Origin of the sequence: Pseudomonas sp. PWP3-1b2, from assembly GCF_049896045.1 — a bacterium.
In the GTDB taxonomy this organism is placed as follows: Bacteria; Pseudomonadota; Gammaproteobacteria; order Pseudomonadales; family Pseudomonadaceae; genus Aquipseudomonas; species Aquipseudomonas antarctica_B.
In genome coordinates, this window is the sequence record NZ_JAFCTN010000029.1 from 1 (window position 1) to 57,671 (window position 57,671).

Annotated in this window: 49 protein-coding genes, 6 tRNA genes and 2 pseudogenes (1 of these 57 running past the window's edge); 27 read left to right on the forward strand and 30 right to left on the reverse strand. The window is 61.2% G+C overall.

Annotated features, from left to right (window positions below; translation table 11 throughout):
- Positions 1–187 precede the first annotated feature (187 nt).
- Positions 188–937: an FKBP-type peptidyl-prolyl cis-trans isomerase gene (locus ACP7A2_RS18480; RefSeq protein WP_348062634.1), complete on the reverse strand. Its 750-nt coding sequence runs from the start codon at positions 935–937 to the stop codon at positions 188–190.
- Positions 938–1,184: 247 nt separating this feature from the next.
- On the opposite strand from ACP7A2_RS18480, the gene ACP7A2_RS18485 reads away from it, so the two are divergent.
- From ACP7A2_RS18485 to ACP7A2_RS18520, 8 genes are all read left to right on the forward strand, one after another.
- Entirely contained in the window at positions 1,185–2,993 is a 1,809-nt protein-coding gene (locus ACP7A2_RS18485) for a di-heme-cytochrome C peroxidase (RefSeq protein ID WP_426135366.1), read from the forward strand.
- Positions 2,990–4,153: a catalase family protein gene (locus ACP7A2_RS18490; protein ID WP_426135367.1), complete on the forward strand. Its 1,164-nt coding sequence runs from the start codon at positions 2,990–2,992 to the stop codon at positions 4,151–4,153. Before ACP7A2_RS18485 ends, ACP7A2_RS18490 begins: the two co-directional genes overlap by 4 nt.
- Positions 4,154–4,615: 462 nt before the next feature.
- Entirely contained in the window at positions 4,616–4,714 is a 99-nt protein-coding gene (gene kdpF, locus ACP7A2_RS18495; RefSeq protein ID WP_426135368.1) for a K(+)-transporting ATPase subunit F, read from the forward strand.
- A 107-nt stretch (positions 4,715–4,821) separates the two neighbouring features.
- Complete coding sequence (kdpA, locus tag ACP7A2_RS18500; protein ID WP_426135369.1) at positions 4,822–6,528, forward strand: potassium-transporting ATPase subunit KdpA; 1,707 nt, start codon at positions 4,822–4,824, stop codon at positions 6,526–6,528.
- A 10-nt stretch (positions 6,529–6,538) separates the two neighbouring features.
- Positions 6,539–7,186: a K(+)-transporting ATPase subunit C gene (kdpC, locus tag ACP7A2_RS18505; RefSeq protein WP_426135370.1), complete on the forward strand. Its 648-nt coding sequence runs from the start codon at positions 6,539–6,541 to the stop codon at positions 7,184–7,186.
- A gap of 11 nt (positions 7,187–7,197) precedes the next feature.
- Entirely contained in the window at positions 7,198–9,267 is a 2,070-nt protein-coding gene (kdpB, locus tag ACP7A2_RS18510; protein WP_426135371.1) for a potassium-transporting ATPase subunit KdpB, read from the forward strand.
- Between the two features lie 122 nt (positions 9,268–9,389).
- On the forward strand, positions 9,390–12,041 hold the full coding sequence (locus ACP7A2_RS18515; RefSeq protein ID WP_426135372.1) for a DUF4118 domain-containing protein: 2,652 nt from the start codon (positions 9,390–9,392) through the stop codon (positions 12,039–12,041).
- Positions 12,038–12,730, forward strand: coding sequence for a response regulator (locus ACP7A2_RS18520; RefSeq protein ID WP_426135373.1), 693 nt, complete (start codon positions 12,038–12,040; stop codon positions 12,728–12,730). Before ACP7A2_RS18515 ends, ACP7A2_RS18520 begins: the two co-directional genes overlap by 4 nt.
- 145 nt (positions 12,731–12,875) lie before the next feature.
- Here the strand turns inward: ACP7A2_RS18520 and ACP7A2_RS18525 are convergent.
- Positions 12,876–12,952, reverse strand: a tRNA-Asp gene (locus ACP7A2_RS18525).
- Positions 12,953–12,971: 19 nt separating this feature from the next.
- Positions 12,972–13,047, reverse strand: a tRNA-Val gene (locus ACP7A2_RS18530).
- Positions 13,048–13,206: 159 nt separating this feature from the next.
- On the opposite strand from ACP7A2_RS18530, the gene rdgC reads away from it, so the two are divergent.
- From rdgC to sugE, 3 genes are all read left to right on the forward strand, one after another.
- Entirely contained in the window at positions 13,207–14,127 is a 921-nt protein-coding gene (gene rdgC / locus ACP7A2_RS18535) for a recombination-associated protein RdgC (protein ID WP_424488905.1), read from the forward strand.
- Between the two features lie 184 nt (positions 14,128–14,311).
- On the forward strand, positions 14,312–15,271 hold the full coding sequence (locus ACP7A2_RS18540) for a bile acid:sodium symporter family protein (protein ID WP_426135374.1): 960 nt from the start codon (positions 14,312–14,314) through the stop codon (positions 15,269–15,271).
- Between the two features lie 112 nt (positions 15,272–15,383).
- Positions 15,384–15,698 (forward strand): quaternary ammonium compound efflux SMR transporter SugE, encoded by a 315-nt coding sequence (sugE, locus tag ACP7A2_RS18545; protein ID WP_065939898.1) that lies wholly within the window; start codon positions 15,384–15,386, stop codon positions 15,696–15,698.
- 117 nt (positions 15,699–15,815) lie between these two features.
- On the opposite strand, the gene ACP7A2_RS18550 is transcribed toward sugE, so the two are convergent.
- From ACP7A2_RS18550 to ACP7A2_RS18560, 3 genes are all read right to left on the reverse strand, one after another.
- Positions 15,816–17,690, reverse strand: coding sequence for an MFS transporter (locus ACP7A2_RS18550; protein WP_426135375.1), 1,875 nt, complete (start codon positions 17,688–17,690; stop codon positions 15,816–15,818).
- Between the two features lie 65 nt (positions 17,691–17,755).
- Positions 17,756–18,904 carry a TDT family transporter gene (locus tag ACP7A2_RS18555; RefSeq protein WP_426135376.1) on the reverse strand — a complete coding sequence of 383 codons (1,149 nt, stop codon included), beginning with the start codon at positions 18,902–18,904 and terminating at the stop codon, positions 17,756–17,758.
- Between the two features lie 109 nt (positions 18,905–19,013).
- Entirely contained in the window at positions 19,014–20,201 is a 1,188-nt protein-coding gene (locus ACP7A2_RS18560; RefSeq protein WP_426135377.1) for an MFS transporter, read from the reverse strand.
- 91 nt (positions 20,202–20,292) lie between these two features.
- On the opposite strand from ACP7A2_RS18560, the gene ACP7A2_RS18565 reads away from it, so the two are divergent.
- A complete protein-coding gene (locus tag ACP7A2_RS18565) occupies positions 20,293–20,838 on the forward strand; it encodes a TetR/AcrR family transcriptional regulator (protein WP_426135378.1) in 546 nt (181 codons plus the stop codon).
- Between the two features lie 117 nt (positions 20,839–20,955).
- Here ACP7A2_RS18565 and ACP7A2_RS18570 read toward each other — a convergent pair whose 3' ends face one another.
- The 4 genes and pseudogenes from ACP7A2_RS18570 to ACP7A2_RS18585 form a co-directional block, all read right to left on the reverse strand.
- Positions 20,956–21,735 carry an ABC transporter permease gene (locus ACP7A2_RS18570; RefSeq protein WP_048730071.1) on the reverse strand — a complete coding sequence of 260 codons (780 nt, stop codon included), beginning with the start codon at positions 21,733–21,735 and terminating at the stop codon, positions 20,956–20,958.
- Positions 21,732–22,664 (reverse strand): ABC transporter ATP-binding protein, encoded by a 933-nt coding sequence (locus ACP7A2_RS18575; RefSeq protein ID WP_426135379.1) that lies wholly within the window; start codon positions 22,662–22,664, stop codon positions 21,732–21,734. The genes ACP7A2_RS18570 and ACP7A2_RS18575 overlap by 4 nt, the downstream gene beginning before the upstream one ends.
- A 134-nt stretch (positions 22,665–22,798) precedes the next feature.
- Positions 22,799–23,416, reverse strand: a complete 618-nt coding sequence (locus ACP7A2_RS18580) for a glutathione S-transferase family protein (protein ID WP_375071051.1) — start codon at positions 23,414–23,416, stop codon at positions 22,799–22,801.
- Positions 23,417–23,515: 99 nt separating this feature from the next.
- A pseudogene (locus ACP7A2_RS18585) lies at positions 23,516–23,659 on the reverse strand (cysteine protease); the annotation flags it as partial.
- A gap of 158 nt (positions 23,660–23,817) precedes the next feature.
- Between ACP7A2_RS18585 and ACP7A2_RS18590 the strand changes: the two are divergent.
- Both ACP7A2_RS18590 and ACP7A2_RS18595 read left to right on the forward strand, forming a co-directional pair.
- Positions 23,818–26,265, forward strand: coding sequence for an acyl-CoA dehydrogenase (locus ACP7A2_RS18590; RefSeq protein ID WP_426135380.1), 2,448 nt, complete (start codon positions 23,818–23,820; stop codon positions 26,263–26,265).
- A gap of 75 nt (positions 26,266–26,340) precedes the next feature.
- Positions 26,341–26,748: a PA2817 family protein gene (locus tag ACP7A2_RS18595; protein ID WP_426135381.1), complete on the forward strand. Its 408-nt coding sequence runs from the start codon at positions 26,341–26,343 to the stop codon at positions 26,746–26,748.
- A 131-nt stretch (positions 26,749–26,879) separates the two neighbouring features.
- Here ACP7A2_RS18595 and ACP7A2_RS18600 read toward each other — a convergent pair whose 3' ends face one another.
- Entirely contained in the window at positions 26,880–27,812 is a 933-nt protein-coding gene (locus tag ACP7A2_RS18600; RefSeq protein ID WP_426135382.1) for a LysR family transcriptional regulator, read from the reverse strand.
- Positions 27,813–27,900: 88 nt separating this feature from the next.
- Here ACP7A2_RS18600 and ACP7A2_RS18605 point away from each other — a divergent pair, with 88 nt between their 5' ends.
- Positions 27,901–28,527, forward strand: coding sequence for an alanyl-tRNA editing protein (locus ACP7A2_RS18605; RefSeq protein WP_426135383.1), 627 nt, complete (start codon positions 27,901–27,903; stop codon positions 28,525–28,527).
- 508 nt (positions 28,528–29,035) lie between these two features.
- Here ACP7A2_RS18605 and ACP7A2_RS18610 read toward each other — a convergent pair.
- Both ACP7A2_RS18610 and ACP7A2_RS18615 read right to left on the reverse strand, forming a co-directional pair.
- A complete protein-coding gene (locus ACP7A2_RS18610) occupies positions 29,036–30,610 on the reverse strand; it encodes an alkaline phosphatase D family protein (protein WP_426135384.1) in 1,575 nt (524 codons plus the stop codon).
- A complete protein-coding gene (locus tag ACP7A2_RS18615; protein ID WP_426135385.1) occupies positions 30,607–31,161 on the reverse strand; it encodes a GNAT family N-acetyltransferase in 555 nt (184 codons plus the stop codon). Before ACP7A2_RS18615 ends, ACP7A2_RS18610 begins: the two co-directional genes overlap by 4 nt.
- A 189-nt stretch (positions 31,162–31,350) precedes the next feature.
- On the opposite strand from ACP7A2_RS18615, the gene ACP7A2_RS18620 reads away from it, so the two are divergent.
- From ACP7A2_RS18620 to ACP7A2_RS18645, 6 genes are all read left to right on the forward strand, one after another.
- On the forward strand, positions 31,351–31,758 hold the full coding sequence (locus tag ACP7A2_RS18620; protein WP_348062238.1) for an ExbD/TolR family protein: 408 nt from the start codon (positions 31,351–31,353) through the stop codon (positions 31,756–31,758).
- Between the two features lie 2 nt (positions 31,759–31,760).
- A complete protein-coding gene (locus ACP7A2_RS18625; protein ID WP_426135386.1) occupies positions 31,761–32,495 on the forward strand; it encodes an energy transducer TonB family protein in 735 nt (244 codons plus the stop codon).
- A gap of 23 nt (positions 32,496–32,518) precedes the next feature.
- Positions 32,519–34,798, forward strand: coding sequence for a TonB-dependent receptor (locus ACP7A2_RS18630; RefSeq protein WP_426135387.1), 2,280 nt, complete (start codon positions 32,519–32,521; stop codon positions 34,796–34,798).
- An 18-nt stretch (positions 34,799–34,816) separates the two neighbouring features.
- Positions 34,817–35,464 carry a MotA/TolQ/ExbB proton channel family protein gene (locus ACP7A2_RS18635; protein ID WP_426135388.1) on the forward strand — a complete coding sequence of 216 codons (648 nt, stop codon included), beginning with the start codon at positions 34,817–34,819 and terminating at the stop codon, positions 35,462–35,464.
- A gap of 265 nt (positions 35,465–35,729) precedes the next feature.
- Positions 35,730–36,947: a phospholipase D-like domain-containing protein gene (locus ACP7A2_RS18640; protein WP_426135389.1), complete on the forward strand. Its 1,218-nt coding sequence runs from the start codon at positions 35,730–35,732 to the stop codon at positions 36,945–36,947.
- A gap of 287 nt (positions 36,948–37,234) precedes the next feature.
- On the forward strand, positions 37,235–38,974 hold the full coding sequence (locus ACP7A2_RS18645) for a dipeptidase (protein ID WP_426135390.1): 1,740 nt from the start codon (positions 37,235–37,237) through the stop codon (positions 38,972–38,974).
- A gap of 107 nt (positions 38,975–39,081) precedes the next feature.
- On the opposite strand, the gene ACP7A2_RS18650 is transcribed toward ACP7A2_RS18645, so the two are convergent.
- From ACP7A2_RS18650 to ACP7A2_RS18665, 4 genes are all read right to left on the reverse strand, one after another.
- Positions 39,082–39,157 (reverse strand) — tRNA-Gly (locus ACP7A2_RS18650).
- Between the two features lie 3 nt (positions 39,158–39,160).
- A tRNA-Glu gene (locus ACP7A2_RS18655) sits at positions 39,161–39,236 on the reverse strand.
- A gap of 105 nt (positions 39,237–39,341) precedes the next feature.
- Positions 39,342–39,417, reverse strand: a tRNA-Gly gene (locus tag ACP7A2_RS18660).
- 4 nt (positions 39,418–39,421) lie between these two features.
- A tRNA-Glu gene (locus ACP7A2_RS18665) sits at positions 39,422–39,497 on the reverse strand.
- A 371-nt stretch (positions 39,498–39,868) separates the two neighbouring features.
- Between ACP7A2_RS18665 and ACP7A2_RS18670 the strand changes: the two genes are divergently transcribed.
- Positions 39,869–40,639, forward strand: a complete 771-nt coding sequence (locus tag ACP7A2_RS18670) for a hypothetical protein (RefSeq protein ID WP_426135391.1) — start codon at positions 39,869–39,871, stop codon at positions 40,637–40,639.
- A gap of 137 nt (positions 40,640–40,776) precedes the next feature.
- The gene (locus tag ACP7A2_RS18675; RefSeq protein ID WP_426135392.1) at positions 40,777–41,589 is read left to right on the forward strand and encodes an alpha/beta fold hydrolase; all 813 of its coding nucleotides are present in this window, start codon (positions 40,777–40,779) and stop codon (positions 41,587–41,589) included.
- 34 nt (positions 41,590–41,623) lie between these two features.
- Here ACP7A2_RS18675 and ACP7A2_RS18680 read toward each other — a convergent pair whose 3' ends face one another.
- The 4 genes and pseudogenes from ACP7A2_RS18680 to ACP7A2_RS18695 form a co-directional block, all read right to left on the reverse strand.
- A complete protein-coding gene (locus tag ACP7A2_RS18680; RefSeq protein WP_375069817.1) occupies positions 41,624–42,541 on the reverse strand; it encodes a methyl-accepting chemotaxis protein in 918 nt (305 codons plus the stop codon).
- A pseudogene (locus ACP7A2_RS18685) lies at positions 42,533–43,591 on the reverse strand (methyl-accepting chemotaxis protein); the annotation flags it as partial. The pseudogene ACP7A2_RS18685 and the gene ACP7A2_RS18680, both read right to left, overlap by 9 nt.
- A 114-nt stretch (positions 43,592–43,705) precedes the next feature.
- Entirely contained in the window at positions 43,706–45,118 is a 1,413-nt protein-coding gene (locus tag ACP7A2_RS18690) for a PLP-dependent aminotransferase family protein (protein WP_426135393.1), read from the reverse strand.
- Between the two features lie 203 nt (positions 45,119–45,321).
- Positions 45,322–46,083, reverse strand: coding sequence for an SDR family oxidoreductase (locus ACP7A2_RS18695; RefSeq protein ID WP_348057400.1), 762 nt, complete (start codon positions 46,081–46,083; stop codon positions 45,322–45,324).
- A gap of 228 nt (positions 46,084–46,311) precedes the next feature.
- Here ACP7A2_RS18695 and ACP7A2_RS18700 point away from each other — a divergent pair, with 228 nt between their 5' ends.
- The gene (locus ACP7A2_RS18700; protein ID WP_426135394.1) at positions 46,312–47,319 is read left to right on the forward strand and encodes an NADP-dependent oxidoreductase; all 1,008 of its coding nucleotides are present in this window, start codon (positions 46,312–46,314) and stop codon (positions 47,317–47,319) included.
- A gap of 73 nt (positions 47,320–47,392) precedes the next feature.
- Here ACP7A2_RS18700 and pyrF read toward each other — a convergent pair whose 3' ends face one another.
- Entirely contained in the window at positions 47,393–48,091 is a 699-nt protein-coding gene (gene pyrF / locus ACP7A2_RS18705; protein ID WP_348057396.1) for an orotidine-5'-phosphate decarboxylase, read from the reverse strand.
- Positions 48,092–48,350: 259 nt separating this feature from the next.
- On the opposite strand from pyrF, the gene ACP7A2_RS18710 reads away from it, so the two are divergent.
- Positions 48,351–49,115, forward strand: coding sequence for a response regulator (locus tag ACP7A2_RS18710; RefSeq protein WP_348057410.1), 765 nt, complete (start codon positions 48,351–48,353; stop codon positions 49,113–49,115).
- Positions 49,115–50,152 (forward strand): sensor histidine kinase, encoded by a 1,038-nt coding sequence (locus ACP7A2_RS18715; RefSeq protein WP_348057394.1) that lies wholly within the window; start codon positions 49,115–49,117, stop codon positions 50,150–50,152. Before ACP7A2_RS18710 ends, ACP7A2_RS18715 begins: the two co-directional genes overlap by 1 nt.
- Here the strand turns inward: ACP7A2_RS18715 and ACP7A2_RS18720 are convergent.
- The 8 genes from ACP7A2_RS18720 to ACP7A2_RS18755 form a co-directional block, all read right to left on the reverse strand.
- Positions 50,149–51,210 carry an AI-2E family transporter gene (locus ACP7A2_RS18720; RefSeq protein WP_375069760.1) on the reverse strand — a complete coding sequence of 354 codons (1,062 nt, stop codon included), beginning with the start codon at positions 51,208–51,210 and terminating at the stop codon, positions 50,149–50,151. The genes ACP7A2_RS18715 and ACP7A2_RS18720 overlap by 4 nt on opposite strands.
- A 75-nt stretch (positions 51,211–51,285) precedes the next feature.
- Positions 51,286–52,104: a DUF4892 domain-containing protein gene (locus tag ACP7A2_RS18725; RefSeq protein WP_426135395.1), complete on the reverse strand. Its 819-nt coding sequence runs from the start codon at positions 52,102–52,104 to the stop codon at positions 51,286–51,288.
- Between the two features lie 102 nt (positions 52,105–52,206).
- A complete protein-coding gene (locus ACP7A2_RS18730) occupies positions 52,207–53,061 on the reverse strand; it encodes an alpha/beta fold hydrolase (protein ID WP_426135396.1) in 855 nt (284 codons plus the stop codon).
- Entirely contained in the window at positions 53,058–53,861 is an 804-nt protein-coding gene (locus tag ACP7A2_RS18735; protein WP_426135397.1) for an alpha/beta fold hydrolase, read from the reverse strand. The genes ACP7A2_RS18730 and ACP7A2_RS18735 overlap by 4 nt, the downstream gene beginning before the upstream one ends.
- Before the next feature lie 97 nt (positions 53,862–53,958).
- Complete coding sequence (locus ACP7A2_RS18740; protein ID WP_348057384.1) at positions 53,959–54,402, reverse strand: hotdog fold thioesterase; 444 nt, start codon at positions 54,400–54,402, stop codon at positions 53,959–53,961.
- A 154-nt stretch (positions 54,403–54,556) separates the two neighbouring features.
- Positions 54,557–55,006 (reverse strand): phosphohistidine phosphatase SixA, encoded by a 450-nt coding sequence (gene sixA / locus ACP7A2_RS18745; RefSeq protein ID WP_426135398.1) that lies wholly within the window; start codon positions 55,004–55,006, stop codon positions 54,557–54,559.
- Entirely contained in the window at positions 55,003–55,350 is a 348-nt protein-coding gene (locus tag ACP7A2_RS18750) for a DUF4389 domain-containing protein (RefSeq protein WP_426135399.1), read from the reverse strand. Before ACP7A2_RS18750 ends, sixA begins: the two co-directional genes overlap by 4 nt.
- Positions 55,351–55,360: 10 nt before the next feature.
- On the reverse strand, positions 55,361–56,386 hold the full coding sequence (locus ACP7A2_RS18755; protein ID WP_375069772.1) for an NAD(P)H-dependent glycerol-3-phosphate dehydrogenase: 1,026 nt from the start codon (positions 56,384–56,386) through the stop codon (positions 55,361–55,363).
- Between the two features lie 195 nt (positions 56,387–56,581).
- Between ACP7A2_RS18755 and ACP7A2_RS18760 the strand changes: the two genes are divergently transcribed.
- Positions 56,582–57,671, forward strand: the 5' portion of a protein-coding gene (locus tag ACP7A2_RS18760) for a TonB-dependent receptor plug domain-containing protein (RefSeq protein WP_426135400.1). Its footprint extends 1,031 nt past the window's final position; 1,090 of the gene's 2,121 nt are visible here — the first part of the coding sequence; its start codon is at positions 56,582–56,584; the stop codon falls past the right edge of the window.

Sequence of the window (57,671 nt, forward strand, 5' to 3'; positions counted from 1 at the left end):
GCGAAGACCTTTTGCTTACTTTTGGCTGGGCCGGCTTCCGGTCTTTCCAAAAGTGAGCCGCTGTAAGAGCGGAACCAATCCCAGCCGTTACCGCAACAACGGATATACACTCAAAAAGCCAAACCCCAGCCAAGCACAAACAACAACGCCCCGTCGAAACGGGGCGTTGTATGTGTCCAGCCGCTAATTACTTCTTGGCGGCAGGTGCAGCAGGTGCAGCCGGAGCGTCAGGAGCTTCAGCCTTGGCCGGGTCCTTGATCCCCAGCAGTTCCAGATCAAACACCAACACCGAGTTGGCTGGAATCGCCGGGCTCGGGCTCTGTGCGCCGTAGGCCAGATCAGACGGAATGTACAACTCAACCTTCTCGCCAACGTGCATCAGTTGCAGGCCTTCGACCCAACCTGGAATCACGCCGCTGACCGGCAGATCAATCGGGCTGCCACGATCCACGGAGCTGTCAAAGGTAGTGCCGTTGGTGAGCTTGCCGGTGTAGTGAACAGTCACTACGTCGGTAGGCTTGGGCTGAGGACCGTCGGCCTTCTTCACGATCTTGTACTGCAGACCGGAAGCAGTGGTGACTACGCCGTCTTTCTTGGCGTTCTCTTCGAGGAATTTCTTGCCGGCGGTTGCCGACTCTTCGCTCATTTTGGTCATGCGTTCTTCTGCACGCTTCTGCAGTGCGGCAAACGCTTCAACCAGCTCGTCGTCTTTCAGCTTCTGTTCTTTCTTGCCAACGGCATCTTCGATGCCTTGGGCTACCGCTTTGGAGTCCAGGTCATCCATGCCTTCTTGGGCAAGGCTTTTGCCCATGTTCAGGCCGATGCCGTAGGAAGCTTTCTGCGCCGGGGTTTTCAGCTCTACGCTGGTCTGCGAATCACAACCCGCAAGTACCAGGCTAACCAGGGCCACCGCCGCCGCCAACCGATGCTGTTTCATGCTATTTCCTTGTTCGTGCGCCAAAAGGGCATTCGAGTAAAGTCGCGAGCTTATCAGGCGGCCACGACCAATGGCTACCGGCATCTGAGGGGGAAACTGCTGATAAGTTCACGTGTTTAAAAGCAATTTCATTCATGATGGTAGCCCGCGATGGATCGCGGCACACCTCAAGACCAGCTTACTGGCCACTTGCCGCACTCGTGGTGCAATGGCATAAGAACGCAACAACTCGACAAGGACCGTTATCTTGCGCATTTTTTTTCGTGTATTACTTCTGATACTCATAGCCTGCGGCCTGCTACTGGCGGTGCTGCTCTATTACACCCTCAACCCCAAGCTGCCGGATTACACTCCGGTGGAGCAGGTGCACTACCAGGATCAATGGAGTGCCGCCGACCGCCAGACCTACTACTTCACGCCCCAGGGCACCCAGGTAAAAGGCCTGCATTACGACTGGTTCACCGCCCTCGAACTGCCGTTCTCGGAACAGCGTTTTGCCACGCCGCAGTACCTGGCGCGCTTTGGCTTTCTGGTCGACCCCAGGCAAGTTCCGACGGCGCAAAACCCCGGCAACCTGCCCGTGGGTTTTGCCCGGCACCAGAACGCCGGCAGCACCGTTGAATACCTGGACATCACCTGCGCCGCCTGCCACACCGGCGAACTGCATTTCAAAGGCCAGGCCCTGCGCATCGACGGCGGTTCGGCCCAACATGTGCTGCCGTCCAGCGTGCCGACCTTGCGCGGTGGCAGCTTTGGCCAGGCGCTGGTCGCAAGCCTTGCTGCCACCTATTACAACCCGTGGAAATTCGAGCGCTTCGCCCGCCAGGTACTCGGCGATCGCTACGATGCCGAGCACAGCCAACTGCGCCAGGACTTCAAGCAGTCGCTGAACCAGTTCCTCAAAGTTGCCTGGAACGATACCCACCGCGGCCTCTACCCCACCGAAGAGGGCCCTGGCCGCACGGACGCATTCGGCCGCATCGCCAACGCCAGTTTCGGCGACGCCATCTCCCCGCAGAATTACCGCGTCGCCAACGCGCCGGTGGATTACCCGCAACTGTGGGATATCTGGACCTTCGACTGGGTGCAATGGAACGGCTCGGCCCAGCAACCGATGGCGCGCAATATCGGCGAAGCCCTCGGCGTTGGCGCCACCCTGACCTTTTTCGACAGCGCCGGCCAACCCCTTCAAGGCGATGCGCGCTACCCGTCCAGCGTGCGCGTGCGCGACCTGAACTTGATCGAAGAAACCCTGCAACGCCTCAAACCGCCGACCTGGCCCGAAGACCTGTTCGGGGCCGTCGACAAACCCCTCGCTGCCAGCGGCCGCACATTGTTCGCCGAGAACTGCGCCGGTTGCCATGTTCCCACCGTCACCCAGGAAAATGGCCGCCCGGTGCAGCAGTTGAAAATGCTCCCGGTGGACTACATCGGCACAGACCCCAATGCCGCCAGCAATATCGCTGACCAGCGCTATGACCTCAGCGCCCTGCACTGGGACCCGGCGGAATTGGCAAGGCTCAACGTCGAATTGCACCCCACGCCGACCGAACCGCTGGACCTGACAAAAATGTCCGTGGCCAAGGGCCTGGCGTACGTCACCGCCTTCGTCGAGGACCGCGCTTACCGCGCCGCCGGGGTGACTCCCGTCGAGCGCCCGCGCCTGGACGGCTACGGCCTGCCCATCGGCGTGCGCGAGTTGCGCGCCTACAAGGCGCGGCCACTGGCCGGTGTGTGGGCCACCCCGCCGTTTCTGCACAACGGCTCGGTACCGACGATCTACCAACTGCTCTCGCCTCAGGACGAGCGCAGCACCACTTTCTATAAAGGCACTTTCGACTACGACCCGCGCCACCTGGGCTTCCAGACCGCCGCGTTCAAGAACGCCTTTATGTTCGACACACACCTCACCGGCAACCACAACAGCGGCCACGAATTCCGTGCCGGCAAACGTGGCAACGGCGTGATCGGCCGCAGCTTGCTGCCGCAGGAACGCCTGGCGCTGCTGGAATACCTCAAAGTGCTGGGCGGCCCGCTGGAGCAACAGTTGCCATGATTATTCGATCGCAATACAACGAACGTTCCCCCCTCGCACGCCTGTGGCTGGCCCTGGGCAGGTTTCTGGGCAAAACCCTGCTGTGGCTGGCGGGCCTGGGTTTACTCGGTTGGCTGGCGGCAACCGCCTGGTTCGCCTGGCAACACAGCGGCGCGGTGTCGCCGAATGAACAGGTCCCACCCGGCGAAGCGGCAATGACCCAAGGCATCATCCAGACCGCCGTGCGCATCGTCGATCAGCACCGCGAAGGCACCCGCTACCTGCGCGACGCTCACGCCAAGGCCCACGGCTGCGTAAAAGCCCAAGTCAGTGTGCTGGCAGACCTCGACCCGGCCCTGCGCCAAGGCGTGTTCGCCGAGCCTGGAAAAACCTGGCAAGCGATGATGCGGCTCTCCAACGGCAATGCCTACCAGCAGTTCGACAGCATCCGCGACGCGCGCGGCATGGCGCTCAAGCTGCTGGATGTGCCGGGCAAACAGCTGATGGCCGACCAACAAACGCGCACCGAACAAGACTTCGTGATGTTCAGCCACCCGAACTTCTTTGTCAGCGATGTAGCCGAGTACGCGCAAAACGTTGCCGCCCAGGCGGATGGCAAAAAAGTCCTGGCATTCTTCCCCGAGGCTGACCCACGCAGCTGGCAAGTACGCCACCTGTTTATCGCCCTGGCGACCCTGGCACCGGCACCCGCAAGCCCGACCCAGACCACCTACTTTTCAGTTTCGCCTTACAAGTTTGGCGCAGCCAATGCCAAGTTTCGTGTTGCCCCCGACCCGCAAAACTGCCCGCAATACACGTTGCCAAAACAGAACGAGGACCTGCCGAATTTCCTGCGCAGCGCCCTGAACCAGCAACTGTCCACCGACCGTGTACCCGCGTGTTTCGTGTTGCAGGTTCAGCGCCAGAACCCGCAGAAATTCATGCCGATCGAAGACACCAGCATTGAATGGAAGGAAAGTGACGCGCCTTACGAAACCGTGGCCACCGTGAAAATCCCGGCCCAGGACTTCGACACCCCGGCCCTGAACCTGGCTTGCGACAACCAGTCATTCAACCCCTGGTTCGGGCTGGAAGCGCATCGCCCCATTGGCGGCATCAACCGCTTGCGTAAAGCCGTGTATGAAGCAGTCAGCGATTACCGGCACAGCCGTAACTTGTAATAGCCGCGCGGCCCGTTCAGGGCCGCCAACCGCTGCCAGCGTAAAGAATGCGTATTGATAGCCCGTTCGCCATAACGTTTACGTCGTCCCTATTGAGCCACCAAGCCCGCACACTCTACCGTGACTTCCTACCCCAAACACCCGTAGGAAGTCATCGTGGAAAGTTCAACTTTAGGCATGGTCGTCCTGTCAATGATTGCGCTCTTCGGCACCGCCGCGTTTTGCTTCGAGCACCTCGCCACCCGTGACGAGAAGAAAAAGAAAATCAAATAAGCTGATCGTCCAAATCAGCGCAACCCCAGGTTTTAAAGGGATACCCCGGCAATGGGCTGTCCCTTTTTTTCGTGCGCCGGCCCTAACCTCATCTATATACCGTCTTAATACCGCCCCCACTAATCAGTGCCCGAGCTTGATACGCCAACGCTTAACCTCCCCGGCTTATTCATCAAGGGGAGTTACACCGTGCTCACACTGACCTTCATCTATATCGCCAGCGGTGCATGCGCCGTGGGGCTGTTCGCTTACTTGGGCTACGCCCTTGTTCGCGCCGAAAAGTTCTAGGGAGCCCGCCATGTACGACGTGATGTTTATGGGGCTTTCCCTGGTGTTTTTTGTTGCGACTTCCATGGCCATTGTCGCCATGGGCAAGCTTTGAACGGAGCCATGACATGTTAAGCACTTTGCTGGAATTTGCGCTGGTCCTGGGGTTGATGACCGGGCTTGCGGTGCTGATGGGCAAGTGGCTGACCCGGGTGTTTACCGGGGCCCGCCATGCCTTGCCGGAACGTTGCACTTACCGCCTGCTGGGCATCGACCCACTGGAGACCATGGGCTGGGCCCGCTACGGGTCGGCGTTGTTGCTGTCGAACGCAGCAATGATGCTGCTGGGCTATCTGGTGCTGCGCCTGCAAGCGCTGATGCCGATCAACCCGCTGGGGCTGGCCGCGCAAACCCCGGACCTGGCGTTCAATACCGCAGCCTCCTTTATTACCAACACCAACTGGCAGGCGTACTCGGGCGAAACCAGCCTGTCGAACTTCAGCCAGATGGCCGTCATCACGTTCCTGATGTTCGTCGGGGCCACCTCCGGTGTAGTGGCGGCAGCCGGTTTTATTCGTGGGTTGAGCCGTTCAGGCTCGGCGAATATCGGCAATTTCTGGGTCGACTTCGTCCGCACGCTTTACCGAGTGATGCTGCCACTGTGTGTGGGCATGGCACTGGTGTATGTGTGGCAGGGCATGCCGCAGACCTTTGCCTCGCAGGCGTTGGCGACAACCCTTGAAGGCGCGCAGCAGCAGTTGATAGTCGGCGCGGTCGCCAGCTTCGAGTCGATCAAGCATATCGGCACCAACGGCGGCGGTTTTTTCAGCATGAACGCCGCCCACCCGTTCGAAAACCCCACGCCGCTGACCAACATTTTGCACATCCTCAGCATGTTGCTGATCCCGTCGGCGCTGACCTACACCTTCGGCAGCATGCTGGTGCAACGCCGTCAGGGCTGGGTGTTTTTCGGCACCTTTGTGGTGATGTTCGTAGGCTTTTTCGCGCTGGTGTATGGCGCCGAGCAAAACGGCAACCCGCTGCTGACAGGGGTTGGCGCCAACCAGACGCTGTCGATCGAACAAAGCGGCGGCAACATGGAAGGCAAGGAGCTGCGCTTCGGCATCGCCGACAGCAGCCTGTTTGTTGCCACCACCACGGCGGCAACCACCGGTTCAGTCAACGCCATGCACGACTCGCTGACCCCCATGGGCGGCTTCGTACCCCTGGCGCAGATGATGCTCAATTGTGTGTTTGGCGGCGACGGCGTGGGCTTTATCAACCTGATCCAGTACGCCCTGCTCACGGTGTTCCTGGTGGGCATGATGATCGGCCGCAGCCCGGAATTTCTGGGCAAGAAAATCGAAGCCCGAGAGATGAAACTGGTGATGCTCTCGGTGCTCGCGCACCCCATCAGCATCCTCGGTTTCACCGCCCTCGCTGCCCTGTGGCCAGACACCCTGGCAAGCCTCAACAACCTCGGCCCCCACGGGTTCAGCGAGGTGCTGTACGCCTACACCTCCGGTACCGCCAACAACGGCTCGGCGTTTGCCGGCTTGAACGCCAATACGCCGTTCTTCAACACCACCATTGGCCTGGCGATGTTAATCGGGCGCTTCTTCACGATGCTGCCGATGCTGGCGGTAGCCGGTTCCCTGGCACTGAAAAAGACCGTGCCTGCAGGCGCCGGCACCATTCCCACTGCGACCCCGCTGTTCATGGTGTTGGTGGTATTCGTGGTGCTGGTGGTGGGCGGCCTGACCTTTTTACCGGCGCTCGCGCTCGGCCCGCTGGTGGAGCAACTGCAGTTGCTGTCCGGCCAGACGTATAACTGAGGACACGTTGATGACGACTCAATCGATATTCAAAGGCCTGCTGCGCCCGGTGCTGGTGTCGGCGGTGTTTTTCATGCTGCTGACAGGGCTGGCGTACCCGGCCTTTACCACCGTTGTTGCGCAATGGCTGTTTCCGTTTCAGGCACAAGGTTCGTTGATTGAACGTGATGGGAAGGTGATCGGCTCAACCCTGATCGGTCAGAACTTCACTCAGCCTGGGTACTTCCATGGCCGTCCCAGCATGACCCTCGGCGCCGACCCGCAAGACCCGAGTAAAAGCATTGCGCAGCCGTACAACGCAGGTTCCAGCGGCGCGAGCAACCTCGGCCCCACCAGCCAGAAACTGCTGGACCAGGTAGCCGCTCGCGTCCAGGCCTATCGCCAGGACAATGCACTGGCAGCGGACGCCCAGATTCCGGTGGACGCGGTGACCGCCTCGGCATCAGGCCTGGACCCGCACATCTCCGTCGCCAACGCGCGGCTGCAACTGGCGCGGGTCGCTCGCGTGCGGCAGATCCCCGAAACCGAACTGCTGCAACTGCTGGACGCCCATACCAGCGCGCGCACCCTCGGTTTGCTCGGCGAGCCACGGGTGAATGTGCTGCAACTCAACCTGGCGCTGGATGCCCGTCAGCCCGCCATTGCGCTCAGTGAGTAAGAGATTCCTTCATGAAAAATGCCCGTTTACCTCTGTTTGATCGACGCATCGTGCTCACTGCCGGCGTCGACGCGTTGAAGAAATTACTGCCACAGGCGCAATGGAAAAACCCGGTGATGTTCGTGGTGTACCTGGGCAGCCTGCTCACCACCCTGCTGTGGTTCCAGTCTCTGGGCGGCAAGGGTGAAGCGCCCAGCGGTTTTATCCTCAGCATCACACTGTGGCTGTGGTTCACCGTGCTCTTCGCCAACTTCGCCGAGGCACTGGCTGAGGGCCGCAGCCGTGCCCAGGCCGCAAGCCTGCGCGGCATGAAACGCCAGACCCTGGCCAAGTTACTGCAACAACCCCGCTACGGCGCCGCCTGGTTACCGCTGGAAGCCAGCCTGCTGCGCAAAGACGTCGTGGTGCTGGTGGAAGCCGGCGACCTGGTGCCGCTGGACGGCGTGGTGATCGAGGGCGTGGCCTCGGTGGATGAAAGCGCGATCACCGGCGAGTCGGCCCCGGTGATTCGTGAGGCTGGCGGCGATTTTTCGTCGGTCACCGGCGGCACGCGCGTGCTGTCGGATTGGCTGGTGGTGCGCATCAGCGTCAATCCCGGTGAATCATTCCTCGACCGCATGATCTCGATGGTGGAGTCGGCCAAGCGTCAGAAAACCCCGAATGAAGTCGCGCTGACGATTTTGCTGGTGGGCCTCACCCTGCTCTTTCTGCTGGTGATCGCCACCCTGAGCCCCTACTCGATCTTTGCGGTGGCCATGAGCGGCAGCGGCAGCGTGATCAGTGCCACGGTGCTGGTGGCGTTGCTGGTGTGCCTGATCCCCACCACCATCGGTGGCCTGCTCTCGGCCATCGGCGTGGCGGGCATGAGCCGGATGATGTCGGCCAACGTCATCGCCACCTCGGGCCGCGCCGTTGAGGCAGCGGGCGATGTGGATGTGTTGCTGCTCGACAAGACCGGCACCATTACGTTGGGCAATCGCCAGGCCAGCAGCTTTTTGCCCGCGCCGGGCGTGAAGGAAGCCGAGTTGGCCGACGCGGCACAACTCGCCTCGCTTGCCGACGAAACCCCGGAAGGCCGCAGCATTGTGGTCCTGGCCAAGCAAAAATTCGACATCCGCGCGCGTGACATCAACGCCCTCGGCGCAGGGTTTGTGCACTTCACCGCGCAAACCCGCATGAGCGGCGTGGACCTGCCCGAAGGTCGGGCGATTCGCAAGGGTGCGGCGGACGCGATTCGCAGCCATATCGAGGCCTTGGGCGGAAGCTTTCCGGCAGCCCTGCAGGCCAAGGTCGATGAAGTTTCAAGGCGCGGCAGCACACCGCTGGTGGTGTGCGACGGCGCCAGGGCGCTGGGCGTGGTGGAACTCAAGGACGTGGTCAAAGGCGGCATCAAGGAACGCTTCGCCGAGTTGCGCCGCATGGGCATCAAGACCGTGATGATCACCGGCGACAACCGCCTGACCGCCGCCGCGATTGCGGTGGAAGCAGGTGTGGATGACTTCCTCGCCGAAGCTCGTCCGGAAGACAAACTGCAACTGATCCGGGACTACCAGGCCCAGGGCAAGCTCGTGGCCATGACCGGCGACGGCACCAACGACGCGCCGGCACTGGCCCAGGCTGACGTCGCGGTGGCGATGAACAGCGGCACCCAGGCGGCAAAAGAGGCCGGCAACATGGTCGATCTGGACAGCAACCCGACCAAGTTGATCGAAGTGGTCGAGGTGGGCAAACAGATGCTGATGACCCGTGGTGCCCTCACCACGTTCAGCGTGGCAAATGACGTGGCGAAGTACTTCGCGATCATTCCGGCCGCGTTTGTCGCCACCTACCCACAGCTCGGCGCATTGAATGTGATGCACCTCGGCAGCCCCAACTCGGCGATTCTCAGCGCGGTAATTTTCAACGCATTGATCATTGTCGCGTTGATTCCGCTGGCGCTGCGCGGCGTGAAGTACCGGGCGATCGGCGCGGCCGCGCTGCTCAATCGCAACCTGCTGATCTATGGCCTGGGCGGCGTGCTGGTGCCGTTTGCCGGGATCAAGCTGATCGACATGCTGTTGACCGGAGTGGGCCTGGTGTAGGCCACACCCTCAACCCAGGGTGGGAGCTGGCTTGCCTGCGACAGCGGTGAGTCAGCTACACACCGTTCAACGGGCAGACCGCCATCGCTGACAAGCCAGCGCCTCCACTGACCAGGAATGACATGCCCGCATTACACGACGAACGCCCCGACCCCGACGCCCTCCTGGCTCGGGTACAGCAAGAAGAACAGGCCGCCTTGCGCGGCAAACTGCGTATCTACTTCGGCTCGAACGCCGGGGTGGGCAAAACCTGCGCCATGCTCAGCGCGGCCCAACGCGAAGTCGCGCTGGGCCGTGACGTGCTTGCCGGCGTGGTAGAAACCCACGGCCGCAGGGAAACCGCCGAGCTGCTCGACGGCCTTGAACAACTGCCACGCGCAGCCCTGTTACACCGCGAATTCGCCCTCAACGAATTCGACCTCGACGCCGCCCTGCACCGGCACCCGGCCGTGGTGCTGGTGGACGAATTGGCCCACAGCAACGTGCCCGGTTCGCGCCACCCCAAACGCTGGCAAGACGTCGAAGAACTGCTCAGCGCGGGTATCGACGTGTGGACCACCCTCAACGTCCAGCACCTGGAAAGTTTGAATGACCTGGTCAGCGGGATCATCGGCATTCGCGTGCGCGAAACCGTGCCGGACCATGTGTTCGATAACGCCCACGACGTGGTGGTAATCGACCTGCCGCCCGACGACCTGCTGCAACGCCTCAAGGACGGCAAGGTGTACCTGGGGCCACAGGCCGAGCGTGCGTCACAGCACTTTTTCCGTAAGGGCAACCTGCTGGCGTTGCGGGAGCTGGCCTTGCGGCGCACCGCCGACCGGGTCGATGCGCAAATGCGCGTGTACCGCCGCGAGCGTTCGATCAGTACGCTATGGCCGGCCCGCGAACGTTTGCTTGTCGGTGTGGCGGGCGACTCGGGTGATGAGCGCCTGGTGCGTGAAGCTGCACGCCTGGCGCAGAAACTCGAAGCCGACTGGATCGTGGTCCACGTCGCCGCCCATCAGGGTCGCGGCGCCAAGTGTTACCTGGCCGCGATGAAAACCCTGGCGCTGGCCAGCGAATTCGGCGCCGATACCGCGACGCTACCCGGCCTGGACGTGGCCGAAGCCCTGGCCGCCTGTGCCCGTGAGCACAACGCCAATCGCCTGGTGCTCGGCCACCATCCGCGCCAGGCGTGGCGGTTTTGGCATCAGTCGGTGAGCGACCGCATCAGCCGGCATCACCCGCAAATCGACCAGATCGTGATTGCCCACGGGTTGCTGCCGGGCAAGCCTGCGGTGAGCGAAAAAACCACGCCGACCACCGCTACAAAGCTTGCTTATCTGTGGTCCAGTCTCGCCTGTTTCGCCGCCACGGCCGTCGCCGCCCTGCTGCTGCAAGTGTTCGATTTGGCCAACGTGGTCATGCTGTTTTTACTCACGGTGGTGCTGGTGGCTTTGCGCTATGGACGCGGCCCCGGCGTGTGGGCGGCGATGCTCGCGGTGCTGTGTTTCGACTTCTTTTTCGTGCAGCCGCGCTACTCGTTTACCGTCAATGACACCCAATATTTCTTCACCTTTGCACTGATGCTCGGCATCGCTTTGATCACCGGGCAACTCACTGCCCGCCTGCGCCATGAAGCGCGCACCGCCGCCGCGCGCGAACGGCGCGCCACGTCGCTGGCACGGCTGGCCCGCGATCTGTCGGCGGCGCTGACCGTGGAGCAGATCAGCGAAGTCGCGCTGCGTACTTTCAGCGGCGTGTTCGAGGCGCGGGTCGGCCTGGCGCTGCCCGACGCGGCCGACGGCGTGCACAGCGTCGGCCCGGGCGGCTTGCCGATTGACGAGAGCATCGCCCAATGGAGCTACGACCACGGCAGGACTGCCGGCCAGGGCACCGACACCCTGTCAGCCGCCAAAGGGTGCTACTTGCCACTCAAAGCGCCGATGCGCGTACGCGGTGTGCTGGTGCTCGAACTGGCCCAGGCCGAGCGCCTGAACGATCCCCAGGAACGCCGCCTGCTGGAAGCCTGCATGAGCCAATTGGCGATCGCCCTGGAGCGCGTGCATTTTGTTGAAGTGGCGCAAAGCACCCTGGTGCAGATGGAAGGCGAGAAAATGCGCAACACCTTGCTGGCGGCCATTTCCCACGACCTGCGCACGCCGCTGACAACCTTGATCGGCGCCGCCGACACCGCGCTGCCTCACGCCCCGCCAGGCCCGCTGACCGAATTGCTCAAGGGCATTCACGAACAAGCCACGTCGATGCAGCGGCTGATCGAAAACCTGTTGGACATGGCCCGCATGCAAGAGCGCGGCGTGCGCTTGAACAAGCAATGGCATTCGCTGGAAGAAATCGTCGGCAGCGCCCTGCGCCAATTACGTGAGCCGTTGGCGCAGCACCGCGTGCACACCGCGTTGGACCCGCAGCTGCCGTTGGTGAACATCGACGCGCTGTTGATCGAACGCGTGCTGGTCAACCTGCTCGACAACGCCGCCAAGTACACCCCTGCGGGCACGCTTATCACCGTGGCCGCCGCGTCAACCGCCGCCAACATTGTGCTGGAGGTCAGCGATAACGGCCCCGGCAGCACATCGGCCAACCTGTTTGAACCCTTCGCGCGCGGCCAGCAGGAGTCGTCCGTCGCCGGCATTGGCCTGGGCCTGGCACTGGCAAAACGCATCGTCGAGGCCCACGGCGGGCGCATCGAGGCGAACCCCGGCCAACCCGGCGGCATGCATTTCACCCTCACTTTACCGGCAGGCACACCGCCGCCCATGGACGCCCTATGAGCACCGCACGTATTTTGATTGTTGAAGATGAAGCCAATATCCGTCGCTTCGTCGGCATCGCCCTGCAAGATGAGGGTTTTCAGGTGTTCGAGGCCGACAGCGTCAAGCGCGCCTTGATTCATGCCTCCAGCCGCCAGCCGGACCTGGTGATCGTCGACCTCGGTTTGCCGGACGGCGATGGCAAACAGCTGATCAGCGAACTGCGCGGCTGGCTGGCGGTGCCGATTCTGGTGCTCTCGGCGCGAGACCGTGAAGAGGAAAAAGTCGCCGCCCTGGACGCCGGCGCCGACGACTACCTGACCAAACCTTTTGGGGTGCCCGAGCTGCTGGCACGCATCCGCGCCCAACTGCGCCGACATGGGCAGACTGGCAACATGACAGCCACCAGCAAGGTGGCGTTTGGCGAAATTGAAGTCGACCTCGCGACCCATGAGGTATGGCGCCAGGGGCAGTCGGTGCACCTCACGCCCATCGAATATCGCCTGCTCTGCGCGATGATTCGCGGCCAGAGCCGAGTGCTGACCCACCGCCAATTACTGTTGGAAGTCTGGGGCCTGGACTACGTGGACCGCGCCCATTACTTACGGGTGCACATGGCGCATTTGCGCCAAAAACTCGAAGCAGACCCTGCGCAACCGCAGCACTTCATCACTGAATTGCAGGTGGGCTACCGGCTGATGGGCGTGTAGACACATGGCCGGCCGCAAGGTCGGCAAACATGCGGATTTCGGTGGAGATCACGACTGCAAGGCCACATTGCGGGCAAAAAAAAGCCCGCTCAGTGAGCGGGCTTTCTGTGGTGACCTGGCGTTCAGTGTTCCAGGTTACCGAATATGGCGCAGCGGACGGGACTCGAACCCGCGACCCCCGGCGTGACAGGCCGGTATTCTAACCGACTGAACTACCGCTGCGCGTAACACATGAAGCGAATGGTGGGTGATGACGGGATCGAACCGCCGACATTCTGCTTGTAAGGCAGACGCTCTCCCAGCTGAGCTAATCACCCTTCGTTTCGGTGTGGCGCGCATTCTACGGAGCGACCCTATGTCTGGCAAGCACTTTTTTAAATCTTTTTTTTGAGGCCTTCCAATGGCTTAGGCAGGGTTGGCCTCAGGCGTTATCAAGAGAATAATGCCCCCCTTTGTATAAAGGAGAGACTCACCCCATGTGGTTCAAGAACCTGCTTATCTATCGCCTGACCCAAGATCTGCCTGTTGATGCCGAGGCGTTGGAAACTGCAATGGCCACCAAACTGGCGCGCCCTTGTGCAAGCCAGGAGTTGACCACTTACGGTTTCGTCGCACCTTTTGGTAAAGGTGAAGACGCTCCCCTGGTTCACGTCAGCGGGGACTTCCTGCTGATCGCCGCGCGCAAGGAAGAACGCATCCTGCCAGGTAGCGTGGTGCGTGACGCACTGAAAGAGAAGGTCGAAGAGATCGAGGCCGAGCAAATGCGCAAGGTCTATAAAAAGGAACGCGACCAGATCAAGGATGAAATCATCCAGGCCTTCCTGCCGCGCGCGTTTATTCGTCGCTCGTCGACCTTCGCCGCCATCGCGCCAAAACAGGGCCTGATTCTGGTGAACTCGGCCAGCCCGAAACGCGCTGAAGACCTGCTGTCGACCCTGCGTGAAGTGATCGGCACCTTGCCGGTACGCCCACTCACCGTGAAAACCGCGCCAACTGCAATCATGACCGACTGGGTCACCACCCAGAAACCGGCCGATGATTTCTTCGTCCTCGACGAATGCGAACTGCGCGACACCCACGAAGACGGCGGCATCGTGCGTTGCAAACGCCAGGACCTGACCGGCGAAGAAATCCAGCTGCACCTGACCACCGGCAAAGTCGTGACCCAACTGTCGCTGGCCTGGCAGGACAAGCTTTCCTTCATGCTCGACGACAAGATGACCGTCAAGCGCCTGAAGTTCGAAGACCTACTGCAGGATCAGGCGGAACAGGACGGTGGTGAAGAGGCCTTGGGCCAACTGGATGCCAGCTTCACACTGATGATGCTGACCTTCGGCGATTTCATCCCGGCGCTGGTGGAAGCCCTGGGCGGCGAAGAAACCCCACAGGGTATTTGATAGCCCCCTCTGTCTTGTGTGGGCACGGTCAGTGTGGGAGCTGGCTTGCCTGCGATAGCATCACCTCGATTCAGATGAAGACCGAGGTGCCTGCATCGCGGGCAAGCCCGGCTCCCACACAAGCCCGCTCCCACATTTGATCGCGTTTACAATTTCAAAATTCCAATAACAAAGGCCATTTCCCATGCGCGCACTCGCCGCCCTGAGCCGCTTTGTCGGCAATACCTTCGCCTACTGGGTGTTGATCTTCGCAGTGCTCGCGTTCCTGGGGCCCGGCTGGTTCATCGGCCTCAAGGGCGCCATCGTGCCACTGTTGGGCCTGGTGATGTTCGGCATGGGGCTGACCCTCAAACTTGAAGACTTCGCCGAAGTCGCGCGCCATCCGTGGCGCGTGGCACTGGGCGTGGTCGCACACTTCGTGATCATGCCGGGCGTGGCGTGGCTGCTCTGCCAGGCCTTCCACCTGCCACCGGAAATTGCCGTGGGCGTGATCCTCGTCGGTTGCTGCCCGAGCGGCACTTCGTCCAACGTGATGACGTGGCTGGCCCGAGGTGACCTCGCGCTGTCGGTGGCGATTGCCGCCGTCACCACCCTCCTCGCCCCGCTGCTCACCCCGGCGCTGATATGGCTGTTGGCGTCGGCCTGGTTGCCGGTGTCGTTCATGGAGTTGTTCTGGTCAATTCTGCAAGTGGTGCTGTTGCCCATCGTGCTGGGTGTGGTCGCGCAACGCGTGCTTGGCGCTCGGGTGCGCCATGCCGTCGAGGTGCTGCCGCTGGTGTCGGTGGTCAGCATTGTGATCATCGTCGCCGCCGTGGTTGCGGCGAGCCAGGCGAAGATCGCCGAGTCAGGCCTTTTGATCATGGCCGTGGTGATGCTGCACAACAGCTTTGGTTATTTGCTGGGCTACTTCACCGGTCGACTGTTCAAGCTGCCGTTGGCACAGCGCAAGTCGCTGGCGCTGGAAGTGGGCATGCAAAATTCCGGGCTGGGCGCCGCACTGGCGAGTGCGCACTTTTCGCCACTGGCGGCGGTGCCAAGTGCGCTGTTCAGCGTTTGGCACAATATTTCCGGGGCATTGCTGTCGACTTACTTCCGCCGCATGAGCGAAAAGGAAGACCGTCGCGCATTGGAAACCACGCCGTAAACTTGATCGTATGATCAATATTTGCCACTCTACCGAGCTTCGCGGGGACGACCCTGCGACGCTCTCAAGCGCTTAATCCGGGGACGGCCCCACTTCTGGAAGGAGGGTCAGCATGTCCTGGATCATTCTGTTTTTTGCCGGGTTGTTTGAAGTTGGCTGGGCGGTTGGTTTGAAGTACACCGACGGTTTCAGCAAACCACTGCCCACCGCCCTGACAATCGCCGCCATGGCTATCAGCCTTGGGCTGCTGGGGCTGGCGATGAAAGAACTGCCGCTGGGCACCGCCTATGCGATTTGGACGGGTGTGGGAGCCGTGGGCACGGTGATTGCCGGGATTGTCCTGTTTGGGGAATCCATGGCGCTGTTTCGGTTGGCGAGTGTGGCGTTGATCATTTGCGGGCTCATTGGGCTCAAGATCAGCGCTTAGGCGGGTACCGCTATCGCAGGCAAGCCAGCTCCCACAGTTGACCGAGTTGTTTAAAGCAACATGGTCTAATGTGGGAGCTGGCTTGCCTGCGATGAGGCCCTTAAAGCCTGCAAAAAACTACCTGACACTGCCCCGCAAACCAGCCACCACCACCTGCAACTGCGCAGGCGTCGCAGCGTCCATCGCCACCGGCGCACCCGCCACCAGCACCACACGCGACCAGATCCGATGGAAAATCCCCTTGTTCGGATCGCGGCTGAAAAAGCTTCCCCACAACCCCTGCAAGGCCAGCGGAATCACCGGCACCGGCGTCTCCTCCAGAATCCGCGTCAACCCGCCACGAAACTCATTCATCTCGCCATCGGCCGTCAACTTGCCTTCCGGGAAGATGCACACCAACTCCCCTTCCTTCAGGTAGTGCGCAATGCGCGTGAAGGCCTTTTCGTAAATCTGAATGTCCTCATGGCGCCCGGCAATCGGAATAGCCCCTGCGGTGCGGAAGATAAAGTTCAGCACCGGCAAACGGTAGATCTTGTAGTACATGACAAAGCGAATCGGCCGACGCACCGCGCCGCCAATCAACAATGCATCGACAAACGACACGTGGTTGCACACCAGCAAAGCTGCGCCTTCGTCCGGGATCAGTTCCAGGTTGCGGTGCTCCACGCGGTACATGGAATGGCTGAGCAGCCAGATCATGAAGCGCATGGTGAACTCGGGGACGATCTTGAAGATGTAGGTGTTGACCGCGATATTGAGCAGCGACACCACCAGGAACAATTCGGGGATCGACAGCTTGGCCACGCTCAGCAGCAGGATCGACACAATGGCCGAGACCACCATGAACAGCGCGTTGAGAATATTGTTGGCTGCGATTACCCGCGCGCGCTCATTTTCGGCGGTGCGTGACTGGATCAGCGCGTACAGCGGCACAATATAAAAGCCGCCGAATACGCCCAGGCCAAGGATATCGAACAGCACCCACCAGGCCTGGCCATAGCTGAGTACCGCGAGCCAGTCGTTGGCCTGGACGTTCTGCGGGAAGCCGCCGGAATGCCACCACAGCAGCAGTCCAAACACGGTCAGGCCAAACGAGCCGAACGGCACCAGGCCGATTTCGACTTTACGCCCGGAGAGCTTTTCGCACAGCATCGAGCCGAGCGCGATGCCCACCGAGAACACGGTGAGGATCAGCGTCACCACGGTTTCATCGCCGTACAACCATTCCTTGGCGTAAGCCGGGATTTGCGTCAGGTAGATCGCGCCGACAAACCAGAACCACGAGTTGCCGACGATGGAACGCGACACGGCTGGCGTCTGTCCCAGGCCCAGGCGCAAGGTGGCCCAGGACTCACTGAAGATATTCCAGTTCAGGCGCAACCCTGGCGTCGAAGCTGCCGCGCGGGGAATGCTGCGACTGGCCAGATAACCCAGCACCGCCACGCCGATAATCGCCACCGCCACCACTGGCGCGTAATGGGTGGATGACATGATGATGCCGGCGCCGATGGTGCCGGCCAGAATCGCCAGGAACGTACCCATTTCCACCAGGCCGTTGCCGCCGACCAGCTCATCATCGTGCAGCGCCTGCGGCATGATCGAATACTTCACCGGGCCAAACAGCGCCGAGTGCGTGCCCATGGCAAACAGCGCCAGCAGCATCAGCTCAAGGTGATTGAACAGGAAGCCTGCGGCGCCCACGGACATGATCACAATCTCGCCGACCTTGATCGCGCGGATCAGTGCGTCCTTGTTGAATTTTTCGCCAAACTGCCCGGCCAGCGCCGAGAACAGGAAGAACGGCAGGATAAACAGCAGCGCACACAGGTTGACCCAAATGGAGCGGTCGCCGTCGATGGTGAGCTTGTAGAGGATCGCCAGGATCAGCGATTGCTTGAAGATGTTGTCGTTGAAGGCGCCCAGCAACTGGGTGATGAAAAACGGCAAGAAGCGCCGCGTGCGCAGCAAGGTGAATTGTGAGGGGTGGCTCATCGTCCGTGTTCCTGCGTGGCCTGAAGGCTTATAAATTGTCAGGCCACGACTTTACCTAATCCTGATTACTTATTCGCTAGCCCTGCAATGCAAGGTGAAACAAAAAGCTCACCTTTGTAGGCGCCCTGCACGGTGCGCCTGGCGACGACCAGCCACATCAGCGCCAGCGCCAGCACCAACACGCTGCCGAGCACGCTGAAGAACCCAAGATGCAACACGTTCGCCAGCTTCAACGTAGCCAGCGCATACACCCCCAACGGGAACGTAAAGCCCCACCAGCCAAGGTTGAACGGGATGCCGGCGCGCAGATAACGCAGGGTGATCAACACCGCGATCAGCATCCACCACAACCCAAAGCCCCACAGGGTAATACCGGCTATCAGCCCCAGGCCGTTGGCTATCTCACCGACACCGGGTAAGCCATTGGCGGCGAAGATCGCAGGCGCATCGCCGCCCAGCAGCAACATGCCCAGGGCGCCGGTGCCGATGGGGCCTAGAGCCAGCCAGCTCGAGGCGGCCATATTGGCGTGAGGCAGTTTGTGCAGGGCCATGCGCAACATCAGGATGGTGAGAATGCTGAACGCCACCGGCAGCGAGAAGGCCCACAGCACATAGCTGGTCACCAACATCACCAGTTGCGAATGCGCGCCCACCAAGTGCGGCGCGAGCAGGCCACCGCTGGCAGCAGCCACTTCGGCTGCGACCACCGGCAACAGCCATACGGCGGTCATCTGGTCGATGCTGTGCTCCTGGCGGGTAAACATCATGAACGGGATCAACACACCGCAAGCCAGGGCCATTGCCACGTCCAGCCACCACAAAACCTCGGCCAGCGGCACCACGCCACTGCCCCAGCGCGGCAGGCCGAACAACAGCAAGCCATTGAGGATCGTTGCCAGGCCCATGGGAATGGTGCCGAAGAACATCGAAACCGTGGAGTGCCCGAAGATCCGCCGCGCTTCGTGGAAGAACATCACCCAGCGGGCGGCGTACAGAACGCTGAACACCACAAACAGCCCAACGGTGAACAACCACAGCCCTTCGGCAACGGCGTGCACGCCGGGCAGATTGACCGGCAACTGCGCCAAAGCCAGCGCCAACACGCCGGTGCCCATGGTTGCGGCGAACCAGTTGGGGGTGAACTGGCGAATCACTTCCCGTGGACGGGTCAGGTGACTGAAAGGTTTGTAACTGTTGGTATTCGAGCAGGTCATGATGGCAATCCTCTTCCTCGCATGAGGTTGGGACCATGGTAGAACTCCATCGAATATCTATATAACGGGTAATATCTCTAACTGTTATCTGTTTTGCCTATATAAGCGGTTAAGTCGCTGTTTTGACGCTCGCCGAACGCTGCAACAGCAACCCGCCGAGAGCGCCAAGGGCGAGCAGGATCAGTACCGCGCCGTAGCCGTCCGTGGTAGCAATCAAGCCAAAAACCCGGCTCAGGTTGCCTGCCAACAAGGCTGGCAGGCAGAACGCAAGGTAGCTCAGCACGTAGAACGCCGACATCAAACCGGCCCGTTCATGGGGCAACGCCAAGCCCACGATGCTGCGAATACTGCCCATGAAGCCACCGCCGAAACCAAAACCTGCAACCACACTGGCCACAAAGAACAGCGGCAGGCTGGCGCTCTGCACGGCGACCAGCAACAAGGCCACACCCGATGCCAACAGTGCCGCCGACAGGCGCATAACCTTATCCGCTGGCCGATTGCGCAGGCTGTAGATCATCACGGCGCCGCTCAATGTCACCACCGCTATCAGGACGCCGCCGATCAGGTGAGAGGCCGAACCGGTGGCCGCCTTCACCAAAGACGGCGCCAGGGATGAAAAGAACCCGCCCAGCGCCCACACCGCCACGTTCAGCGGCATGGCCAGCCACAAGGCGCGGCGCGCTTGCACGGGCACATGCAGGGTCGGCGCCAGTGATTTCAAGGCACCCGGAATGCGGTTGACGGTTTCTGGCAAGCGCCATACATACAGCGCTTGCAGCACCATCAACCCGAGCATTGCGAAGTAGATCAACTGCGTCGGCCGGGGTGCGAATTCCACCAGCAACCCGCTGCCCAAGCCGCCCGCGGCCATGCCCAGCAGCGGCGCAAGGCTATTGAGCATAGGGCCGCGCACCCGGTCGGTGTCGAGCAGCGTTGCGCTCAGCACCGCCGTCGCCATCCCCGTGGCGAACCCTTGCAGGGCACGCGCGGCGATCAGGTGGGCGGTAGAATCCGCGGTGATAAACAGCAGCATCGCCACAATGTTCAGCAGTAACGCGACGAAGATCACCGGTTTGCGGCCGACGTAATCCGACAGCGAACCCACGGTGAGCAGCGCCGCCAGCAGGCTCACGGCGTAGACGCCAAAGATCACCGTCAGCATTGCTGCGGAAAAATGCAGGTTGTCCTGATAGACCTGATACAGCGGCGTCGGCGCGCTGGACGCGGCGAGGAAGGTCAGCACGGTGATTACCAGGAACGCCAGGCTGGACCGTTGGGAAGTGACGCTGGACATGGGCAGACTCCGCTAAAGCTAATATTTCGCTTTTGCGGAGTGTGCAACCTGAATGCGCTTAAAGCAAATTCTTTGTGTTAAGGTTTTGTGCATGGCAATTAAAGAAGGCCTTCGCCCGGGGGGCCGCAGTGCCCGGGTCCAGGAATCAGTGCACAACGCCGCGCGCGAACTGCTGGAAGCCCACGAGCGTTCCAGTGTCACTGTGCCGATGATCGCTGCACGCGCGGGGGTTACGCCCTCCACCATTTATCGACGGTGGGGCGACTTGTCTGCGCTGCTGGCGGATGTGGCGCTGGAGCGTTTGCGCCCGGACAGTGAGCCAGCCAACACCGGCAGCCTGCGCGGTGACTTGCGGGCCTGGGCCGAGCAATATCTGGATGAGATGAGTTCAGAGCCGGGCCGCAACATGATGCGCGATGTGCAATGCAGCCTGACACCGGGGTATTGCGTGACACTGCTTGGCGGGCAGTTGCAGGCCATCCTTGATCGATATGCCGACAACGGTCAGCCCCTGCCCCAGGTTGATCGGCTGATCAACCTGGTGGCGGCGCCAACGGTATTCAGGATTCTGTTTGCCAGCGCGCCGCTGCAGGTGGAAGAGCTGCATGAGCTGATCGAATTGGCGCTGAAGGCCTGAGAACGTAGCTCAATCCAATGTGGGAGCTGGCTTGCCTGCGATAGCGATGGATCAGTGACCTATGGGGTGCTGACCCGCCGCCATCGCAGGCAAGCCAGCTCCCACATTCGTCTTGTGTTACGTACGCATCCCGCGCCCACTTACCAGCAACCGCGCGCAGCCGATATACAGCACCACGGTGGCCACCAGCATGAAGGTAATCGCCACGCTGATCTTGATGTCCGACACACCCAAAATGCCATACCGGAAGGCGTTAACCATGTGCAGCACCGGGTTGGCCAGCGACACCGTCTGCCAGAACGGCGGCAGCAAAGTGATCGAGTAGAACACCCCGCCCAGGTACGTCAGCGGCGTGAGTACAAAAGTCGGAATGATCGAAATATCATCAAAGTTGCGCGCAAACACGGCGTTGATGAACCCCAGCAGCGAGAAGATCGTCGCCGTCAGCACCACCACCAGAATGGTGACCCCAAGGTGATGCACCTGCAGGTGGGTAAAGAACAGCGACAGCAGGGTCACGATCACACCGACCATCAAGCCACGCAGCACGCCGCCGGCGGTGTAGCCGATCAAAATGGTGTGCGGCGATACCGGCGACACCATCAGTTCTTCGATAGAGCGCTGGAACTTGCTGCCGAAGAAGCTCGAGACCACGTTGCCGTAGGAGTTGGTAATCACCGACATCATGATCAGGCCCGGCACGATGTATTCCATATAGGTGAAACCACCCATATCACCGATCTGGCGGCCGATCAGGTTACCGAAGATCACAAAGTACAAGACCATGGTGATCGCCGGCGGCAGCAACGTTTGCGGCCAGATCCGGGTAAAGCGTTTCACTTCACGGTAGACGATGGTCTGCAGCGCGACGAGGTTGGGTTGCAGTTCGGAACTCATACCGCCACCTTCGCCAGATTTTTCTCCACCAGGGACACAAACAACTCCTCAAGGCGATTGGTTTTGTTACGCAAGCTCAGCACTTCGATGTTCTGGGCCGCCAATTGGGTAAACAACGCAGTGATGCCCATGGCTTTGTCCACCTGGACTTCCAGCGTGTGGCTGTCGACCAAGCGGCTCGGGTAACCGAGCAACTGCGGTGCCACTGACAGGTTGTTTTTCAGGTCGAGCAAAAAGGTTTCCACATGCAACTGACCCAGCAGGTTACGCATGCTGGTGTTCTCGACGATGGTGCCATGGTCGATGATGCCGATGTTGCGGCACAGCTGCTCAGCCTCTTCCAGGTAGTGGGTGGTGAGGATGATGGTGATGCCCTTCTCGTTCAGCTCGGTGAGAAAGGTCCACATCGAGCGACGCAGCTCGATATCCACACCGGCCGTTGGCTCATCGAGGATCAGCAGGCGCGGTTCATGCACCAGCGCACGGGCGATCATCAAACGCCGCTTCATGCCGCCGGACAGCGAGCGCGAGGGCACATCACGTTTATCCCACAGACCCAGTTGGGTCAGGTATTGCTCGGCGCGTTCCTTGGCGACTTTCGCCGGGATGCCGTAGTAACCGGCCTGGGTCACGACGATGTCGAAGGTCTTTTCAAACTGGTTGAAGTTGAATTCCTGGGGCACCACGCCGATGGAACGCTTGAGCGCCGCCGGGGATTTGTCCAGGTCATGACCAAAGATATTTACCGAGCCGCTGGACTTGTTGACCAGGGTCGAGAGGATGCCGATGGTGGTGGATTTGCCAGCGCCGTTGGGGCCAAGCAAGGCGAAGAAATCACCTTCGGCAACGTCCAGATCGATACCACTCAGGGCCTGGAAACCGTTGCCGTAGGTTTTGGTTAGCTGCCGGATGGACAGAGCGGAACTCATATCGGAATACGCACCAAAGAAGGGAATAGAAAGAGTAGATGAGGGCGCAGCGCTCGTAGTTCAACGGCGGCGCATGACAAGCATGGTGCTTGCCCGCGCCGCACAAGTACAGTCGCCTGTATTAATAGTGGGTATTAAGTCAACGCGGTCATAACCGCTTTTTGATAGGCCGGGCGCTGTTGCAGGCGCTGGTACCAGGCCTCTAGATGGGGCATTGCAGGCCGTTCGATGGGCATTTCAAACCAGGCGTAGATAAAGCAGCCCAGCGGGATATCACCCATGCCGATCTCGTTTCCGGACAAGTAAGGCTGTTCGGCAAGGGCCTTGTCGACGGTGCCGAGTGCATCAATGCAGGCTTGGCGACCGGCGTTGATACTGTCCCAGTTCTGCTTTTCAGGCGGGGTGCGCAAAATGCCCCAGAACACCGCCTTGAAGGGTTCGGCGAGGGTCGAGGTGGTCCAGTCCATCCACTTCTCGGCGTTGGCGCGAGCCTTCAGGTCACTCGGGTACCAGCTCGATGCCTGTTTGGCGCAGAGGTAGCGCACGATGGTGTTGGACTCCCACAGCACAAAGTCGCCGTCTTCGATCATCGGTACCCGGCCATTGGGGTTCAACGCTCGGTATTGCGGCGTGTCGACCACACCAAAAGCCCCGCCCGCATCAATTGCTTCATAGTCCAGGCCGAGTTCCTCGGCGCACCACAGTGCTTTCCTGACATTTGATGAATTTTTACGACCCCAGATCTTCAGCATGACCGCGCCTTATTGTTGATGAACATGGCTTGATGAACGCAGGAGCATACGCCGGTTCACCCGCGGCTTAAACCACTCTGCGAAGGTGTATGGGTTTTAGCCAATCGCCTCACGCACCGGGTAATAAAGACTGACTGCCTGGTCACGTAGATCCGTACCGCCACCGCGATGTTTTTCGTCGAACTCCACCACCGCAGGGGTGTCACTATCGATGAAGCGGCTGGGACTCAGGTACGTGTCCATGAGCTTTATCTCCGAAGGAAGCCTTGAGTGTTACGACAGGCCGGCCGGGGAGATAACGACGATTCGGCCAAATCTCGTTACACCCTGATCACCGCGCCTGTTCGGATGACGACTAAGCTGCATGGTGATTTCGCCCCTGGTTTCACGGAGGATTGAATATGCTGTTGTTGTGGATACTGGTTCTGGTGGTCGGCATTGCCTACCTGGCACACCGCCGCACCGCGCCCCTGCCCGCCCTGGGCGTGGTCGCCGTTTACCTGCTGGCGATGGGTGCCTGGAGCCACGCACCGGGGTGGCTGCTGCTGATTTTCTGGTTGTTGATCGCGGCCGTGGCCCTGCCTTTGCTGCTGCCCGACCTGCGCCGCCAATACTTCACCAAGCCGCTGTTCAGCTGGTTCCAGAAAGTCCTGCCGCCGATGTCCGAAACCGAGCGCGACGCCATCGACGCCGGCACTGTGTGGTGGGACGGCGAACTGTTCAGCGGTCGCCCCGACTGGGACAAGTTGCTGGCCTATCCCAAGGTGCAACTGACCGAAGAAGAGCAGGCGTTTATCGACGGCCCTGCCGAAGAGCTCTGCGCGATGGTCAGCGACTGGGAAATCGGCCAGGCCATGGACTTGCCGCCCGCCGCCTGGGAGCACATCAAGACCCACGGCTTTTTCGCCCTGATCATCCCCAAGGAATACGGCGGCAAGGGCTTCTCCGCCTATGCCCATTCCCAGATCGCGATGAAACTTGCGACCCGCAGCGGAGATCTGGCATCCACCGTAATGGTGCCCAACTCCCTCGGCCCGGCCGAATTGCTGCTGCATTACGGCACCGATGTACAACGCAACCACTACCTGCCGCGCCTGGCGCGTGGCGACGATGTCCCGTGCTTTGCCCTGACCGGCCCGCTGGCCGGTTCCGACGCCGGCGCCATGCCCGACACTGGCGTGATTTGCAAAGGCGAATGGGAAGGAAAGGAAACCCTCGGCCTGCGCTTGAACTGGGAAAAACGCTACATCACCCTCGGCCCGGTCGCGACCTTGCTTGGCCTTGCGTTCAAGGCGCATGACCCGGACCATTTGCTGGGTGATGAAGAAGACTTGGGCATCAGCCTCGCGCTGATCCCAACAGACACCCCTGGCGTGGAAATCGGCCGCCGTCACCTACCGCTGGGCGCCGCGTTCATGAACGGCCCCAACTCGGGCAAGGACGTGTTCATTCCGCTGGAATTCCTTATCGGCGGCCAGGAAATGCTCGGCAAGGGCTGGATGATGCTGATGAACTGCCTGTCGGTCGGCCGTTCGATTTCGCTGCCTGCCGTCGGCACCGGCGCGGCCAAGTTCACCAGCCTGGTTACCGGCCAATACGCTCAGGTGCGCGAACAGTTCAACGTGCCGCTGTCGGCCTTCGAAGGCATTCAGGAAGCCCTGGCGCGCATCGGCGGCAACGCCTGGCTGATGGACAGCGCGCGCATGCTCACCGCTAACGCCGTAGACCTGGGGGAAAAGCCCTCGGTGCTGTCGGCGATTCTCAAGTACCACCTCACCGAACGCGGCCGCGAGTGCATCAGCCACGCCATGGACGTGCACGGTGGCAAGGGCATCATCATGGGCCCGAACAACTACCTGGGCCGCAGCTGGCAAGGCGCGCCGATTTTCATCACCGTGGAAGGCGCGAACATTCTGTCGCGCAACCTGATGATCTTTGGTCAGGGCGCCATCCGCTGCCATCCGTTTGTACTTAAGGAAATGGCCCTGGCCGGGCGCGAAGACCGCGATCAAGCACTGAAAGAGTTCGACGGCCTGCTGATGCAACACATCGGTTTCGCCGTGAGTAACGCCGCCAGCACGCTGGTGCTGAACCTGGGCATTGGCCGCTTCGAGCAAGCGCCGGGCAACCGCTTGAGCCAGGGTTATTTCCGTGCGCTGAACCGTCAGGCTGCCGCGTTCGCCCTGCTGGCTGACCTGAGCATGATGCTGCTCGGCGGCGAGTTGAAACGTCGCGAACGCCTGTCGGCACGCCTCGGGGATGTGCTGAGCCACATGTACCTGGCGTCGGCGGCGCTCAAGCGCTATCACGACCTGGATTCGCCGGACCACCTGGAACCGCTGTTCGCCTGGGCCATGGAAGAAAGCCTTGGCGAGTCGGAGCGCGCGCTGGATGAGCTGCTGAGCAACTTCCCCAACAGGATCCTCGGTTGCTTGCTGCGGGTAATCGTGTTCCCGTTCGGTCGCCGTCATACCGGGCCGTCCGATGCACTGGACGCACGAGTGGCCGAAGTGATCGGCCGTGCCAAGGGCGATCCGACCCTGGAAGAACTGCTGGCCGGCTGCTACCGCCCGCAATCGGCGGAGGATCCGGTGGGCGCGCTGCAACATGCCTACGACCTGCTCGGCGCCAGCCACCCACTGCAGAAAAAACTGCACGGCGCGCTGAAAAGCGGCCAGGTCAAACCGACTGCCGGCGAGCATGCTATTGATGCCGCGCTGCACGCCGGAGTGCTGCAACCGGCCGAAGCGCAGACCTTGCGTGACGCCGAAGCGGCGCGGCGCAAGGTGATCGACGTGGATGACTTCAGCAAGGAAGAACTCACCCAGGCTGAAGGTAAGGTCCGCTGATACCCGCGGTCATATAAATACGGGCGCGAGAGGCATATACTCTCGCGCCCGTTTTTGCTTTAGAGGACTTATCTCGTGTCCAACGTCGTTGCCGATCATCTCGTCTTGCTCGACCACCTGCGCAGCATCCTGGTTGCCGTCGGCGAAGCCGAACAGGTTCCCGAGGAAAGCCACACGCTGTTTCTGGAGCGTTTCGACGAATTGCGCGCCCTGCTCCCGATCGACCCGATCGAAAGTCAGTACCTGGGCCAGGACCTGATGAGTCAGGTCATCCTGCGCTACCCGCAAATTGCCCACCTGGTGCCGCGCGATCTGCTGTGGTTCTTCGGCGGAGACTGCCTGCACTTCATGCCCGACGAAGAACTCGACCTGTACCAGGCCCTGGAAGAGCGCCGGTATGAAGCCGAACAGAACGACGAACCGTTTGACTGGAACCAGGAAAAGCAACTGCTGGCGATGCCTCTGGACCAGAGCAAGCACTGATCTTTCAGACCGGCACAGCATTCAATGTGGGAGCTGGCTCGCCTGCGATAGCATCACCTCGGTTCACCTGAAAGATCGAGTTGCCTGCATCGCAGGCAAGCCAGCGCCCACATTTGCACCGCATTGCAACCCTACCGTCGGCGCAATGTCGGCTCCTTCGCCATACACGCCACCAGGTAATCAATAAACACCCGCAACTTCGGCGGCAGATACCGCGTCGGCGAATGCAGCAGCCACGCCTCGCCACTGTATGACGCAATAAAGTCCCACTCCGGCAACACCTGCACCAAGCGGCCCTCCTCCAGGGCATGGCGCGCGGTGAAATACGGCAGGCTGCCAATGCCCACATTCTGAAGCACCGCATCCAGCCGCACGCCCGTGTGGTTCGCCGCATACCGCCCGCGCACGCCCACCGTCACAGTCTTGCCGCCCTGGCGAAATTTCCAGCGTGAATCCCCCGGGGTTTCGCCGAGGTAGATGCAACTGTGCTCGAGCAAATCATGGGGATGACTCGGCGCGCCCTGCTCGGCCAGGTACTGCGGTGTGGCACACAGCAGATGCTCAATCGGTAACAACTGCCGCCCTACCAAACCGGGCGGCGGGCTGTCGGTGATGCGGATGCTCAGGTCGACGTTGTCGTCAATCAGGTCCACTTGCCGGTCCTCAAGGATCAACTGCACATCGACCTTGGGGTAGCGCCGCAAGAACTCGGGCATATGCGGATGCACCACAAACCGCCCTACCGCCTTGGGCACGCTGACCCGCACCAGGCCTTCGGCTTCATGGTTGAACTGGCCGCTGATCTCCATCACCGAGCGCGCCGCGTTGACCATCTCCTGGCAGCGCTTGAACACTTCTTCACCGCCCTCACTCAACCGCAACTTGCGCGTGGTACGTTGCAGCAAACGCGTGGCCAGGGCCTGTTCCAGGCGCGAGATACTGCGGCTCACCGCTGAAGGTGAAACGCTCAGCTGCCGCGCCGCTTCGGAGAAGCTGCCGGTTTCCACCACTTTGACGAAAATCGCCATTTCACCCAGCAGCGGTAAAGGAAGATTGATGCTCATAGCGCACAGGTCCATTGATAGTTGAATGGATTATCACCCATCCACGCACAACTTATACTGCCCGCAGAACCCTGATGCGGATGTAACTATGACCGAGCGCCTGTTTTTTACCCACGACCACCTGACTGCCGAACTTGAAGTGCTGAGCTGCACGCCGCATGAGGAGCAGTTCGCGGTGACGCTGCGATCAACCATCTTCCATCCTCAGGGCGGTGGCCAGCCGTTTGACACAGGCTGGCTAGGTGATAGCCAGGTTTTGCGCGTCACCCAAGAGGCGGACCGCGTGGTGCACTACGTGGATAAACCCGTGGAGCCCGGCCTGATAACGGCCCGAGTCGATGAGCATCGGCGCGCGCTGCATACGCGCCTGCACTCGGCCGGGCATTTAATCGGTAGCGCCGGCGAAGCGCTGGGCTGGATGCCGATCAAGGCCCATCACTGGCCGGGTGAAGGCAAAGTCACGTTCATTCGCGGGGAGGCTCCACAGGTTATGGATGCCGAGGCAATTCAAACGCAAGTTGACCAATGGATTGCGGCCGACTACCGCCGGCATATGGTGCTGGACGATGGCGTGCGTAAAGTCGGGTTCGGCCAGTTGGCGGCCTATGCATGCGGTGGAACGCACGTGCAGGCATTAAGCGAGTTGGGCCGGGTGACGATTCTGGCGCTGTCGGAGAAGAAAGGCGCACTGTCGGTGCGTTATGAAATTGACTGACTTGAGGTAATGGCCTCGACGGAACCAGCTCACACAGAGAGGCAGACTTGTGAAAATCTTGAAGCCTTGCTCGGTCAAAACTGTGGGAGCGGGCTTGCCTGCGAATGCGGTGGGTCAGTCACCAAATTCATCAACTGACCCACCGCATTCGCAGGCAAGCCAGCTCCCACAGTTGGATCTCCATACAGTTTGGATATGCATTACTTCTGGGAGATCGCAATCTGCTTTAGAAAAAAACAGCGCCTTTGATCCAACCACTCAGGTCGGCTACCAGGCCGCCGTGCTTTTGCTTTTGATCTTGCTTGTGATCTCAGGCGCCCCGTAAACCACGATGGCCGCACGCAGGCATGCCGAGCCTAAGCGAGGCACCGAGTGGTGGGGCGAAGACCTTTTGGTTACTTTTGGCTGGGCCGGCTTCCGGGCGTTTGCCAAAAGTGACCCGCTGTAAAAGCGGAACCATAAGCGGCCGTTACCACAACAACGGATATGCCCCCTCACCAGCCCCCCCTTAAACCGCAAAAGCCCCCGCCCTCCCCGACTCCACCACAAACGACTTAAGCGTAGAAACCGTAGCCAACCGATCACGCGGATCCGTAATCACGCGAAAGCGCGTGAGCATCTTCCCCTCATCCACATCCACCGACACATACCCCCGCTGGCGGCTGTCAAAAAACTTCACATGGGGGTTAAGCGGCAACATCTGCGAAAAGGCGTCAAAGGGCGGCCCATCCGACGTCACCGACGACCCCACAAACTCAGTGGCAACCACCTGCGAGCCAGGATCATTGGCATCCGCATGCAAATCCGTGGTCCAGAACGAATGAATATCCCCGCCCCAGAACACCGGATTCTTCAACCGCCGACGCTGAATCGACGCCAGCATCCGCTCGCGATTTGCCATGTACCCATCCCAACCATCCGTCCAACGCCCCGGCAAGTGAGTGGTGAGGTCACGCTGGTTCAACGGCGCTACCAGCAAGTCCTGAGCGATCACATTCCATTGCGCCCGCGATTCGGCAAACCCGCGATAAAGCCAGGCCTCCTGCTTCCAGCCCAGCATCGTGCGGCTCGGGTCGCGCAGGTCGGCACAGCTATTGGCGGCGATATGCCCCTGATGACTGCCATTGGCCAAAATACACGGCTGCTCAGAGCGGTATTGCCGCCCGTCCAGCACATGAAAACGCGCCAACCGCCCGTAATCCAGACGCCGATAAATGCGCATGTCCGGGCCCTTCGGCAGGCTGCTCGCGCGCAACGGCATGTGCTCATAAAACGCCTGATACGCCGCTGCCCGCTGCCTGAGAAACTGCGCTACCGGAATTTTGGGGTCCTGGGACCAGCGATTGGCGTAGTCGTTTTGCACTTCGTGATCGTCCCAGGTCGCCACACTGGGGGCGGCGGCGTGCAAGGCCTGTAAATCCGGATCGGTTTTGTACAGGGCATACCGGTTGCGGTAGTCACTCAAACTCACCGCATTGCCGCTGCCGTGAGGCCGGATAATCTTGCCCGAGTCCAGTGCGTAAGAGCTGTCGTAGATATAGTCGCCGAGGAAAAACACCAGGTCGGGCTGCTCTGCCGCAAGGTGGCGATACGCGCTGAAATAACCGCGCTCCCAATGCGAGCAGGACACAAACCCCAATCGCGCCGACGCCATGGCCTGCACCGGCGGCGTCGTGCGCGCCTGGCCCACCGGGCTCTGTGCGCCCAGGCCGTCAAACTGATACCAATACGGCCTGCCTGCTTCTAGCCCTGCGACCTCGACATGCACCGAATGGGCAAAACGCTCAGTCGCCGTGACCTCACCGTGGCGCACGATGCGCGTCATCGCCGCATCGCTGGCCACCCGCCAACGCACCGGCACCGCGCGGCTCAACCCGCCGCGCCCGTCTGCGGCATTGAACAAGGGCGCCAGGCGCGTCCAGATCACAAAGCCGTCAGGCAATGGATCGCCCGAGGCCACACCGAGGGTGAACGGATAATCAACCCCCGCACTGCGCGCAAACGGGCTGAGGATTGAAAACGCCGTGGCCACCGCCAGCCCGCTGAGGATGCGCCGCCGGCCAAGGTCCACTGCGTCGCTCACAGGCAACGCTCCCAGTCTTCACGCACAGTGGCAAAGCCGAGCAAATCTTCGTAAACACCCATTTTGAAGAATGCCTGACGCATGCAGCCTTCAAAGCGCAGGCCGATTTTCTCCATGACCCGCGCCGATTCCTTGTTGCGGCCAAAGCATTGGCTACCCACGCGCTGCAGCCCCAACTCGGTGAACCCGAAATCCATCATCGCGCTCGCCGCTTCCGCGGCGAATCCCTGATTGCGACAGTGCGCCGCCACCCAACCGCCGAGGTGACCATAGTGATGACGGGCGTTAATCCGCAGGCTGACCATACCAATCAACTCACCGGTTTCACGCACATGCATTCCCAGGTTCAGCAGGTCACCTGTGCGGTATTTTTCCGCGATTGAAGCGATAAACGTCTGCGCCGTTTCCAGGGTATAGGGCGACGGAATATTCGCCGTGTTATCCGCAATGTCCGGCCCGTTGGCGAGGGTAAACAGCGTCTCCGCCTGGTCGCTCTCCAGTGCCCTCAACAGCAGTCGCGCGGTGGTCAATCGAGGCAATGCAGTCGGCATAGGAGGTGGCCCTGAAAATAAATTGCCAAGGATGTACGCACTTTGTGTCAATTTCACTACGTCACAAAACTGCACAATCAATTCACTGAAAGACACGCCCTAGAGCCTTCAAATCGTAAATTAAAGTTAACCAATCGGTCATTTTTGGTTGTTAGCGTGTCGCCCCTAATTCAATAACGGGGCAACGGAATGAGAACCTGGGACGAACCCAAGAAACGCAAGGCGCACATCGAACTGATCCCGATGATCGACGTGATGATGTTCCTCCTGGTGTTTTTCGTGCTGGTCAGCCTGAACGTGATTCCGGCACTCGGCATGAAGACTCAATTGCCTAGCGCCAGCAGTGCACAACAGCTCAAACCGCAGAATAAATTCATCCTGACCCTGGGCCTCGAAGGCCAGTTGCAACTGGATGGCAAAGACCTTTCGGTCGACGCATTGGTACCCGCGCTGAAGGCGGCCGAGAAGCCGGATACCAAGTCGACGATCATCGTCAACAGTGACAAAGGCGTGGAGGTTTCGCGCCTGGTGGAAGTGATGGACACCCTGCGCCTGGGTGGCTTCACCTCCGTGTCCATCGCTACGCGTAAGTCCTGATCATGTACGCCTTGTTTCGTGCGCGGCAGCTGCTGGGGAGTGTCCCGGCCGTGATCGCCCTGGTGCTGATTGCGATGGGCATCCAGTCACAAACGCTGAAGGTCACACCGGTGTATGACGAGTCGGCGGTGGAGCTGGCGTTGGTCGAGCCGGAGCCGGAAGTGATCCCGGAACCGGTGGTGGAGCAAGAGCCGCCACCGCCGGTGATTGAGGATGAAGAGGCCGAACCGGCCCCGCCGCCTCCGCCGCCCAAGCCCTTGCCAAAACCCGAGCCCAAGCCCAAACCGGTGCCCAAACCAAAACCCGTCGTGGCCGCCAAGCCGACGCCGACACCAACGCCAGCGCCCCCCGTCCCGGCCAAGCCGGTGCAAGCCGCTGTCGCCCCGACACCGGCGCCACCCGCACCGCCAGCACCGCCGAAGGTCGATGGCCAAGCCCTCGAAGGCGGTTACCTCAAGGGGCTGCGCAACGAGTTGGACACCTACAAGCAATACCCCACCGGGCGCCAGGCCTCCCTCGAACGCCCCAGCGGCGAGGTGGTGGTGTGGTTGCTGGTAGACCGCCAGGGCCGCGTTCTGGATTCCGGCGTGCAAACCCAGGCCTCGAGCATGTTGCTCAACCGGGCCGCCACCACCAGCTTGCGTCGCATCAAGCAAGTCAAGCCGTTCCCCGAGCAAGCCTTCGGGGGGCGCAATGAGCAGCGCTTCACCGCCACCTTCAACTACAGCGTGCAATAAGCACCGACACCAGGACGACAGTGATGAGGTTCACACGGATTCATCTGGCACTCGTTGCCGCAAGCATGGGCCATGGGATGGCCATGGCAGATACCGGCGACAGTGACGTCGGCACGATTGGCGTGCAGGGCAAAGCCACTGCAGGTGGCGGCTACATGGTGCAGGAAGAAAGCATCAAGGGCCGCTCCACCGTGACCAAGGAAGCGCTGGATAAACAGACCGCCACCGGCAACGCGATCGACAAGCTCAAGTACACCCCGGGCCTGAACATCTCCAGCGAAGACAACACCGGGCTGTCGGGCTTTCGCTTCACCATGCGCGGGCTCAACTCCGACCAGGTGGGGATGTCGGTGGACGGCATGCCGATCAACGACTCCGGCAACTACGCGCTGTACTCCAACTTGCTGGGTGACCCGGAAAACATCGACCAGATCTTCGTGACCCAGGGCGCGTCCGAAGCCGACGGCCCGCACATCGGTTCCAGCGGCGGCAACATCGGCATCGTGACCATCCGCCCGACCAAGGAAACCGGCGCGTTCGTCAAACAGATCGTCGGCAGCAACGCCACCCGCAAGACCTTCGCACGGCTCAACACCGGCGAGGTCAATGGCCTGAGCAACTGGCTGTCGGCGTCCCACACCGAAGGCGATATGTGGCGTGGTTCGGGCGCCGTGCGTGCGGACAAGGTCGAGTGGAACAGCTTCTTCGACGCCGGCAACGGCAACACCGCCAACCTGATCCTCAAGTACCACGAGCAGGACAACAACAGTTACAGCCAACTGACCAAGGCGCAGTTCCAGCAGTTGGGCCGCAAGTACGACCCCTACCCTGCCAACCCGACCGTGGGCAGCAACGGCAAGCTCAACAGTTACTACGCGTTGGCGCAGAACCCGTTCCAGACGTTTACCGGCGTACTCAACACCCAATTCAAACTGGCCGACAACCTGGCGCTGTCGGTCATCCCGTATTACTACTGGGGCAACGGCAGCGGCGTGGGCTCGTCCAGCTATGCGCTGAACCGTGGCTCAAACCAGGGTGGCGTTTTTGACCTGGGCAACTTGCCGACCGCCGCGCAGTACAACGCCGACGGTTCCTCGACCACCGGCGTCTACTACCGCCCTTCGCGCACCCAGACCTGGCGCCCGGGCATCACCACCAAACTGAACTGGGACCTGGGCGACCACAGCCTGCAGTTCGGCTACTGGTACGAGCGCGCGCGCCAAAGCCAGACCCAACCATTCATAGCCCTGAAGAACAGCGGCAAGCCGACCGACACCTGGCCAGACGGTGATTCGGTGGTCGATGCCAACGGCAACACCGTGCAGGGCCGCGACCGCTTCACCATCACCCCGGCGCAAAAAGTCTGGGCCCAGGACACCTGGTACATCAACCCGGACTGGACGCTGGTGGCCGGCCTGGCCTACATGAACGTCAAGCGTGACGGCACCAACAACGGCAGCCTTACCGAACAACCGGAAAAGCGTAACCAGACCTATAACAAGCTGCTGCCCAACGTTGGCCTGAAATATCAGCTGGATGAGCGTGACCAGTTGTTCTACAGCCTGTCGCGCAACATGCGCATCCCGCAGAACTACGTGCTGTACGACAAGGGCGTGGACTCGATCAACTCCAAGCCGGAAACCAGCTGGAACCACGAGTTGGGCTGGCGCTTCACCGATGAAGACATGACCGTGGCGGCCACTTTGTTCTACATGCAGTTCAAGGATCGCCAAGTCTCGTCCAAAGACGTCAACGGTGACTTCGCCGACATCAACGCCGGCTCTGTCAACAACAGTGGCCTGGAACTGGAGTGGAGCGGCCTGCTGCCCAATCACTTCAACTACTACACCTCCTACACCTACACCAAGGCTGAGCAACAGGACGATTTGACCGTCTACAACGCCGGCAAAGCCATCGTGTTGCCCACCAGCGGCAAGCAATTTGCCAACGTGCCGAAGAACATGCTGGCGGCGAATATCGGCTACGACGACGGCCGCTTCTACGGCACCTTCGGCGGCAAATACACCAGCGAACTGTTTGGTGACCTGACCAATGACGAGGCGATTTCCGGCCGTACCATCTTCAACCTCGGCGCCGGTATTTACCTGCCAGTGGACAAGAAAGTGATCAAGGACGCGACCCTGCGCCTGAACGTCGACAACCTGTTCGACAAGAAGTACCTGGACGGCGTGTACACCACCAAGACCAACGCGGCCACCTACAGCGGTTTCAAGGACGGCGACCCGGCCTACATCGTTGGCCTGGACCGCACCGTCACGGTTTCCCTGGAAGCGAATTTCTAACTACGAGGCTTGAGAATCATGGACATGAATCTGCTTCACGACATCACCTTCTATGTGATGTATGCCGCGATGGCCATCGCCATCTTTATCGCCATCGAGCGCGGCATCTACTTCGCCTACGTGCGCCGTCAGGCCCGTGCCTTGACCGAGGTGCTGGGCGCCAACGTACACAGCGAACGCGACTTGCCTGAAAGCCTGACCCGCCGCGACAGCCTGCCGCTGAACATGGTGTTGTCGGTACTGGCGCAGAAGGCCTCCCACGGTTCACGCAAGGACCTGGACGATGAAATCGAAACCCAGTACCTGAAGACCCGCGCACCGCTGTCGCGCAGCCTGTGGATTATCGAGACCATCACCACCGCCGCGCCGCTGCTCGGGCTGTTGGGTACGATCCTCGGCATTATCGACACCTTCAAGGCGCTGGCGACCGCGGGCGTGTCCGACCCAGGGCAGATCTCCGGTGGTATCGGAACGGCCTTGTTCGCCACTGGCCTGGGTATCGCCATTGCGCTGTTTTGCGTGGTGTTCCACAACTTCTTCCAGGACAGCCTGGAGCGCATCAATGATCAGTTGAAGATCCTGCTGATCCGCGCCGCCACCGGTGCCCGCGTGCAAAGCGAAGTACCGCACCTGGTGCCAGCGCCGCTGCACAGCCGCACGGCATAACCTTCGAAGCGGGCTCGCTTGTTGTGGCGAGCGGGCTTGCCCCGCGTTGGGCTGCGAAGCGGCCCTAGAAACTGACGACGCGGTGTATCAGTTACACCGCGTCGTTTGAATTGGGAGCGCTTCGCACTCCAACGCGGGGCAAGCCCGCTCGCCACGACAAGCCCGCTCGGCACACCAAGCCCGCTTGCCACATCAAGCCCGCTTGCCACAGGTATAGCGCCAGCCTTTCCCTTTGCGCCCGCCTTTTTTACCCGATGAGACGCCCATGCCCCTCTCGATGAAGTTGTGTATTGCAGGCCTCGCCGCCTCTCTCCTCAGTCCGCTGGCCCAGGCGGACTTTTCAATTCCAGGCTTTGAACTGGTGCACACCGTGCCGGTGGACACTGCGTTGGGCAGCGCCGATTTGCGCCAGCCCGGCCCGGTGTGGATTGAGCTGTTTGATGGCGCCAAAACCCGTATTGATATCGGCCAGTTCTATGCCGCCGACCATCCCGGCTCGGTGATGGACACGGTCATCGAACACCTGGAAGCCGCCGGCAAACGCGGTGTGAAGATTCGCTTTTTGCTGGAAGAAAAAGGCATCAAGTTGTCGGAAGCCTCCACGCTGGAACGCTTGCGCGCGATCCCCAACCTGACCTTTCGCGTACTGCCTTACGGGCAATTGAGCGGCGGGATCATTCACGCCAAATACATGGTAGTGGATGGAGAGCAGGCATTTATCGGCAGCCAGAATTTCGACTGGCGCTCGCTGGAGCACATCCACGAAACCGGGCTGCGCATCAGCGATGCAACCGTGGTCAGCCAGGTGCAGGCGATCTTCGATCAGGACTGGGGAGCCCAGGCCGCCTTGACCGAACACACAACGGTGCCGCTGCCGACCGCCGGCCAGGCGCCTGCGCGCACCGGCAATTACCTGGTCGCCAGCCCGCAACGCTACAACCCGCCGGGCGTGGGCGACTCGCAGCTGGAACTGCCGCGCCTGTTGGGCGAAGCAAAAAAAGAAGTGCGCGTGCAGTTGCTCGATTATGCGCCGCTGTCCTACGGACCGGACCGAACCCGGCCCTACTACGCAGTGATCGACAACGCCGTACGCGCCGCCGCTGCACGCGGGGTGTCGGTCAAGCTGATGGTGTCAAACTGGAACACCGACAAGCTGGAACTGCCCTACCTCAAAAGCCTGGCGGTATTGCCGAACGTCGAGGTCAAAATCGTCACCCTGCCCGAAGCCAGGCAAGGGTTTATCCCGTATGCGCGGGTGATCCACAGCAAGACCATGGAGATCGATGGCCAGGTGGCGTGGGTCGGCACCAGCAACTGGCTCGGCGGTTACCTGGATAACTCGCGCAACCTCGAGGTGGTGATGCGCAGCGAAGCGATGGCCAAGCGTGTAGGGCAATTGCATGAGCAGTTGTGGGATGGGCCGTATGCCAAATCGCTGGATGTAGCGGCGGAATATCCGGAGCCCCATCCCGGCAAGCCATAACCCCACAAATCCCCTGTGGGAGCCTTTGTGGCGAGGGAGCTTGCTCCCGCTGGGGTGCGCAGCGCCCCCAAAAACCTGCGACCGCTACGCAGTCGAGCGGGAGCAAGCTCCCTCGCCACAACAAGCCCACACACATTTTCAAATTCGGCATTCCTGGCATTTGAGTGCGACATTTCCCACGCCAACGTCTCCCAATCCAGAGCGTGGTGATGGTAGTGTGTGGAAATGTTTCTGACTTATCGATCAGAAACCTCTTACTTACTCCCTGCAAAGGAATGCCTTCACCCATGCACTTTCCACTGAAAAAAATCGTGGCGGCCACCCTGTTTGCCGCCAGTTTGTCGGCCGTCGCTACACCCGCTTTCGCCAACCTCACCGAGCAACAAAACGCCGCCATTCTGAAAAGTTTCAGCGAAACATCGGTCACTGATTTCCGTGGTTTCCTCGGCACGCTCGCCAAAGACGACCTGGCAAAAACCGCCGACGCAGGCCCGGCCATCAGCGCCTTTCTCGACAACAAAACCCTGAGCGCCGACCAGGAGAACGAAATCAATCGCCTCCTCGGTCTCTACACCCGCATCAAATACGGCAAGGCCGCCCTCGAAACTCTGCGCGAGCTGGTAGAGATTCCGACGTTTAACGTCGACGGCGTTCCGCAGTACAAGAACCCGGAATTCCTCAAGATCGCCGGCAAGATCCAGGACCTGGCACAGTCCTTTAACCTGAACTTCCGCAACATTGACAACCGTGTCTACGAAATCAGCCTGGAAGGCCCCGGCGATGAAGTGGTGGGCATCCATGCCCATGCCGACGTGGTACCGGTGACGCCTGAGAACTGGGTGCTCAAGGACGGCACCCGGCTCGATCCGTTCAAGGTCACGCTGATCGGCGACCGCATGTACGGCCGTGGCACCGAGGATGACAAGAACGGCATCGTCGTGGCCCTGTACGCCATGAAGGTGATCAAGGAAGAAAAGCTGCCGCTGGCGCGCACGTTCAAACTGCTGGTGGACACCACCGAAGAAACCTCCGGTGACGCGATCCCCTATTACTTCGAACACAACCCGACGCCGCAATACAACCTGGCGCTGGACGGCGGCTACCCGGTGGTGATCGCCGAGAAAGGCTACGGCACCGTGATGGCTAGCTTTCCGGTGCGCAAGGGCGAGGGCAAAGGCGCGGAAATCATTTCGATGACCGGCGGCATGGCTACCAACCAGATCCCTTCGGTCTCTGTTGCGACCTTGGTCAGCGACACACCCGTCGAGCTGGCGGCCAGCCTGCAAAAAGCCGGCGCAGACTATGCCAAGGCCAACGGTGGCGACTTTGAAGTGACTGCCACGGTGGTCGGCAAGGACGTCAAATTGACGGTGACCGGCGTGTCTGCGCACTCGTCCGAGCCGCAAGCGGGCGTCAACCCGGTGGCGCGCATGCTCGAGCTGATCCACAGCGTCGATGGCAAGATCGCCCTCAAGCACAACCACATCACCGACGCTGCGCGTTATGCGTCCGACAATTGGGGCCTGGATTATCTGGGTGGCAAATTGGGTGTGGGCTTCGCCGATGAGTTCATGGGGCCGCTGACCACCTCGCTGACCTTTGTCGGCCTGGATGACAAAGCCTTCAAACTGGCCGTGAACCTGCGCATACCGAAAGGCAAATCGCCCGAGACACTCAAAGCGCAAATCGCCGACAAGCTCAGCGCCTGGGACAAGACGTCCAAGATCAACGTCGGCTTCACCTACTCGGTGGCCGCGCCGATGTACCGCAACCCCGAAGGTGAATGGGTGAAAGCGCTGCTGGCCGTCGCCACTGAAAACCTCGGCATGGAGCACACGTTCGGTACTTCCGCCGGCGCGACCTCTGTGCATGAACTGCCCAATGGCGTTCAATTCGGCCTGGCACGCCCGGAAGTGAAGTACACCGGGCATACCGACGGTGAGTTCAAGACCGTCGACCAGTTCCTGCTGGACTTGCAGATCGTCACTGAAATGATGGGCCGCGTCGGGCAGCTACCCAAGCTTTAACGCCACGTGAGCCCGCCGCAATGGCGGGCTCATCGCATCAGGGTATCGTCGAAAAATCCGCACAAACAAAAACGCCGATCATCTCTGATCGGCGTTTTCGTTGAATATGGAGCGGGAAACGAGACTCGAACTCGCGACCCCGACCTTGGCAAGGTCGTGCTCTACCAACTGAGCTATTCCCGCAAATGGCGTCCCCTAGGGGACTCGAACCCCTGTTACCGCCGTGAAAGGGCGGTGTCCTAGGCCACTAGACGAAGGGGACACGCTACTGAAACACATGGTGTGTATTTCAGTGCCCAGAGGTTAAATCCGAAGATTTTGCCCTGGTTTCACTCAGTGCCGCCCGAGAGCAACACTGCTTAAAAATTGGAGCGGGAAACGAGACTCGAACTCGCGACCCCGACCTTGGCAAGGTCGTGCTCTACCAACTGAGCTATTCCCGCTTATTGGCGTCCCCTAGGGGACTCGAACCCCTGTTACCGCCGTGAAAGGGCGGTGTCCTAGGCCACTAGACGAAGGGGACACACGTACAACATTCACTCCCTACCGCGTTTCGCTGTGTGCTTTACGCTGTAAGTGGCGCGCATTCTATGGATGGATTGAAAGGTCGTCAACCCCCAAGGATAAATTTATTTAAATCAATGACTTCGCCCCTCTTTCCAGGCCTTTGCCGCGGGTTGGCCCGTGCGGGCCCTGGCGCCTATATTCTGGCGCCCGACAAGGCGCTATAGTTCACCCAGGCAAATGATGGCAATGTGCATCTATGCACAGCGCCCTCACCGGCAAGATTACCTATATAGAAGAAACTACCTGGGCAACTGGTCGAACAATCCTATCCGCCGGATGGCCCAGTCACTACACTCCACAGCAAACCCTATAAAAGAGGTCACACCGGTGACACCACTCATGATCACCCTGCTGGTAATAGCCGGGATCGTAATACTGATCGCCATTGGCTACATGAACAACATGGTGGAAAACAACAAGCTGGAAAAAAAGCGCACCGAGATCGAGCTCAATGATCGGCTGCGCCGTTGCGGTGAAATCACCGAAACCTTCCCCGGCCAGTTGATGACCCCGGCGCTCAAACTGTTACTGACCCGCCTTGAACTCAACGTAAACACGCGCCTGTTGCACCTCAACAAATCCAGTGCAGCGCTCAAGGCGCGCATCGCCGAGCTCAATGCGCTGGTGGCCCAGGGTGAATCGATCCCGGTGACCAACCCGCCCGCCCCGATCCAGACCGAAGCCAAGGCCAAGGACGTGCGTTTCCTGCTCGAAGCCCTGCATGGCCAAGTGACCCGTGCTGCACAGGACGGCTTCCTGCCGACCAACGAAGCCAAGCACTGGATCAAGGAAATTCGTCACATTCTGGTACTGCTGCACATCGAGTTCTTCAACAACCTCGGCCAGCACGCCCTGCAACAAGGCCAGCCGGGCCAGGCGCGCCTGGCGTTCGAGCGTGGCGTGCAATACCTGCGCAAGCAGGCGGAGCCAGTGCTCTATAGTGCGCAACTGCAATTGCTGGAAAACCAATTGGCCCGCGCCAACTCGACCGTGCTGACTAACAGCAAGCCCGCCGAAGACGAAGTCAACGAACTGACTGAAGGCCTCAAAGAGGTCGACGCCGACGCCGAGTGGAAAAAGAAAGCGATCTACGACTGATCGCCCTCCTCCCATGGGGCGAGTCTGCGGTGAGCGGGCCCGCCCCGCTCGCTGCAATGCCATCAATTTGCACCTATCCACCCGCCGCAGAAAAGCGTAAAAACGTGCCCCTCACTCCGTGAAGTTAGAGGCCTGCTATGCCTGTTGCCGTGATTGATGGACAACCTTTGCATTACCTGGACCAGGGCACCGGCCCGGTCGTTGTTCTGGGTTCGAGCTACCTGTGGGACCGCGACATGTGGGCCCCGCAAATCGAGGCCCTGTCGAACCAGTATCGCGTGATCGTTCCTGAACTATGGGGTCATGGCGAATCGGGTGCGATGCCTGCGTCTACCCGCTCCCTGGATGACCTCGCGCGACAGGCCCTGGCCTTGCTCGACCAACTGGACATTGCCAGCTGCAACCTCGTGGGCCTGTCGGTCGGCGGTATGTGGGGCGCTCGCCTGGCGTTGCTGGCCCCTGAGCGCGTCAACAGCCTGGTGCTGATGGACACCCACCTCGGCGCAGAGCCCGAGGCGACGCGTCAGTATTACTTCTCGCTGTTCAAGATGATCGAAGACGCCGGCGCCATCCCCGAGCCGTTGCTGGACGTGGTTGCACCGATCTTCTTCCGCGCTGGAATCGATCGCGAATCGGCGCTGTATCAGGATTACCGCAAGGCGTTGCAGGGTTTTTCGCGCGACCGCCTGCTGGACAGCATCGTGCCTCTGGGCCGCTTAATTTTCAGCCGCGCCGATATCCTCGACCAACTGCCACGCCTGGACGCCGACACCACCCTGGTGATGTGCGGCGAGCAAGACAAACCCCGCCCACCCGCCGAATCCCGGGAAATGGCCGAGCTGATTGGCTGCAGCTTGATCCTGATTCCAGACGCGGGGCATATCTCCAGCCGTGAGAATCCGGAATTCGTCAACGAAGCGCTGCTGACCTTCCTCGCCAACAACGCCTGACGCTCTGCCCTTTGATCGCCGCCCTCAGCGGCGATCAAAGGCGGAAGTGCCCCACCATGCCTTTGAGCTCTGCCCCCAACTGCGCCAGCTGAATGCTCGACGCGGCATTGCCCTGCATGCTCAACGCCGACTGGTCGGCGCTCGCCCGAATGCTGGTGACGCTACGGTTGATCTCTTCGGCCACCGAGCTTTGTTCTTCGGCGGCCGCAGCGATCTGCTGGTTCATTTGCTGGATCAACGACACGGCGGCCGCAATGCTGCCCAGGGCGCTTTCGGTTTCCAGCGCGTCGCTGACGGCCAGTTTCACCAGTTCGCCGCTTTGCTGAATCTGCTCGACCGAGGATTGCGCAGCACTGCGCAGGGTACTGACCAGCCGCTCGATTTCTTCCGTCGATTGCTGGGTCCGCTTGGCCAGCGCGCGCACTTCATCGGCCACCACCGCAAAGCCGCGGCCTTGCTCCCCCGCGCGGGCGGCTTCGATGGCGGCGTTGAGGGCCAGCAAGTTGGTTTGTTCGGCCACGCTTTTGATCACACTCAACACGGTGCCGATATTCTGGATTTCGGCACTCAGGCTTTCGATGCTGGCGCTGGCACTGGTGCTCGAACTGGCGAGCAATTCGATGCGCTGCAGGCTTTGGCGCACCACCTGCTGGCCGCTGTCGACCTTGTCGTCCGCCGTCTGCGCGGCGTGCGCGGCCTCTTCTGCGTTGCGCGCTACGTCGTGCACGGTGGCGGTCATCTGGTTCATCGCCGTGGCGACTTGCTCGGTTTCTTCTTTCTGGCTGCTGACTTCGACGTTGGTCTGCTCCGTCACGCTGGACAGCGACTGCGCGGAGCTGGCCAATTGCTCAATACCCGCCTGCAGCCCGCTGACCATATGGCTCAGGCCACTGCTCATCTGCTGCATGGCGTGCATCAACTGGCCGATTTCATCACGACGCGTGACCTCCATGCGCCCGCTCAGGTCGCCGGCAGCAATCTGCTGGGCCACCGCAATGACGCTGCGCAGGGGCGTGACGATCAAGCGGGTGATGACCCACGCCGCGATCAGGCCCACCAGCAAGGCCAGGGCTGAAGAGCCCATGATAAACAAAGCGCTTTTTTTCAGTTGCGCCTGCATCGATTCATCTTCGGCGGCATACGCCTGGTTGACTCGGCTGACCACCTCGTCGGCGCGGTCATGCAGTTGTTTGTAGACCACCTTTTCCTGGGCCAGCAGCCCGGTGTATTCGCCAAGCTTTTCGCTGAACGCGGCGATATGCCCGGACACTTCGTTGAGCACGGTCTGGTAACCCGGATCCTTGACCGAAGTTTTCAGTTGTTCGACCTGCGCCAGGGCTTGGTCGGCCTGTTCGATCTTGCCCTGCTCGGCGTCGTCAGCATCAGCTTTGCGGCTTTGATCCAGGCGCACCCGCGCTTCGTTCATGGCTTGCAACATCAGGCGTGACACTTGGCTGACCTGACCTGCCTGCTCGATAAATTCAGCGCCGTCCTTGCCCTGACTTTCCTTGAGGCCATAGGCACCATCGTCGGCCAGGCCGGCCTGCAACACGTCGAGGTTATTGGCCACGCTGGACACCGACCAACTGGCCATTTCCAGGGCCAGGTCTTTGGTCTGGGTCAATTCGACAAACTCGTCGAACGCTTTGCGATACGCCGCCAGCGCCTGCTCTACGTCGGTCATCAGCGGCACATTGGCAGCGGACTGCGCTTTGAGGCGCTGTGCCAGGGCGGTCAGGGCATCCACACTTGCGTGCAGGGCATCGACGGCTTTGGGGTCGGCGTGCAGGGCATAGTCCTGCTCGATCAAGCGCACGTTGAGCAGGCCACTGTTGAGCGAGGACATCGTCTTGAGGCCTTCGAAACGCTGGCCAACGGTTTGCAGGGACCACACGCCAATGGCCGCCACCAACGCCGTCAGCAGCAGCACGAGAATGAAGCCAAAGCCCAGTTTTTTCGCCATACCAAGGTTGGCGAAACGTCGTTGCACGGCCGAAATCATTGCGCTTGAGTCCTCATGCAATGGCAAATGCCATCGAGCCCGGTTTCCATGAGGCGAGATTCGCAACCACAAGCCATGGACACAAGGGATTGACGCCACAATAATGGCAAAAAGCTACATGCCCGTCGTTTTCAGAATGGTCGAGGTCGATCTGGCAGGCCCCATGGCGCGAAACAGCGCCAGCGCCCGTTGATCGTCCGCATACGCCACATTAATGCGCAACCAGTCACTGGGCTCGCCCTTCGGGCTGAACAGCGCACCCGGCGACACCAATACGCAAAGGCGGCGGGCGCACGCCTGCAAGCGTGAACGGTCGCCCACGCCTGGCCGGGCCCACACAAACATGCCCCCGGCCGGCACGGCGAACACCTCCCACTCCTCATCCTCCAGCACTTGCAGGGTCGCGGCCATTTGCACGCTCAAGCGCTTGCGCAGGCGTTGCACCCACTTGCGGTAAGTGCCATTGGCCAGCAGCGTCGCCACCACGGCCTCGGCGAACCGCGACGTCCCGATGCCCGTCAGCGTCTTGAGGCTGGCCATTTGCGCGATGAGGGTGGCACTGGCGCTGAGATAGCCCACGCGCAAGCCGCTGCTGAGGGTCTTGGAGAAACTCGAAATATAGATAACCCGCCCTTCATGGGGCAGCGCCGACAGCCGCGTGCAACTGGCGTGTTGCAGGTCACCGTAAACGTCTTCTTCAACGATCAGGAAGTCTTCGCTGCGGGCCAGTTGCACCAGCCGCTCGGCCACTGCGCGACACAGGCTGGTACCGGTGGGGTTGTGATACAGACTGTTGATGAACAGGCACTTGGGGCGGTGGTTCTTGAGCAGAGCTTCCAGCGCCGCAAGGTCGGGGCCGCCCGGGTTACGCGGGACTTCCAGCAGCATGACGCCATGGCGCTCCAACTGGCGATAGAGGTTGGCATACCCCGGAGTCTCGACCACCACCGTATCGCCGGGCTTGAGCAGGGTACGTATCAACAAGTCCTGTGCATGGCTGGCGCCGTGGGTGGTGAGGATGCGATCCAGGCTGGTCACGATTTTCATCTGGGTCAGGCGCTTGAGCAGTTGCTCGCGCAATGCCGGCAACCCCAACGGCGTGCTGTAGCTGAACAGGGCCGCGGTGTCGGTGCGGCTGATTTCGCGGATGGCGTAACAGATGTCATCGCTTTCACGCCAGGCATCCGGCAACCAGCCGCAGCCCAGTTTCAACTCGCCCAGCGGGCTGTCGAGGTAGGCGCCCCACCCCAGCTCTGCGCCTTCATACCAGTGGCTTTCCCGGCAAACCGGTGGCTGGGCCACCACAAACCCCGAGCCCTGTTTTGCTTCCAACACCCCCTGGGCCACCATTCGCTCGAACGCCTCAATCACGGCGGACTGGCTGAGCAGGTTGTCGAGGGCCAACTGCCGGATGGACGGCAAGCGCGTGCCGGGCCCTGCCCCGCTGTTGCGAATCCAGTGCGCCACCGCGCTGACGATTTGCTGCACCACCGGTACAAGGGCTTGTCGATCGATCCCTAAATCCATGAGCCACTCACTTCAACTGTCTGTTATTCAACCCCAAACAGTTAAGCACAGAAGCCTGGCACAGCCGCCCTTTAACATTTATTAAAGTATTGATTTTATTGACTTATTTACCTGCTGATACACATTCTGACGAGGCCTTGTGCCAGCCATGGAAACGCCCCACAGCCGCCCTATCCTTTTCGAATAGGGAGTGACGCAGAGTCCTAGATAGCGGTCGCGCCACCATCCACCGCCAGCGCCTGGCCGGTGGTAAAGGCGGCGCCGTCGCTGCATAGGTACAGCACGGCACTGGCGATTTCCTCAACTTTGCCGATGCGCCCGACCGGGTGCATGGCCGCCGCAAACTCTGCCTTGCGCGGGTCGGCTTCATAAGCACGGCGGAACATGTCGGTGTCGATCACGGCCGGGCAGACCGCGTTGACACGGATTTTCTTCTTCGCGTATTCAATGGCTGCCGATTTGGTCAGGCCGATAACGGCGTGCTTGGACGCCGCATAAATGCTCATCTTCGGCGCCGCGCCCAACCCCGCGACCGACGCGGTGTTGACGATCGCCCCGCCGCCCTGGGCCAGCAGCAGCGGCAACTGGTGCTTCATGCACAGCCACACGCCTTTGACGTTAACGCCCATGATCGCGTCGAACTCGTCCAGGCTACCGTCGGCCAATTTGCCCTTCTCGATCTCGATCCCGGCATTGTTGAAGGCATAGTCCAGGCGACCATAGGCGGCGATGGTCTGCGCCATCAATTGCTGCACATCCGCTTCCAGCGTGACGTTGCAGCGCACGAACAGCGCCTCGCCACCGGCTTGCTGAATCAGCGCGACCGTGCCCTCACCGCCCGCCACGTCCAGGTCAGCGACCACTACTTTCAAGCCTTCGGCGGCAAACGCCAGCGCGGTGGCGCGGCCAATACCGGCGGCGGCACCGGTCACCAGGGCAACCTGGCCGGAAAATGTCATGCTCATGGGGGATGTCCTTCGGGGGAAATGGCCGTGGGTCGAGTCTAGCCAACCCCGGGAGCGGCGCGTCAGCACTATCAAAAGCCCGGTTGGCTTCTCATGATTTGCAGTGATAAAGCGCCCCTCCTCATTATCAGCCATGGCTATCGGTGGGCATTCGCACTCCCTGCACAACCTTGCTCCCGGTTCATTGTGGGTTTATCACTCTGGGTTCATTTCTAACGAGTCTCTGCCATGACCTCCCAGACCAACCGCCAATTCCTGCTCGCCAAACGTCCGGTCGGCGCGGCCACGCGGGAGACGTTCACCTACCAGGAAGTGCCGGTGGGCACGCCTGGCGATGGGCAAGTGCTGGTGCGTAACGAATACCTGTCCCTCGACCCGGCCATGCGCGGCTGGATGAATGAGGGCAAGTCCTATATTCCTCCGGTCGGCATTGGCGAAGTGATGCGCGCGCTGGGCGTTGGCAAAGTGATCGCGTCAAACACGCCGAAATTTGCAGTGGGGGACTACGTCAACGGCGCCTTGGGCGTGCAGGACTATTTCCTCGGTGAGCCACGCGGCTTCTACAAGGTCGACCCGACACTGGCGCCACTGCCGCGTTACCTGTCAGCCCTTGGCATGACCGGCATGACTGCCTACTTCGCCCTGCTCGACACCGGCGCGCCCAAAGCCGGTGAAACCGTCGTGATCTCCGGCGCTGCCGGTGCGGTGGGCAGCATTGCCGGGCAAATTGCCAGGATCAAAGGCTGCCGCGTGGTGGGCATCGCCGGTGGCGCCGACAAATGCAAATTCCTGGTGGACGAGTTGGGTTTCGATGCGGCCATCGACTACAAAAATGAAGACGTGCCTGCCGCGCTCAAGCGCGAATGCCCGAAAGGCGTGGACGTGTATTTCGATAACGTGGGCGGCGATATTCTCGACGCCGTGCTCAGCCGCCTGGCGCTGAAAGCGCGCGTGGTGATCTGCGGTGCGATCAGCCAGTACAACAACAAGGAAGCGGTGAAAGGCCCGGCCAATTATTTATCGTTGCTGGTCAATCGCGCGCGCATGGAAGGCTTTGTGGTGATGGACCATGCGGCAAACTTTGCGGCAGCCGGGCAGGAAATGGCTGGCTGGATGGCGCAGGGTACGCTCAAGAGCAAGGAAGATATCGTCGACGGGCTGGAGACATTCCCGGAGACGCTGATGAAGCTGTTCAACGGCGAGAACTTTGGGAAGTTGGTGCTGAAGGTCAGCTGATACCGCTCAACCTACTATCAATAGGGGAGCTGGCAAGCCAGCTCCCCTGTTTTTTCCCCTGCACACTCGGGGCTCAGGCGATCTCGGCAACCACGGCTGCCAACGCCTGCGCCGGGTCGGCCGCTTGGCTGATCGGGCGACCGATCACCAAATAGTCGGAGCCCGCGTCCAGCGCCTGGCGCGGGGTCAGGATACGGCGTTGATCGTCCACCGCACTGCCCGCCGGGCGAATCCCCGGAGTGACCAACTGCAGCGACGGGTGCGCAGCCTTCAGGGCCTGAGCTTCCAGCGCCGAGCAAACCAACCCATCCAGCCCGGCCTTCTGCGCCAACGCAGCCAGGCGCAACACCTGCTCCTGAGGCTCGATATCCAGGCCAATGCCGGCCAGGTCTTCGCGTTCCATGCTGGTCAGCACGGTCACGCCGATCAGCAGCGGTTTCGGGCCGCTTCGCTGTTCCAGCACTTCGCGGCACGCGTTCATCATGCGCAGGCCACCGGAGCAGTGCACATTGACCATCCACACGCCCATCTCGGCCGCTGCCTTGACCGCCATCGCGGTGGTGTTGGGGATGTCGTGGAATTTCAGGTCCAGGAACACTTCGAAACCCTTGTCACGCAGGGTGCCGACGATTTCCGCAGCGCAGCTGGTGAACAGCTCCTTGCCGACTTTGACTCGGCAAAGCTTCGGATCCAACCTGTCAGCCAGCTTCAGTGCGGCGTCACGGGTGGGGTAATCCAGGGCGACGATGATAGGCGTCTGGCAAACGGACATTGGAATGGGCTCTCAGGCAAGTCGAAATCGGCGCGGATTGTAGCGCAAGCGGCGCCGTTGCGGGATCCGATGATCGGTAAATACTCACAGGCCGCCCTGCGGCGGCCATTACAGGCAATTGTATCGGCAACGATACATTCACGACATGCCAGCAACACGCCCCGCCGCTAGCCTCGCGCACATGACCGACCGTCCAGCACTTCCAGCCATGGGGCTGGGCGCCTATGCTGACAGCAACAACCAGGCAGATTATCGCACTATGCATACTTCTTCAGTCTCTGTGAACGACGAGCAAAAAGGCGCATTGATCGCCGATGAGAAGCGCTGGAACACGCGCGCGCTGATCGTTGACGACGATGTGCCGATCCGCGAGCTGCTGATCGATTACCTGGCGCGCTTCAATATCCTCGCTGTCGGCGTAACCGACGGCGCTGCCATGCGCGTGGCCATGCAAGCGGAGACCTTCGATGTGGTGGTGCTCGACCTGATGCTGCCGGGCGAAGACGGCCTCACGCTGTGCCGCTGGCTGCGCGGCGAATCGGACATTCCGATCCTGATGCTCACTGCGCGTTGCGAACCGACCGACCGCATCATCGGCCTTGAGCTGGGCGCCGATGACTATATGTCCAAGCCGTTCGAGCCGCGCGAACTGGTGGCGCGCATCCAGACCATCCTGCGCCGGGTGCGCGATGACCGCACCGAGCAGCGCGCCAACATCCGTTTCGACAACTGGCGTCTCAACAGCGTGCTGCGCCAATTGGTCGCCGATGATGGCCTGGTCGTGCCGCTGTCCAACGCCGAATTTCGTCTGTTGTGGGTATTCATCGAACGCCCGCGCCGCGTGCTGAGCCGTGAACAACTGCTCGACGCTGCCCGTGGCCGCTCCATCGAGGCGTTTGATCGCAGTATCGACTTGCTGGTGTCGCGCCTGCGGCAGAAGTTGGGGGATGACCCCAAGGCACCGCAGTTGATCAAAACCGTACGTGGCGAAGGCTACCTGTTCGACGCGCGGGATATTGGCTGATGCGCAACGCCTTCAATACGCTGTTCGGAAGGCTGTTCGGCGTATTGCTGGTGGCCATTGTGCTGGCTCATGCGCTGGCTTTTTTCTGGTTCCACCATTACGGGCCGCCACCGCCGCCGCCCCACGAAACCTTCATCGAGCAACCTGACGGCACGCTGACGCCGATGCACAAGGAGCATCGGCGCCCCTGGTTCGGCGGCCCGGTGGTGCCCCTGACGTTTCAATTTATCTCGCTGATCATTGCTGCCTGGTATGGCGCCAAGTTGCTGAGCCGCCCGATCCAGCGCCTCAGCGCAGCGGCTGAACGCTTGAGCCTCGACCTCGACAGCCCACCGCTCAATGAGTCCGGGCCTCGGGAAGCGCGGCAAGCGGCGTCGACGTTCAACCTGATGCAAAAGCGTATCCGCGAACAGGTCAGCCAGCGTGCACGCATGCTTGGCGCGGTCTCCCATGACCTGCGCACCCCGCTGTCGCGCCTCAAGCTGCGCCTGGAACAGATCGAAGACACCAAACTGCAAGGCCAGATGCGTCAGGATCTGGACGACATGATCGGCATGCTCGACGCAACCCTGAGCTACCTGCACGAACAGCGCACCAGCGAGACCCGGCATTGGCTCGACGTGCAGGCGCTGGTCGAATCCCTCAGCGAAAACGCCCAGGATCAGGGCTCCGACGTGCAGTTTTCCGGCACGTGCGTGCCCTTGCAGGTGCAGCCGATGGCGCTGCGTTCCTGCCTTAACAACCTGATCGACAATGCCCTGCGCTATGCCGGCACCGCGCGCATAGAGCTGGCGGACAGCCGTGGCGCGCTGGTCATTCGCGTGATCGACCACGGGCCGGGCATTGCGGCGGATAAACGCGAGGCGGTGTTTGAGCCGTTCTTTCGCCTCGAAGGCTCCCGCAACCGCAACTCCGGCGGCGTCGGCCTGGGCATGACGATCTCCAAGGAAGCCGTCGAGCGCCTCGGCGGCCACCTCAGCCTGGAAGAAACCCCAGGCGGCGGCTTGACCGCCGTGATGTGGCTGCCGAGGGCTTAAAGCGGTTTGTCTTCGCGGCGGACTTGCGCCTGGGTGGCGCTCCAGTCCGTCAGCAAGCTGTAGGCCACAGCCAGCAACGTCGGGCCGATAAACAGACCGATAAAGCCGAACGCAATCAAGCCGCCGAATACCCCCAACAACACGATCACCAGCGGCAGATTGCCGCCTCGGCTGATGAGGTAGGGTTTGAGTACGTTGTCCACGCCGCTGATGATGAACGTGCCCCACACCCCGAGGAACACCGCGTAGGTGTAATCGCCCTTCCAGGCCAGCCAGGCCGTGGCCGGGATCCACACCAGCGGCGGGCCCATGGGGATCAGGCTGAGCAGGAAGGTAACGATGCCCAGCACCAGCGCGCCCGGCACACCGGCGATCAAAAAGCCGATCAGCGCCAGCACGGCCTGGGCGGCGGCGGTGCCGATCACGCCGTTGACCACACGCTGCACGGTACCGGCGACCAGTTCGATGTAGTAACCGGCGCGCTCGCCGATCAGCCGCTCCAGCAGGCGATGCACAAAGGTCGCCAGGCGTGGCCCGTCACGGTAGAAGAAAAACACGAAGACCAGGCTCAGGGTCAGTTCGAGGATACCGCCGCCGATTTGCGCACTGCGCGCCAACAGCCAATTACCCACCTGCCCCAGATACGGCTTGATGCTGACCATCAGCGCTGCGCCCTGTTGGTCGATGCTGTCCCACGTCGCCACCAGCCGCTCGCCAACAAAGGGGATAGAGCCCAGCCAGGTCGGCGCGGCCGGCAAGCCGTCGACCTGAATATCCTTGATCAGGCCCACCGCATCGCGCACATGGTCCGCCAGGTTGAAGCCCAGCCACACCAGCGGCACTGCCACCAGCAACATCCAGCCCAAGGTCAGGATGCCAGCGGCCAGTGATTCGCGGCCGCCCAGCGCGCGGGTTAGCAAGCGCATCAGCGGCCAGCTGGCGAATGCCAGCACCGCGCCCCAGAACAGCGCCGACCAGAACGGCGCCATCACCCAGAAGCTCGCACCAAACAGCACCAGCAGCAGGATTTGCACCAGCAGGCGATCGTTATTGAGCATCGGGTATCTCGAAAAAAAGGCTGTAGGAAGAAGAGAGCTTAGGCGAACGGCACGGGTCCGTTCGCCTTGGAGTGCCTAGCGTATCAGATGCAGGTGCAGGCCTTTGGCTGCATCGGTGCCGGTTTCCAGGCGAGCGGCCCGCACGCCACTGTCGATCAGGCCCTGCCGCCAGGCTTCGGCAGTCGGCCCGGTCAGGCTGACGCGCAACGTGGTGTCGAGGTTCAGCCCACGGGAAATCAGGGTCAACCAGGTAGCGTCTGGTTCAGCGCCGAGTGCCGGGAAGTCCAGCTCGCCGGTGCTTTTCAATTCACGCAGCAGGGTCGCCGAAGTCGGCAGCAGGTCGCCCAATGGTGAGCTGGCATCCAGTTGCTCTACGTGCAGATAGGCGCGGCGGTTGCCTCGCGTGATGCCGTACAGCGCCACCAGGGAATTGTCCTGAGGTGCGGCCAGACGCAACAGCAGGTATTCCTGCTGGCCGTCGGCGCCAACCAGCTTGGCGTTGCCGAATACCTCGTTGGCCCACAGGCTGCTTTCACCGCAATCGCGGGCCTGGCACCAGAACAACAGCTGCGCGCCCTTGGCCTGCAACGCTTCGCGCGTTGAGGTAAAAGCGGCGCTGGAGGTGTGTTCGGCGGGCAGTTCGTAGGTAATCGCGGTGGCTTGACCGCGCGCGGTGGCTTGGCCTTCGTAGCGCAACTGGCCGCTGATCTTGCGGATCGCGCCCATGGGGTAGATGCGTTCTTTTTCTTCAGCGGGGCGGTAATCGACGATCTGTGCGTCGACCTGGCGCGACACGGCGGGTAAATCCTGGCTTCCCGGCAGGTCTGCGGCGAACACCAAGGGGCTCAAACAGCAGAGCCCGAGGGCACGTATACATCCTTTACGCAGGCTCATCGGATGGGTGAGCCCTGGCCATTGGAGGTCGCAGCAGTTTCAAGATGGTTCATGGTTGACTCCCTTTCAATCCGCCCAGCCTCGGCAGTTGACCCCGCCAAGTCAAGGCGTGGAGAAGAACCGATTGAAACAGTCTGCAACAAGAGCGGCGCCGGGCTCATCATTCAGGTGCAAATGATGGCCACCAGGCAGCGTGGTCACCGTGAACGGTAGCTGAGAAAGCAATTCGGGATGTTTCGCCAGCATGCCGTCAGCCGCGACCACCAACTGCGTAGGGCAGCCCACGCGCCGCACGAACGCCATGGCCTGTTCGTCGGTGAGGCGCATCGGCGACGCCAGGGTCAAGCGGCTGTCCGTACGCCACGTGTAACCGCCCGGCACTGGCATCAAACCACGCTGGGCCAGCAGTTCGGCGGCTTCGCGGCTCACGGCCACCACGCCTTTCATGCGCGCCTCTACCGCGCGATCAAGGGTGCCATAGACCGGCTTGCTTTTCTCCCGCAGGTTCAATTGCGCCTGCAACGCCATGCCCAGACGCTCGGCAGCGTTCTCGCCGGCAGCGGTCGGCGGGATCACGCCGTCGATTAATCCCAGGTGCGTAATGCGTTCCGGCAAGGCGCCGGCCAGCACCAGAGAAACGATGGCGCCGAGAGAGTGGCCAAGTAATGCAAAACGTTTCCAGCCCAGCTGTTCAGCGACCTGCAGCACGTCAGAGACGTAATCCCACAAGGCATAACCCGCCCCCGCAGGACGGTGCGCCGAATGCCCATGCCCGGCCATGTCCAGCGCGACAATGCGCAAACCCGCCAGTTTGGGCGCCAGCCGCGCAAAGCTGTTGGCGTTGTCCAGCCAGCCATGCAGGGCGATCACCGGCAAACCGTCTTCAGGGCCAAACAGATGTGCAGCCAATTCAATGTGCGGCAAGCTCAAGCGCACTTCTTCGACTGGCGTATTCATACGCAGCTGCGCTCGCGGGCTTCCCAGCGGGAGAACAGGTTTTTGATCAAGGTCGCGGTGTCCTGAGGGCGTTCCAGGGGGAACATGTGGCCGCCGGGCAGGGTGAGCATTTCGCCCATGGGCAGGCGGTCGATGCCGCTGACATGGTGACGCATCACCACGCGGCTCTGGCGACCGCGCACCACCGCCAGCGGCACTTTCAACTGGCGCACCTGACCGGGGCTGGTGTGGGGCACGCCCCGGTAAATGCTGATTTCGGTGGCCGGATCGAAACGCAGGCGCAGACGGTCGCCCACTTGATATAGGCCGTGTTGCAGGTAAGCGTCAAAACACTCGGGGTCAAACCCGCGAAACAGGGTTTTGCCGGCAAAATAACTGCGCGCGGCGGCCAGGTCGGTGAATTCCTCACGACGGCCCAGGGTGCGCCCGGCCGGGGTGAGCCGGTCGATAAAGCCAAAGCGTTTGGCGGCGCGGATCACCCAGCGGTCGGCGCGGGTCAACACCGGCGAATCCAGCATCACCACGCCACGGTAGAGCTGCGGGCAGCGCATGGCCGCGTGCAGATGCAGCACGCCGCCCAAAGAATGGCCCACGCCCCACACCGGCTCCGGTTGTTGTTCCAGGTGGTGGATCAACTCGTCCACCAGGTTCTGCCAGTTATCGTCCACCGGAAACCTGGGGTCGTGACCGTGCTGCGGCAGGTGAGCCACTGTGTATTCCGGGGCCAGGGCGGCAAACAGCTTGCCGTAGGTCGCCGAAGGGAAGCCATTGGCGTGGGCAAAAAACACATGCTGCGACATACCGGATCCACCATCAAAAACAGAAGTGGATTGTCTCCAGCTCCAGGCAGCACAGCAATGACTGTAACTGCCAGGAATGATGACACTCCCGCCACACCTATCGGGCCGGCGGGTTCTCGCCCAGAGGCACCACGGCCATGGTCAGGCGCGACACGCAGCTGGCCTTGCCGTCATCACTGGTCAGGCGGATGTCCCAGACCTGAGTCGTGCGGCCGATATGAATCGCCCGCGCCACCGCCGTCACCCGCCCACTGCGCACACCTCGCAGGTGGTTGGCGTTGACCTCCAGCCCCACGCAGTAAAACTTCTTGGCGTCGATGCACAGGTAGGCCGCCATGGAGCCGACGCTTTCGGCCAGCACCACCGACGCGCCGCCATGCAGCAGGCCGTAAGGCTGATGGGTACGCTGGTCAACCACCATGCTGGCGGTCAGGGATTCGTCGTCGAAGCTCTCGAAGCGGATATCCAGCAATTCACCGATGGTGTTTTTCTGAATCGCATTGAGTTGCTCGATATTCGGTTGGGTGCGCCACAGGCTCATTCGCGTGTCCTTTATTGGTTTTATTACGGCCCTAATCCTGCCACAGAATAGCTTGCTGCGCTGAATCTTCAGGGCCGGCGTCAAAAAGCCGCGCGTGGCGGCAAACCCAGGGCACCGAACGTTTGCATCACGCCCTTGGGCAAGGCGATCGTTACTAGGGGTTTTTCACACTCACCAGGCTCATCAGCCCGGCCAGCGGAAAATCTCCTTCCAGCTCCGCCAGGCTGGCGGTGTACATCGGCTGCGGCTGGCGCAAGTGACCATGCTGCAAAAAGCTGATCAGGCTGCCCACCAGAGGCTGGTGGCTGACTAACAGCACGTTGTCATCGGTGTCGAGCTCTTCCAGCACTTGCAACGGGCTGCTGTCGGGCGTCAACCACGAGACTGTGCGGATTTCTGGGTCGAACCCCAACGCCTCGCGGACCAACTGCGCGGTTTGCTGTGCCCGCGCATAGGGGCTGGCGATGATCGCGCTGATGGGCTGGCCGATCAGGTTCGCGGCGCTGCGCAACGCTTCGCCCCGTCCGTGTTCAGTGAGGTTGCGCTGGGCGTCGGAGGGCGCATGGGCTTCGGCTTCACCGTGACGCAAAATCCACAGCTTCACAGTTTTGGCTCCTCATCACGCACCGGGTGCGGCGCCGGCGGCACGCTATGAGCGGCTTCGCCTTCAGGTGCGCGCGGGGTCGGCCAGTCGGCGAAAGGCCAGGGTTTTTGATCGCTGTGGAAGCTGCCGAAACGGCCGATCTGCGCGAGGAACTGGCTAAGGCTGTCACCAAAATTCATCAAGCCCAGGTTCGGTGCGCCGTAGATCAGGCGGTAAATCAACTGCACCAGCACCAGCGCGCCGAGCAGGAACTGCGCCACTTGCCACACCAGGGCAAACACCAGCATCCACAGAATGCGCAGCAGGATGGACTCGTATTTGGGGGCTGCTTTCGGATCGTTCATGGCGCGTTCCTCAGTTGAAACCACTGGTGGAAATAAAATCGACATCGGTTTTCGGCTCGGCACGCATCAGCAGCTCGATCACCTGATTCAACGTGCGCCCTTCAAACAGGATCGCGTGCAAGCCGGCGACCAGCGGCATGTACACGCCAACTTCCTGGGCCTTGGCCTTCAGTACTTTGAGGGTGTTGACGCCTTCGGCCACTTCGCCCAGGCGCGTCACCGCGTCTTCCAGGCTCAGGCCCTGGCCCAGGGCGAAACCGACCTGGTAGTTACGGCTTTTCGGCGACGAGCAGGTAACGATCAAGTCGCCCACGCCCGCCAGCCCCAGGAAAGTCATCGGGTTGGCGCCCTGATTCACCGCAAAGCGGGTCATTTCGGCCAGCGCGCGGGTGATCAGCATGCTCTTGGTGTTTTCGCCCATGCCCAACGCCACCGCCATACCGGCAATGATCGCGTAGACGTTTTTCAACGCGCCGCCCAACTCGACACCAAAACGATCGTTGCTGGCATACACGCGAAACGTACGGCCATGCAGCACCGCCTGGACGCGCTCGCAGAGCGCTTCGTCTTCGCTGGCGACCACGGTGGCAGTGAGCGCGTGCTCGGCGACTTCGCGCGCCAGGTTCGGCCCGGACAGCACGCCAATGCGCGCCTGAGGGGCGATCTCTTCAAGGATTTCGCTCATCAACTTGAAGGTCTGCGGCTCAATGCCTTTGGTCAGACTGACCAGCATTTTGCCCGCCAAACGCTCGGCGTGGGGCGCCAGCACCGAGCGCAGAGCGCTGGAGGGCAGCGCGACAAAGCACAGGTCGCACGCGTCAAGGGTGGCCAGCAGGTCGGTAACCGGCTCGACTGCCAGGTGAATTTTGATGCCTTTCAGGTAACGCGGGTTTTCCCGGTGGACGCGAATGGCCTCGGCCTGTTCGGGGTCACGCATCCACTGGCGAACCGCGTGGCCGTTCTCAGCCAGCAGGTTAGCCACGGCGGTACCGAAACTTCCGCCTCCCAGGACCGCAATAGGGCGCTGTTCAGTCATATGCAATCCGTTAATCCATACCAGTGGCGATGGCCGCATTATACGGAGCGACCCGCTTGCGGCCAGCCCCCCTGTCAATTCACACGTTTGTCGGAAAATGCCGCGATTGTGTGACGCAATTGCAGGTGCGACGACTGGCAAATGGCCGCGCCTCAGTTAACATGGCCGGCTATTCGTAATGATCAAGGCCGTGCCGTGTACCTGGGCCCTCCTCCCCGCTCATCTTTGTGGCTGATGCTGCTGTGCAGTGCACCGGCGTTGTCCGACGACCTGTTCCTGGACAGCCAGCCCCTGCCGCAAGTGCTGACCGCCACGCGCCTCAAGCAATCGGCCGCCGCCGTGCCGGGCAGCATGACCGTCATCGACAGCGAGCTGATCAAGGCCAGCGGCGCGCGGGACATCGCCGAGCTGCTGCGGCTGGTGCCGGGGATGATGGTCGGCTACACCACCGGCAACCAGGCGGCCGTGAACTATCACGGCACCAGCGCCAGCGATGCGCGGCGCATGCAGGTGCTGATCGACGGGCGCTCGGTGTACCGCGCGGGCCTGGCGACCGTGGACTGGAGCGACATTCCAGTGGCCATGGAAGATATCGAGCGGATCGAAGTGTTCCGTGGCCCCAATACCGTCAGTTATGGCGCCAATGCGCTGATGGCGGTGGTCAATATCCTCACGCGCTCGCCGGCCAACAGCCAGGGCTCGCGGGTCAAAGTCATTCGGGGCGCGCGCGGGATAGACGACTTTTATGCCAGCCAGGGCGTGGGTTGGGACACCGGCGATTTGCGCTTGTCGCTGTCCGGGCAACAGGACAGCGGGTTCGACAGCGACGCCGCCGGTGCCGATCGCCGTGACAGCCGCCGCCTCAGCCGTTTCAGCCTGGCGGTGAGCCAGACCCTGAACGCGCAGCAGAGCCTCGACTGGCAATTCGATGCCAAGGAAGGCAGCAATCAGCGTCCTTATACCTACATGCCCGTGTTCGCCGGTATTACTGAGGGCGGTACCAATTCCGACGTCTCCGCCAAGGACTACGCCGGCTCCCTGCGCTGGAACTATGAGTTCAGTCCGGAACACAGCCTGTACGTCCAGGGTTCGGCTCAGCAATGGGACCGCCAGCAAGTGTGGAAGGCCTGCGATGCCAAGGTGTCGTTCAGCCCGGAACTGACCCAGCTGTGGCAGATCAACCCCAACTACGCCGAATTGCTCGCCCGGCACATGGACACCTTCAGCCAGAGCACCGCCCCGCCCGGCAGCGCCACCGAACAGGCGCTGGGCAATCAGGTGCTCG

Coding starts and splice junctions, on each gene's coding strand:
- ACP7A2_RS18480 (WP_348062634.1), bottom strand. CDS start 937: ATGAAACAGCATCGGTTGGCGGCGGCGGTGGCCCTGGTTAGCCTGGTA.
- ACP7A2_RS18490 (WP_426135367.1), top strand. CDS start 2,990: ATGATTATTCGATCGCAATACAACGAACGTTCCCCCCTCGCACGCCTG.
- kdpA (WP_426135369.1), top strand. CDS start 4,822: ATGTTAAGCACTTTGCTGGAATTTGCGCTGGTCCTGGGGTTGATGACC.
- kdpC (WP_426135370.1), top strand. CDS start 6,539: ATGACGACTCAATCGATATTCAAAGGCCTGCTGCGCCCGGTGCTGGTG.
- kdpB (WP_426135371.1), top strand. CDS start 7,198: ATGAAAAATGCCCGTTTACCTCTGTTTGATCGACGCATCGTGCTCACT.
- ACP7A2_RS18515 (WP_426135372.1), top strand. CDS start 9,390: ATGCCCGCATTACACGACGAACGCCCCGACCCCGACGCCCTCCTGGCT.
- ACP7A2_RS18520 (WP_426135373.1), top strand. CDS start 12,038: ATGAGCACCGCACGTATTTTGATTGTTGAAGATGAAGCCAATATCCGT.
- rdgC (WP_424488905.1), top strand. CDS start 13,207: ATGTGGTTCAAGAACCTGCTTATCTATCGCCTGACCCAAGATCTGCCT.
- ACP7A2_RS18540 (WP_426135374.1), top strand. CDS start 14,312: ATGCGCGCACTCGCCGCCCTGAGCCGCTTTGTCGGCAATACCTTCGCC.
- sugE (WP_065939898.1), top strand. CDS start 15,384: ATGTCCTGGATCATTCTGTTTTTTGCCGGGTTGTTTGAAGTTGGCTGG.
- ACP7A2_RS18550 (WP_426135375.1), bottom strand. CDS start 17,690: ATGAGCCACCCCTCACAATTCACCTTGCTGCGCACGCGGCGCTTCTTG.
- ACP7A2_RS18555 (WP_426135376.1), bottom strand. CDS start 18,904: ATGACCTGCTCGAATACCAACAGTTACAAACCTTTCAGTCACCTGACC.
- ACP7A2_RS18560 (WP_426135377.1), bottom strand. CDS start 20,201: ATGTCCAGCGTCACTTCCCAACGGTCCAGCCTGGCGTTCCTGGTAATC.
- ACP7A2_RS18565 (WP_426135378.1), top strand. CDS start 20,293: ATGGCAATTAAAGAAGGCCTTCGCCCGGGGGGCCGCAGTGCCCGGGTC.
- ACP7A2_RS18570 (WP_048730071.1), bottom strand. CDS start 21,735: ATGAGTTCCGAACTGCAACCCAACCTCGTCGCGCTGCAGACCATCGTC.
- ACP7A2_RS18575 (WP_426135379.1), bottom strand. CDS start 22,664: ATGAGTTCCGCTCTGTCCATCCGGCAGCTAACCAAAACCTACGGCAAC.
- ACP7A2_RS18580 (WP_375071051.1), bottom strand. CDS start 23,416: ATGCTGAAGATCTGGGGTCGTAAAAATTCATCAAATGTCAGGAAAGCA.
- ACP7A2_RS18590 (WP_426135380.1), top strand. CDS start 23,818: ATGCTGTTGTTGTGGATACTGGTTCTGGTGGTCGGCATTGCCTACCTG.
- ACP7A2_RS18600 (WP_426135382.1), bottom strand. CDS start 27,812: ATGAGCATCAATCTTCCTTTACCGCTGCTGGGTGAAATGGCGATTTTC.
- ACP7A2_RS18605 (WP_426135383.1), top strand. CDS start 27,901: ATGACCGAGCGCCTGTTTTTTACCCACGACCACCTGACTGCCGAACTT.
- ACP7A2_RS18615 (WP_426135385.1), bottom strand. CDS start 31,161: ATGCCGACTGCATTGCCTCGATTGACCACCGCGCGACTGCTGTTGAGG.
- ACP7A2_RS18620 (WP_348062238.1), top strand. CDS start 31,351: ATGAGAACCTGGGACGAACCCAAGAAACGCAAGGCGCACATCGAACTG.
- ACP7A2_RS18625 (WP_426135386.1), top strand. CDS start 31,761: ATGTACGCCTTGTTTCGTGCGCGGCAGCTGCTGGGGAGTGTCCCGGCC.
- ACP7A2_RS18630 (WP_426135387.1), top strand. CDS start 32,519: ATGAGGTTCACACGGATTCATCTGGCACTCGTTGCCGCAAGCATGGGC.
- ACP7A2_RS18635 (WP_426135388.1), top strand. CDS start 34,817: ATGGACATGAATCTGCTTCACGACATCACCTTCTATGTGATGTATGCC.
- ACP7A2_RS18640 (WP_426135389.1), top strand. CDS start 35,730: ATGCCCCTCTCGATGAAGTTGTGTATTGCAGGCCTCGCCGCCTCTCTC.
- ACP7A2_RS18645 (WP_426135390.1), top strand. CDS start 37,235: ATGCACTTTCCACTGAAAAAAATCGTGGCGGCCACCCTGTTTGCCGCC.
- ACP7A2_RS18675 (WP_426135392.1), top strand. CDS start 40,777: ATGCCTGTTGCCGTGATTGATGGACAACCTTTGCATTACCTGGACCAG.
- ACP7A2_RS18680 (WP_375069817.1), bottom strand. CDS start 42,541: ATGGAGGTCACGCGTCGTGATGAAATCGGCCAGTTGATGCACGCCATG.
- ACP7A2_RS18690 (WP_426135393.1), bottom strand. CDS start 45,118: ATGGATTTAGGGATCGATCGACAAGCCCTTGTACCGGTGGTGCAGCAA.
- ACP7A2_RS18695 (WP_348057400.1), bottom strand. CDS start 46,083: ATGAGCATGACATTTTCCGGCCAGGTTGCCCTGGTGACCGGTGCCGCC.
- ACP7A2_RS18700 (WP_426135394.1), top strand. CDS start 46,312: ATGACCTCCCAGACCAACCGCCAATTCCTGCTCGCCAAACGTCCGGTC.
- pyrF (WP_348057396.1), bottom strand. CDS start 48,091: ATGTCCGTTTGCCAGACGCCTATCATCGTCGCCCTGGATTACCCCACC.
- ACP7A2_RS18710 (WP_348057410.1), top strand. CDS start 48,351: ATGCATACTTCTTCAGTCTCTGTGAACGACGAGCAAAAAGGCGCATTG.
- ACP7A2_RS18715 (WP_348057394.1), top strand. CDS start 49,115: ATGCGCAACGCCTTCAATACGCTGTTCGGAAGGCTGTTCGGCGTATTG.
- ACP7A2_RS18720 (WP_375069760.1), bottom strand. CDS start 51,210: ATGCTCAATAACGATCGCCTGCTGGTGCAAATCCTGCTGCTGGTGCTG.
- ACP7A2_RS18725 (WP_426135395.1), bottom strand. CDS start 52,104: ATGAGCCTGCGTAAAGGATGTATACGTGCCCTCGGGCTCTGCTGTTTG.
- ACP7A2_RS18730 (WP_426135396.1), bottom strand. CDS start 53,061: ATGAATACGCCAGTCGAAGAAGTGCGCTTGAGCTTGCCGCACATTGAA.
- ACP7A2_RS18735 (WP_426135397.1), bottom strand. CDS start 53,861: ATGTCGCAGCATGTGTTTTTTGCCCACGCCAATGGCTTCCCTTCGGCG.
- ACP7A2_RS18740 (WP_348057384.1), bottom strand. CDS start 54,402: ATGAGCCTGTGGCGCACCCAACCGAATATCGAGCAACTCAATGCGATT.
- ACP7A2_RS18750 (WP_426135399.1), bottom strand. CDS start 55,350: ATGAACGATCCGAAAGCAGCCCCCAAATACGAGTCCATCCTGCTGCGC.
- ACP7A2_RS18755 (WP_375069772.1), bottom strand. CDS start 56,386: ATGACTGAACAGCGCCCTATTGCGGTCCTGGGAGGCGGAAGTTTCGGT.